The organism is Pseudomonas sp. Choline-02u-1 (assembly GCF_002836515.1).
Taxonomy (GTDB): Bacteria; Pseudomonadota; Gammaproteobacteria; order Pseudomonadales; family Pseudomonadaceae; genus Aquipseudomonas.
In genome coordinates this window covers 57,672-115,342 of sequence record NZ_PJBC01000004.1, presented here as the reverse complement: position 1 = coordinate 115,342, position 57,671 = coordinate 57,672, and the positions used below count along the sequence as shown (strand labels likewise).

General features: G+C 61.8%; 48 protein-coding genes and 2 pseudogenes (2 of these 50 cut by a window edge). 17 read left to right on the top strand and 33 right to left on the bottom strand.

What is annotated here, in order from left to right:
* Both CXF97_RS04600 and argS read right to left on the bottom strand, forming a co-directional pair.
* Window positions 1-631, bottom strand: the 5' portion of a protein-coding gene (locus CXF97_RS04600; protein WP_016772059.1) for an SPOR domain-containing protein. Its footprint begins 80 nt before the window's first position; the window shows 631 of its 711 coding nt (coding positions 1-631); its start codon is at window positions 629-631; the stop codon falls past the left edge of the window.
* Window position 632: 1 nt separating this feature from the next.
* The gene (gene argS, locus CXF97_RS04595; RefSeq protein ID WP_101156643.1) at window positions 633-2,369 is read right to left on the bottom strand and encodes an arginine--tRNA ligase; all 1,737 of its coding nucleotides are present in this window, start codon (window positions 2,367-2,369) and stop codon (window positions 633-635) included.
* On the opposite strand from argS, the gene CXF97_RS28385 reads away from it, so the two are divergent.
* The gene (locus CXF97_RS28385; RefSeq protein ID WP_256589691.1) at window positions 2,368-2,490 is read left to right on the top strand and encodes a hypothetical protein; all 123 of its coding nucleotides are present in this window, start codon (window positions 2,368-2,370) and stop codon (window positions 2,488-2,490) included. The genes argS and CXF97_RS28385 overlap by 2 nt on opposite strands.
* 116 nt (window positions 2,491-2,606) lie before the next feature.
* Here the strand turns inward: CXF97_RS28385 and CXF97_RS04590 are convergent, their stop codons facing one another.
* The gene (locus tag CXF97_RS04590; protein WP_101156641.1) at window positions 2,607-4,826 is read right to left on the bottom strand and encodes a primosomal protein N'; all 2,220 of its coding nucleotides are present in this window, start codon (window positions 4,824-4,826) and stop codon (window positions 2,607-2,609) included.
* Between the two features lie 227 nt (window positions 4,827-5,053).
* On the opposite strand from CXF97_RS04590, the gene rpmE reads away from it, so the two are divergent.
* The 3 genes from rpmE to CXF97_RS04575 all read left to right on the top strand — a co-directional run bounded on the left by rpmE (window position 5,054) and on the right by CXF97_RS04575 (window position 7,553).
* Window positions 5,054-5,275, top strand: coding sequence for a 50S ribosomal protein L31 (rpmE, locus tag CXF97_RS04585; protein ID WP_101156639.1), 222 nt, complete (start codon window positions 5,054-5,056; stop codon window positions 5,273-5,275).
* A 41-nt stretch (window positions 5,276-5,316) separates the two neighbouring features.
* A complete protein-coding gene (locus tag CXF97_RS04580; RefSeq protein WP_101156636.1) occupies window positions 5,317-6,099 on the top strand; it encodes a thermonuclease family protein in 783 nt (260 codons plus the stop codon).
* Window positions 6,100-6,284: 185 nt separating this feature from the next.
* Window positions 6,285-7,553: a malic enzyme-like NAD(P)-binding protein gene (locus CXF97_RS04575; RefSeq protein WP_090280412.1), complete on the top strand. Its 1,269-nt coding sequence runs from the start codon at window positions 6,285-6,287 to the stop codon at window positions 7,551-7,553.
* 169 nt (window positions 7,554-7,722) lie between these two features.
* Here the strand turns inward: CXF97_RS04575 and CXF97_RS04570 are convergent, their stop codons facing one another.
* A complete protein-coding gene (locus CXF97_RS04570; protein WP_371918370.1) occupies window positions 7,723-10,167 on the bottom strand; it encodes a penicillin-binding protein 1A in 2,445 nt (814 codons plus the stop codon).
* A gap of 219 nt (window positions 10,168-10,386) precedes the next feature.
* Between CXF97_RS04570 and CXF97_RS04565 the strand changes: the two genes are divergently transcribed.
* The 11 genes from CXF97_RS04565 to hemE all read left to right on the top strand — a co-directional run bounded on the left by CXF97_RS04565 (window position 10,387) and on the right by hemE (window position 26,199).
* Window positions 10,387-11,451 (top strand): pilus assembly protein PilM, encoded by a 1,065-nt coding sequence (locus tag CXF97_RS04565; protein ID WP_101156630.1) that lies wholly within the window; start codon window positions 10,387-10,389, stop codon window positions 11,449-11,451.
* On the top strand, window positions 11,451-12,017 hold the full coding sequence (locus CXF97_RS04560) for a PilN domain-containing protein (protein ID WP_101156627.1): 567 nt from the start codon (window positions 11,451-11,453) through the stop codon (window positions 12,015-12,017). The genes CXF97_RS04565 and CXF97_RS04560 overlap by 1 nt, the downstream gene beginning before the upstream one ends.
* Window positions 12,014-12,637, top strand: coding sequence for a type 4a pilus biogenesis protein PilO (gene pilO / locus CXF97_RS04555; RefSeq protein WP_101156624.1), 624 nt, complete (start codon window positions 12,014-12,016; stop codon window positions 12,635-12,637). Before CXF97_RS04560 ends, pilO begins: the two co-directional genes overlap by 4 nt.
* Window positions 12,634-13,158 carry a pilus assembly protein PilP gene (locus CXF97_RS04550; RefSeq protein ID WP_101156621.1) on the top strand — a complete coding sequence of 175 codons (525 nt, stop codon included), beginning with the start codon at window positions 12,634-12,636 and terminating at the stop codon, window positions 13,156-13,158. The genes pilO and CXF97_RS04550 overlap by 4 nt, the downstream gene beginning before the upstream one ends.
* Window positions 13,159-13,171: 13 nt before the next feature.
* Window positions 13,172-15,250, top strand: a complete 2,079-nt coding sequence (gene pilQ, locus CXF97_RS04545; RefSeq protein ID WP_101156618.1) for a type IV pilus secretin PilQ — start codon at window positions 13,172-13,174, stop codon at window positions 15,248-15,250.
* A 4-nt stretch (window positions 15,251-15,254) separates the two neighbouring features.
* The gene (gene aroK, locus CXF97_RS04540) at window positions 15,255-15,773 is read left to right on the top strand and encodes a shikimate kinase AroK (RefSeq protein ID WP_024011270.1); all 519 of its coding nucleotides are present in this window, start codon (window positions 15,255-15,257) and stop codon (window positions 15,771-15,773) included.
* A 152-nt stretch (window positions 15,774-15,925) separates the two neighbouring features.
* Entirely contained in the window at window positions 15,926-17,026 is a 1,101-nt protein-coding gene (gene aroB / locus CXF97_RS04535) for a 3-dehydroquinate synthase (protein ID WP_101156616.1), read from the top strand.
* Between the two features lie 10 nt (window positions 17,027-17,036).
* Window positions 17,037-18,641 (top strand): AAA family ATPase, encoded by a 1,605-nt coding sequence (locus tag CXF97_RS04530; protein WP_101156613.1) that lies wholly within the window; start codon window positions 17,037-17,039, stop codon window positions 18,639-18,641.
* 351 nt (window positions 18,642-18,992) lie between these two features.
* The gene (gltB, locus tag CXF97_RS04520; protein WP_101156611.1) at window positions 18,993-23,438 is read left to right on the top strand and encodes a glutamate synthase large subunit; all 4,446 of its coding nucleotides are present in this window, start codon (window positions 18,993-18,995) and stop codon (window positions 23,436-23,438) included.
* A 33-nt stretch (window positions 23,439-23,471) separates the two neighbouring features.
* Complete coding sequence (locus tag CXF97_RS04515) at window positions 23,472-24,890, top strand: FAD-dependent oxidoreductase (RefSeq protein ID WP_007909438.1); 1,419 nt, start codon at window positions 23,472-23,474, stop codon at window positions 24,888-24,890.
* 241 nt (window positions 24,891-25,131) lie between these two features.
* A complete protein-coding gene (gene hemE / locus CXF97_RS04510) occupies window positions 25,132-26,199 on the top strand; it encodes a uroporphyrinogen decarboxylase (protein WP_056787355.1) in 1,068 nt (355 codons plus the stop codon).
* A gap of 131 nt (window positions 26,200-26,330) precedes the next feature.
* Here the strand turns inward: hemE and CXF97_RS04505 are convergent, their stop codons facing one another.
* On the bottom strand, window positions 26,331-27,605 hold the full coding sequence (locus tag CXF97_RS04505; RefSeq protein WP_101156608.1) for an MFS transporter: 1,275 nt from the start codon (window positions 27,603-27,605) through the stop codon (window positions 26,331-26,333).
* Between the two features lie 118 nt (window positions 27,606-27,723).
* Here CXF97_RS04505 and CXF97_RS04500 point away from each other — a divergent pair, with 118 nt between their 5' ends.
* Window positions 27,724-28,626 (top strand): LysR family transcriptional regulator, encoded by a 903-nt coding sequence (locus CXF97_RS04500; RefSeq protein ID WP_101156605.1) that lies wholly within the window; start codon window positions 27,724-27,726, stop codon window positions 28,624-28,626.
* An 83-nt stretch (window positions 28,627-28,709) separates the two neighbouring features.
* Here CXF97_RS04500 and CXF97_RS04495 read toward each other — a convergent pair whose 3' ends face one another.
* The 22 genes from CXF97_RS04495 to CXF97_RS04390 form a co-directional block, all read right to left on the bottom strand.
* Window positions 28,710-29,147 carry an excinuclease gene (locus CXF97_RS04495; protein WP_101156602.1) on the bottom strand — a complete coding sequence of 146 codons (438 nt, stop codon included), beginning with the start codon at window positions 29,145-29,147 and terminating at the stop codon, window positions 28,710-28,712.
* A 136-nt stretch (window positions 29,148-29,283) separates the two neighbouring features.
* The gene (locus CXF97_RS04490; protein WP_101156598.1) at window positions 29,284-29,727 is read right to left on the bottom strand and encodes an excinuclease; all 444 of its coding nucleotides are present in this window, start codon (window positions 29,725-29,727) and stop codon (window positions 29,284-29,286) included.
* Between the two features lie 29 nt (window positions 29,728-29,756).
* A complete protein-coding gene (locus CXF97_RS04485; protein ID WP_101156596.1) occupies window positions 29,757-30,983 on the bottom strand; it encodes a beta-ketoacyl-ACP synthase in 1,227 nt (408 codons plus the stop codon).
* A complete protein-coding gene (gene fabG, locus CXF97_RS04480) occupies window positions 30,983-31,711 on the bottom strand; it encodes a 3-oxoacyl-ACP reductase FabG (RefSeq protein ID WP_101156594.1) in 729 nt (242 codons plus the stop codon). The genes CXF97_RS04485 and fabG overlap by 1 nt, the downstream gene beginning before the upstream one ends.
* Complete coding sequence (locus tag CXF97_RS04475; RefSeq protein ID WP_101156592.1) at window positions 31,704-32,168, bottom strand: hotdog family protein; 465 nt, start codon at window positions 32,166-32,168, stop codon at window positions 31,704-31,706. The genes fabG and CXF97_RS04475 overlap by 8 nt, the downstream gene beginning before the upstream one ends.
* The gene (locus tag CXF97_RS04470; protein WP_101156590.1) at window positions 32,165-33,361 is read right to left on the bottom strand and encodes a beta-ketoacyl-[acyl-carrier-protein] synthase family protein; all 1,197 of its coding nucleotides are present in this window, start codon (window positions 33,359-33,361) and stop codon (window positions 32,165-32,167) included. Before CXF97_RS04470 ends, CXF97_RS04475 begins: the two co-directional genes overlap by 4 nt.
* A complete protein-coding gene (locus CXF97_RS04465) occupies window positions 33,358-33,948 on the bottom strand; it encodes a hypothetical protein (protein WP_371918369.1) in 591 nt (196 codons plus the stop codon). The genes CXF97_RS04470 and CXF97_RS04465 overlap by 4 nt, the downstream gene beginning before the upstream one ends.
* A gap of 23 nt (window positions 33,949-33,971) precedes the next feature.
* Window positions 33,972-34,697: a class I SAM-dependent methyltransferase gene (locus CXF97_RS04460; RefSeq protein WP_101156586.1), complete on the bottom strand. Its 726-nt coding sequence runs from the start codon at window positions 34,695-34,697 to the stop codon at window positions 33,972-33,974.
* Entirely contained in the window at window positions 34,694-35,941 is a 1,248-nt protein-coding gene (locus CXF97_RS04455) for an NAD(P)/FAD-dependent oxidoreductase (RefSeq protein WP_101156584.1), read from the bottom strand. The genes CXF97_RS04460 and CXF97_RS04455 overlap by 4 nt, the downstream gene beginning before the upstream one ends.
* Window positions 35,928-37,091 (bottom strand): sodium:proton antiporter, encoded by a 1,164-nt coding sequence (locus CXF97_RS04450; RefSeq protein ID WP_101156582.1) that lies wholly within the window; start codon window positions 37,089-37,091, stop codon window positions 35,928-35,930. Before CXF97_RS04450 ends, CXF97_RS04455 begins: the two co-directional genes overlap by 14 nt.
* The gene (locus CXF97_RS04445; protein ID WP_101156579.1) at window positions 37,088-39,418 is read right to left on the bottom strand and encodes an MMPL family transporter; all 2,331 of its coding nucleotides are present in this window, start codon (window positions 39,416-39,418) and stop codon (window positions 37,088-37,090) included. The genes CXF97_RS04450 and CXF97_RS04445 overlap by 4 nt, the downstream gene beginning before the upstream one ends.
* Complete coding sequence (locus tag CXF97_RS04440; RefSeq protein WP_101156576.1) at window positions 39,402-40,004, bottom strand: outer membrane lipoprotein carrier protein LolA; 603 nt, start codon at window positions 40,002-40,004, stop codon at window positions 39,402-39,404. The genes CXF97_RS04445 and CXF97_RS04440 overlap by 17 nt, the downstream gene beginning before the upstream one ends.
* Entirely contained in the window at window positions 40,001-40,426 is a 426-nt protein-coding gene (locus CXF97_RS04435; RefSeq protein WP_101156574.1) for a thioesterase family protein, read from the bottom strand. The genes CXF97_RS04440 and CXF97_RS04435 overlap by 4 nt, the downstream gene beginning before the upstream one ends.
* A complete protein-coding gene (gene hutH, locus CXF97_RS04430; protein ID WP_101156571.1) occupies window positions 40,419-41,963 on the bottom strand; it encodes a histidine ammonia-lyase in 1,545 nt (514 codons plus the stop codon). The genes CXF97_RS04435 and hutH overlap by 8 nt, the downstream gene beginning before the upstream one ends.
* Complete coding sequence (locus tag CXF97_RS04425; protein WP_101156568.1) at window positions 41,944-42,891, bottom strand: glycosyl transferase; 948 nt, start codon at window positions 42,889-42,891, stop codon at window positions 41,944-41,946. Before CXF97_RS04425 ends, hutH begins: the two co-directional genes overlap by 20 nt.
* Window positions 42,888-43,622, bottom strand: a complete 735-nt coding sequence (locus CXF97_RS04420) for a glycosyltransferase family 2 protein (protein ID WP_101156566.1) — start codon at window positions 43,620-43,622, stop codon at window positions 42,888-42,890. The genes CXF97_RS04425 and CXF97_RS04420 overlap by 4 nt, the downstream gene beginning before the upstream one ends.
* Window positions 43,615-45,294: an acyl-CoA synthetase family protein gene (locus CXF97_RS04415; protein ID WP_101156563.1), complete on the bottom strand. Its 1,680-nt coding sequence runs from the start codon at window positions 45,292-45,294 to the stop codon at window positions 43,615-43,617. The genes CXF97_RS04420 and CXF97_RS04415 overlap by 8 nt, the downstream gene beginning before the upstream one ends.
* Entirely contained in the window at window positions 45,291-45,836 is a 546-nt protein-coding gene (locus CXF97_RS04410; RefSeq protein ID WP_101156560.1) for a hypothetical protein, read from the bottom strand. Before CXF97_RS04410 ends, CXF97_RS04415 begins: the two co-directional genes overlap by 4 nt.
* Window positions 45,833-46,087: an acyl carrier protein gene (locus CXF97_RS04405; RefSeq protein ID WP_016772026.1), complete on the bottom strand. Its 255-nt coding sequence runs from the start codon at window positions 46,085-46,087 to the stop codon at window positions 45,833-45,835. Before CXF97_RS04405 ends, CXF97_RS04410 begins: the two co-directional genes overlap by 4 nt.
* A 9-nt stretch (window positions 46,088-46,096) precedes the next feature.
* On the bottom strand, window positions 46,097-46,372 hold the full coding sequence (locus tag CXF97_RS04400) for a phosphopantetheine-binding protein (protein WP_101156557.1): 276 nt from the start codon (window positions 46,370-46,372) through the stop codon (window positions 46,097-46,099).
* On the bottom strand, window positions 46,350-47,162 hold the full coding sequence (locus CXF97_RS04395) for a 1-acyl-sn-glycerol-3-phosphate acyltransferase (RefSeq protein WP_101156554.1): 813 nt from the start codon (window positions 47,160-47,162) through the stop codon (window positions 46,350-46,352). Before CXF97_RS04395 ends, CXF97_RS04400 begins: the two co-directional genes overlap by 23 nt.
* Window positions 47,138-47,863 carry a beta-ketoacyl synthase chain length factor gene (locus tag CXF97_RS04390; protein WP_101156552.1) on the bottom strand — a complete coding sequence of 242 codons (726 nt, stop codon included), beginning with the start codon at window positions 47,861-47,863 and terminating at the stop codon, window positions 47,138-47,140. The genes CXF97_RS04395 and CXF97_RS04390 overlap by 25 nt, the downstream gene beginning before the upstream one ends.
* 356 nt (window positions 47,864-48,219) lie before the next feature.
* On the opposite strand from CXF97_RS04390, the gene CXF97_RS04385 reads away from it, so the two are divergent.
* Window positions 48,220-48,990, top strand: a complete 771-nt coding sequence (locus CXF97_RS04385; RefSeq protein ID WP_016772022.1) for a ParA family protein — start codon at window positions 48,220-48,222, stop codon at window positions 48,988-48,990.
* Window positions 48,991-49,120: 130 nt separating this feature from the next.
* Here the strand turns inward: CXF97_RS04385 and trxC are convergent, their stop codons facing one another.
* From trxC to CXF97_RS28730, 6 genes and pseudogenes are all read right to left on the bottom strand, one after another.
* Window positions 49,121-49,555 (bottom strand): thioredoxin TrxC, encoded by a 435-nt coding sequence (gene trxC, locus CXF97_RS04375; RefSeq protein WP_101156549.1) that lies wholly within the window; start codon window positions 49,553-49,555, stop codon window positions 49,121-49,123.
* Between the two features lie 81 nt (window positions 49,556-49,636).
* Entirely contained in the window at window positions 49,637-51,100 is a 1,464-nt protein-coding gene (gene selO / locus CXF97_RS04370) for a protein adenylyltransferase SelO (RefSeq protein ID WP_101156545.1), read from the bottom strand.
* A gap of 48 nt (window positions 51,101-51,148) precedes the next feature.
* Window positions 51,149-54,502, bottom strand: coding sequence for a mechanosensitive channel MscK (gene mscK, locus CXF97_RS04365; RefSeq protein ID WP_101156543.1), 3,354 nt, complete (start codon window positions 54,500-54,502; stop codon window positions 51,149-51,151).
* A 34-nt stretch (window positions 54,503-54,536) separates the two neighbouring features.
* The gene (locus tag CXF97_RS04360) at window positions 54,537-56,279 is read right to left on the bottom strand and encodes a potassium/proton antiporter (protein WP_024011302.1); all 1,743 of its coding nucleotides are present in this window, start codon (window positions 56,277-56,279) and stop codon (window positions 54,537-54,539) included.
* Window positions 56,280-56,431: 152 nt separating this feature from the next.
* Window positions 56,432-57,031: pseudogene (locus tag CXF97_RS28735) on the bottom strand (methyl-accepting chemotaxis protein); the annotation flags it as partial.
* 303 nt (window positions 57,032-57,334) lie between these two features.
* Window positions 57,335-57,671, bottom strand: a pseudogene (locus CXF97_RS28730) (MCP four helix bundle domain-containing protein) (its annotated part continues 320 nt past the right edge of the window); the annotation flags it as partial.

Here is a 57,671-nt window from a genome sequence, read left to right as displayed (position 1 = left end):
CGCGGTTGCTGAACGGGCCGACCAAAACGCGATACCAGGTTTCGTCTTTCACCGTGCCGGACTCCACCGCCACGGCTTGGCCGAGCAGAATGATCTGCGCGCGGACCTTGTCGGCATCTGTCTCTTTGCGGAACGAACCGGCCTGCAAGAAGAACTTGGTCACCGGCGCCGCTTTGCTCACCGGCGGTGCTGGCGGCGGGGTAATCCCGGCCAGGGCCGCCTGCGCCCGTGCGGTGTCGATCTTCGCCGCTTCCGCCGGGGTCACCGGCGTGGTCGGGATGGCCGGCACTTGCGGCGTCGGCAGGGTCTTCTCCGGTACCGCGTCCGGCGGCACGATCACTTCCGATTCCGGCAGCAACGTGTAGAAATCGTACTTCGGCTTCACCGGCTGCGTCGGGCTCGGCGGGGTCTTGTTGGCCTCGGCGATCTTCGACGCTTTCTGCTGCTGCTCGACCTTCTCGCGCTTGACCGTGTCGCTGCCCTTGCCCGGTTCCAGTTTCATCAGAAACACGATGAACGCGCCGACGGTCAGGCCGATGGCCATCCACAGCCAGCCCGGAATCGGTTGTTTCGCAGGGGCCTGATAGCGGCTGGCGCCGCGCTTGGGTGCAGGTTTCTTCTTGGCGGCCAACTTACATACGCTCCAGAGTTTCCAGACCCAACAGCTCCAGGCCTTGCTTGAGGGTGCGACCGGTCAGTGCGGCCAGACGCAGACGGCTCTGCATCTGCGCCGGGGTGTCGGCAGCGAGGATCGGACAGTTCTCGTAGAAGCTGGAGAACAGGCCTGCGACGTCGTACAGGTAGGTGCAAAGAATGTGCGGCGTGCCTTTTTCAGCCACGTTGTTCAGCACTTCACCGAACTGCGCCAGCTTCGCCGCCAGCTCTTGCTCGTGCGCCGCTTCGAGGACGATCTGGCCGTCGACTTCGCTGAAGTCCTTGCCCAGTTTGCGGAATACCCCGGCCACGCGAGTGTAGGCGTACAGCAGGTATGGCGCGGTGTTGCCTTCGAAATTGAGCATCAGGTCGAAGTTGAAGCTGTAGTCGCTGGTGCGATGCTTGGACAGGTCGGCGTATTTCACCGCGCCGATACCGACGACCTTGGCGATGTTGCGCAACTCGTCTTCGGCAAGCGTCGGGTTCTTCTCTTTGACCAGGTTGTAGGCACGTTCCTGCGCTTCGGTGAGCAGATCGATCAGCTTCACGGTGCCGCCATCACGGGTCTTGAACGGACGGCCATCGGCGCCGTTCATGGTGCCGAAACCCATGTGTTCCATTTCCATCGGATGGGTGACGAAACCGGCTTTGCGCGCCACGGCGAAGACTTGCTGGAAGTGCAGGGCCTGACGCTGGTCGACAAAGTACAGCGCACGATCAGCTTTCAGCTTGCCACTGCGGTAGCGCACGGCAGCGAGGTCGGTGGTGGCGTACAGGTAACCGCCATCAGCCTTGACGATGATCACCGGCAGCGGGTCGCCATCGGCGTTCTTGAACTCGTCGAGGAACACGCACTGGGCGCCGTTGCTCTCGACCAGCATGCCCGCCGCTTTCAGGTCGTTGACCACATTGATCAAGTCATCGTTGTAGGCGCTTTCGCCCATCACGTCGGCCATGGTCAGTTTGACGTTGAGCAGTTCGTAGATCTTCTGGCAGTGCGACAGCGAGATGTCTTTGAATTTGGTCCACAGCGCCAGGCATTCAGCGTCGCCAGCCTGCAACTTGACCACCAGGCCACGGGCGCGGTCGGCGAATTCTTCGGACTCGTCGAAACGCTGCTTGGCCGCGCGGTAGAAGTTTTCCAGATCGGACAGCTCGTCGCTGGTGATGGGGTTTTCCTGCAGGTACGCCATCAGCATGCCGAACTGGGTGCCCCAGTCGCCGACGTGGTTCTGGCGGATCACGTCGTCGCCGAGGAACTCAAGCACGCGGGCCACGCCGTCGCCGATGATGGTCGAGCGCAAGTGGCCGACGTGCATCTCTTTGGCCAGGTTCGGCGCCGACAGATCGACCACGGTGCGCTGCGCCGGGCCGGCCTTGCGCACGCCGACATGGGCGTCGGCCAGCGCGGCGTCGAGGCGCGAGGCCAGGGCCTGGGTGTTCTGGAAGAAATTGATGAAGCCCGGGCCGGCGATTTCGGCCTTGGTGACGTTTTCGTCAGCGGGCAGTGCGGCGATGATTTTTTCTGCCAGATCGCGTGGTTTCATGCCGGCAGGCTTGGCCAGCATCATGGCGATGTTACTGGCGAAGTCGCCGTGGGTCTTGTCGCGGGCGTTCTCCACCTGGATCGCCGGCGTCAGGCCTTCAGGCAACACACCTTCGTTGACGAGTTGGGTGAGGGCTTGCTGGATCAGCTGGCGAATGGTGTCTTTCATGGTCTTCTCTTTCGACCGCAAGCGCGGCGGGCGCATCGATGCGCGGGTGGAAAAACTGGGCATTATCCGTTGCGAAGACGGGCTTGCCAACCTTAGCAGGCACGATGTGGATATGTGGTGACATCAGAGTCAAAAGATCGCCGCCTTCGGCGGCTCCTACACATGAATCGGCATTTTCCTGTAGGAGCTGCCGAAGGCTCGGGCCGCGTTCGGCCGATCTTTGGATCTTTCAGCGCTTCAATACAAATCGACGGGATCAACATCCAGCGACCAGCGCACCGCCCGCCCGCTCGGCATCTGTTCCAGCACCAGCATCCAGCTGGCCAGCAAGCGGTGCAACGGCGCCCGCGCGGTCGCCTGCAACAACAGCTGTGCGCGATAACGCCCGGCACGGCGCTCCATCGGCGCCGGCACCGGCCCGAGCAACTCGATGCCGTTCAGATTCAATTCGGCCAGCAGGCGTTCGGCCTCGCTGCACGCTTCATCGAGAAAGCCTTCGGCTTGCCCCGGCTTGTGCGCTTCGGCGCGCAACAGCGCCAGATGCGCGAACGGCGGCAAACCGGCCGCGCGGCGTTCGCTCAAGGCCTGCTCGGCGAAGGCGAAATAACCTTGCTCGGTCAGTTGCACCAATAAAGGATGGTCGGCGAGGTGTGTCTGGATGATCACCTTGCCCGGTTCCTCAGCCCGCCCGGCACGCCCGGCGACCTGCACGATCAACTGCGCCATGCGCTCGCTGGCGCGGAAGTCGCCGGAGAACAGGCCGCCATCGGCATCCAGAATCGACACCAGTGTCACCCGTGGGAAATGGTGCCCTTTGGCCAACATCTGCGTCCCGACCAGGATGCACGGTTGGCCTTTCTGGATCGTCGCGAACAGCTGGTTCATCGCGTCCTTGCGCGAGGTGCTGTCGCGATCGACGCGCAGTACCGGGTAATCCGGGAACAGAATCGCCAGACGCTCCTCAGCGCGTTCGGTACCAGCGCCCACCGGACGCAGATCGACCTTGCTGCACTTCGGACACTGGCGCGGCGTGCGCTCGACGTTGCCGCAATGGTGGCAGCGCAATTCACCGTAACGCTGGTGCACGGTCATGCGCGCATCGCAACGCGAGCACTCCGACATCCAGCCGCAATCATGGCAGAGCAGGGTCGGGGCAAAGCCGCGCCGGTTGAGGAACACCAGCACCTGCTGGCCGCTGGCGAGGGTCTGGCCGATCGCTTGCTGCATCGGCCCGGAAATGCCGCTGTCGAGCGGCCGGCTTTTCACGTCCAGGCGCAGAAAGCGCGGTTGTTTGGCGCCGCCGGCGCGCTCGTTCAAGCGCAGCAGGCCGTAGCGCCCGGTGTAGGCGTTGTGCAGGCTCTCCAGCGACGGTGTGGCGGAACCGAGCACGATCGGGATGTTTTCCTGCCGCGCGCGCACCAGCGCCAGATCGCGGGCGTGGTAGCGCAAGCCTTCCTGCTGTTTATAAGAGCCGTCGTGCTCTTCATCGATGATGATCAGCCCGGGATTTTTCATCGGCGTGAACAGCGCCGAGCGGGTGCCGATAATAATGTCGGCCTCGCCATCACGGGCGGCGAGCCAGGCTTCCAGGCGTTCGCGATCATTGACGGCCGAGTGCAGCAGGGCGATCCGCGCGTTGAAGCGCTGTTCGAAGCGCGCCAGGGTTTGCGGGCCGAGGTTGATCTCCGGGATCAGCACCAAGGCTTGCTTGCCGGCTTCGAGGGTCTCGCGGATCAGTTGCAGATAGACTTCGGTCTTGCCGCTGCCGGTGACGCCAGCGAGGAGAAAGGCGTGATAGCTGTCGAAGCCGGCGCGAATCGCTTCATACGCCGCGCGCTGTTCACTGTTGAGCGGCAGCTCCGGTTGCGCCAGCCAGTGTTCATGGCGAGCGCCGGGGGCGTGGCGGCGGATTTCGACTTGCACCAGCCCTTTGGCCAGCAGCAGATCAAGGCTGTCCTTGCTCAGCATCAGTTTGCTCAGCAACTGGTGCGCCACACCGTGCGGATGTTGAGCCAGCGTGGTCAGCGCCTCGCGCTGGCGTGGCGCACGGGCGACCCGCGGGTCGTCGACGCTGGCGCCGGGGGCAATCGACCAGAACCGCTCCTGGCGGGCCTCGGCCAGCTCGCCCTGACGCAGTAGCACCGGCAAGGCCCAGTTCAAGGTGTCGCCGAGGCTGTGCTGGTAATACTGCGCGGTCCACAGGCACAGCTTGAACAGCGCCGGCGGCAGCGGTGAAGTCGCGTCGAGCAGGGCCAGCGCCGGTTTGAGTTTTTCCGCCGGCACTTCACTGGTGTCGGTGACCTCGACGAGAATGCCGATCATCTCGCGACGGCCGAACGGCACCCGCAAGCGCATGCCCGGCTGCAATTGCTCACGCCGCACCCCGGCTGGCGCCCGATAATCGAACAGGCGGCGCAGAGGCGAAGGCAGGGCGAGGCGCAAAATGGCGTCGGGCACGCGGGGGGATCTCTATAAAACAGGGAATAAGGCCGAGCGCAGATCGAATGCGGTAGAGAGCTTGCTCGCTACCGCAGGGACATGCATGCAAGGCCGGGAGCCTAGCAGACGGTCGGTCTCGGTGACAGCTTGCGCGATTGAAAAGGTCTGGTAGAATCCGCGGCCTAATTACGTGCGGTATTCAACAATAGTGTTGGGTGGCGGCACGCTAGCCTGAGGAAGACACCATGAAAGCCGATATCCATCCGAACTACCCGGAAATTGCTGTTACCTGCAGCTGCGGTAACAAGTTCGAAACTCGTTCGACCTACGGCAAAGCCATGGCGATCGACGTTTGCAACGAATGCCACCCGTTCTACACCGGTAAGCAGAAGACTCTGGACACCGGCGGCCGTGTGCAGAAGTTCGCAGACCGTTTCGCTACTTTCGGCGTCGGCAAAAAAGCCTGAGGCTGATCATTTTGGAAGGTCGTCTCGACTTCTCCAGACTGATGAAAAAGGCGTCCCTTGCGGGCGCCTTTTTTGTGTCTGCGATTTGGCTGTCCGCCGCCCAGGCGTTCTGCCCGACAGCCGCAGGGCTGACCAGCGTCAGCGTGCAGCGGGTGGTGGATGGCGACACCCTGCGCCTGACCGATGGCCGCAATGTACGCATGATCGGCCTCAATACGCCGGAACTGGGCAAGCAGGGTCGCGGCGACGAGCCGTTCGCCGTCGCGGCGCGCAAACACCTGCAGGCGCTGGTCGATGACAGTGGCGGCCGCGTCGGTCTGCGACTGGGCAAGCAGGCGAAAGACCATTACGGCCGTACGCTGGCGCAGATTTACAGCGCCAGTGGCGTCAATCTCCAAGCGCAGATGCTTGCCGCTGGCCTGGGTTTTCAGGTCGCCGTGGCGCCGAATGTCGATCTGGTCGCCTGCCAACAGGCCGCCGAACGCAGTGCACGCCAGGCCGGGCTTGGCCTCTGGCGGCAATCGCCGGTAGTCAAAGCACAGCACATCCAGCGCTCGGGTTTCGCCATAGTCAGTGGTCGGGTGAGCAAGGTGCAGCGCAATCGCGGCGGAATCTGGATCGAGTTGCAAGGCAGCCTTGTATTGCGGGTTGCACCCAATCTGTTCGGACAATTCGACAGCGCCCGCTTGCAGGCGCTGAACGGCAAGCAGATCGAGGCGCGCGGCTGGGTAATAGATCGATCCCAGCGTGGTGGCTTGCCAAAGGGTCAGCGGCGCTGGTTGCTGCCATTGACCCATCCTTCGATGCTGCACATGCCGCGCTGAAGAAAAAATTGTAGACATTTTTGCGATTGATTGTGAACAGTCCAGCCCTTATGCGCCGTGGCTCTTGGCCCAAAGTCGTAGGGCAGGGCGCTTGACAGCGGTGACTGCCCAGTCTTGTGGGGACTTTGCGAGGCGCGTATCCTCGCTGACCAGTCTGTCCAACAGTAAAAAAGCGGAATGCCAAAATGTCTGATCTGAAAACTGCCGCTCTCGAATATCACGCCAATCCTCGTCCGGGGAAGCTGAGTGTCGAGCTCACCAAGGCCACTGCTACCGCCCGCGACCTGTCGCTGGCCTACAGCCCCGGCGTAGCTGAACCAGTGCGCGAGATCGCTCGCGATCCTGAACTGGCCTACAAATACACCGGCAAGGGCAACCTGGTGGCAGTCATTTCCGATGGCACCGCGATTCTCGGCCTGGGCAACCTCGGCCCGTTGGCTTCCAAGCCTGTAATGGAAGGCAAAGGCGTGCTGTTCAAGCGCTTCGCCGGCATCGACGTGTTCGACATCGAAGTCGACTCGGAAAGCCCGCAAGCCTTCATCGACACCGTCAAGCGCATCTCCATCACCTTCGGTGGCATCAACCTGGAAGACATCAAGGCGCCAGAGTGCTTTGAAATCGAACGCGCTCTGATCGAGCAGTGCGACATTCCGGTGTTCCACGATGACCAGCACGGCACGGCGATCGTTACCGCAGCCGGCATGATCAACGCCTTGGAAATCGCTGGCAAAACCCTGCCGGAAGCGAAAATCGTCTGCCTCGGTGCCGGCGCTGCTGCCATCTCCTGTATGAAATTGCTGGTGAGCATGGGCGCTCGCATCGAAAACATCTTCATGGTTGACCGTACCGGCGTGATCCACTCCGGCCGTGACGACCTGAACCAGTACAAAGCGGTGTTCGCCCACGCCACCGAGAAGCGCAGCCTGGCTGACGCACTGGCAGGCGCTGACGTGTTCGTCGGTCTGTCCGGCCCGAACCTGCTGAGCGCTGAAGGCTTGCTGTCGATGGCGGCCAACCCGATCGTGTTCGCCTGCTCCAACCCGGATCCGGAAATCTCTCCGGAACTGGCCCACGCCACCCGTAGCGACGTGATCATGGCCACCGGTCGTTCGGACTACCCGAACCAGGTCAACAACGTGCTGGGCTTCCCGTTCATCTTCCGCGGTGCCCTGGACGTTCGCGCCAAGCGCATCAACGAAGAAATGAAAGTCGCCGCAGCCAATGCCCTGCGTGAACTGGCCAAACTGCCGGTGCCACAGGACGTCTGCGATGCCTACGGTGGTGCTCCGCTGGAATTCGGTCGTGAGTACATCATTCCCAAGCCAATGGACAAGCGCCTGATCACCCTGATCTCCGACGCTGTGGCCAAAGCGGCGATCGAGACTGGCGTGGCAACCCTGCCGTATCCGAAGAACTACCCGCTCAAAAGCGTGGATGACGTGTTCAACGGCTAAGTTGTTGTAGCGCTTCAAACGAAAGCCCCGGCTCGTGAGAGTCGGGGCTTTTTGTTGGGCAGCGCAATGCAGGAGCAGCCGAAGGCTGCGATCTGTTGAGCTTGCTCGCGCAAGGCAATAAAAAGCCCCGCACTTCTCACGAAGGCGGGGCTTTTCAATGGCTGCCGGATCAGAACAGATCGATCGGCGCCTGTTCATCCGCCGGCAGCGGGCTGCCCGGTACGACGCCGTTGCCCAGCTCATTCACCGACGGCGGGGTGTCTTCAGCCTTGAACAGCTCGAAGTACGCGCCCGGGGTGCTCGGCGACGCTGCACGGCCACTGACCGGGTCGACGCGCAGGCTGAGGATGCCTTCCGGCTCTGGCTGCACGTGCGGCGGCTTGTCCTTCAGTGCCGCCGACATGTAATTCATCCAGATCGGCAGCGCCACAGTGCCGCCGAACTCGCGACGGCCGAGGCTTTCCGGTTGGTCGAAACCGGTCCACACCGTGGTCACGTAGTCGGCGTTGTAGCCGGAGAACCAGGCATCTTTCGATTCGTTGGTGGTACCGGTCTTGCCGGCGATGTCACTGCGGCCCATGGCCAGTGCGCGACGGCCGGTACCGAGCTTGATCACGTCCTGCAGCATGCTGTTGAGGATATAGGTGGTGCGCCCATCGACAATCCGCTCGGCCACGGCTGGCGCCTGTGGCACTGCCGGGTTGCCCGCTGCTTCGCCGCCAGCCGGAGCGGCATTGACCGTGAACGACTCGGTGGCCGGCGCGGCGATACCGTCGGTCGCTGTACCGCCCTGTGGCACCGTCGGCGGATTAGCGACAAACAGCGTGTCACCGTTGCGACTTTCGATCTTGTCGATGATGTACGGAGTGATTTTGTAGCCGCCGTTGGCAAAGGTGCTCCAGCCAGTGGCGATTTCCATCGGCGTCAACGTCGCGGTGCCCAGTGCCAGCGACAGATTCGGCGGCAGGTCCTGCTTGTTGAAGCCAAAACGGGTGATGTAGTCAATGGTCTTGCCTACGCCCATGGCCTGCAGCAAGCGGATCGACACCAGGTTGCGCGACTTGTACAGCGCTTCACGCAGGCGGATCGGGCCGAGGAAGGTATTGGTGTCGTTCTTCGGTCGCCAGACCTTGTCCAGGTACTCGTCGACGAACACGATCGGCGCATCGTTGACCAGGGTGGCGGCGGTGTAGCCGTTATCCAGAGCGGCGCTGTAAACGAATGGCTTGAAGCTCGAACCTGGCTGACGCTTGGCCTGCATGGCGCGGTTGTAGTTGCTCTGCTCGAAGGCGAAACCGCCGACCAGCGAACGGATCGCGCCGTTCTGTGGATCCAGCGACACCAGCGCGCCCTGCGCCTGCGGGATCTGGCTGAATTTCAGCGAGTTGTCTTTCTGCCGCTGTACGCGGATGAGATCACCGACCTGGGCGACATCCGAAGGCTGACGCGGATTGGCGCCCATGCTGTTGGTGTTGAGGAACGGCCGCGCCCATTTCATCGTGTCCCAGGCGACATGTTCTTCGCCGGTGCGGGTCAGAACCTGCAGGCCGGCTTTGTCGACCTGGGTGACGATCGCAGGTTCGAGGCTGCTGATGGTGCGCTGTTTGGTCAGTTCGCTGGCCCAGGCTTCGCGCGTCTTGCCTGGCAGGCGCGACTCGGGGCCACGGTAGCCGTGGCGCTGGTCGTAGGTCATCAAGCCTTCGTGCAGCGCGGTATTGGCCATTTCCTGCAGGTTACTCGGCACCGTGGTGACGACCCGGAAACCTTCGGTATAGGCATCGCTGCCATAACGGCCGACCATTTCCGCACGGGCCATTTCGGCGATGTACGGTGCGTTCACTTCCGGCGTCGGCACGTGGTAGCTGGCGTTCAGCGGCTCGTTGACCGCCGCGGTGTAGTCGGCTTCGCTGATCTTGCCCAGCTTGTACATGCGCCCGAGGATCCAGTCGCGGCGTTCTTTACTGCGCGCCGGGTTGGCCAGCGGATTGAAGCGCGACGGTGCTTTCGGCAGGCCAGCGATCATCGCCATCTGCGCCAGGCTGACGTCGCGAATCGATTTGCCGTAATACACCTGCGCCGCCGCCTCGATGCCGTAGGCGCGGTTGCCCAGATAGATCTTGTTGACGTACAGCTCCAGGATCTCGTCCTTGGTCAGCTGCCGTTCGATCTGCAGGGCGAGGAGAATTTCCGTGGTTTTACGCGAGAAGCTGCGCTCGCTGGTGAGGAAGAAATTCTTCGCCACCTGCATGGTGATCGTGCTGCCGCCGGACTGAATGTGTCCGCTCTTGACCAATTGGGTCGCCGCGCGCATCAGGCTGCTCGGGTCGACACCATAGTGGTTGGCAAAATTGTCGTCCTCAGCACTGAGTAACGCATTAATGAAGTTGGGGGGAATGTCGGCGAAACGGATCGGTGTGCGGCGCATTTCGCCAAATTCTGCGATCAACTTGTCGTCGCTGCTGTAGACGCGCAGAGGAATCTGCAACTGAATGCTTCTCAGCGCCTCCACAGACGGCAAACCCGGACTAAGGTAAAGAAAGGCGCCGCTGAGACCTAAGAGCAGTCCGCAGAAAACGGCGACGATGGACCAACCGAAAAATTTCAGCAGACGAATCAAGGCTTTTGGACATCCAGAGCAAAGAATGAATTTGGCACGGGGCTGCGGTTACACACAGAGCCATCCGCGCGGGCAGTAAAAAGCGGAAAAAATCGCTGGGCATTATAAGCACTTTTCCGTCGGGGGCGTCATTGGCGCTTCTGTCAAGGCGGGGGTCAAGGAACGCAATGCGTATTACAGAGTCCGTAACTCACGGAAAGTCATAGGGAATTGGTAGTGCTGGGACTCTTCAATAAAAAGACCAATGCGTTACTGGGGATCGACATCAGCTCCACGTCGGTGAAGCTGCTGGAACTGAGCCGTCAGGGCGAGCGTTTCCGGGTCGAGGCCTACGCGGTAGAGCCGTTGCCGGCGAACGCCGTGGTCGAAAAGAACATCGCTGAACTCGAAGGCGTCGGCCAGGCGCTGAGCCGGGTGCTGGTCAAGGCGCGCACCGGGGTCAAGAGCGTGGCGGTGGCGGTGGCCGGTTCGGCGGTGATCACCAAGGTCATCGAGATGGACGCCGGGCTGTCCGACGATGAACTGGAAAACCAGCTCAAGATCGAGGCCGACCAATACATCCCCTATCCATTGGACGAAGTCGCCATCGACTTTGAAGTCCAGGGCGTCTCGCCGCGCAATCCCGAACGGGTCAACGTACTGCTCGCCGCCTGTCGCAAGGAAAACGTCGAAGTACGTGAAGCGGCGCTGGCGCTCGCCGGCCTGACCGCGCGGGTGGTGGATGTCGAGGCCTACGCGCTGGAGCGTTCGTTCGGCCTGCTCGCGACGCATCTGGCGGCGTCTCAGGAGCGCCTGACCGTAGCGGTCGTCGACATCGGCGCCACCATGACCACCCTCAGCGTCCTGCACAACGGCAAGATCATCTACACCCGCGAGCAATTATTCGGTGGACGCCAGCTTACCGAAGAGATCCAGCGCCGCTATGGCCTCACTGTCGAACAGGCAGGCCTGGCGAAGAAGCAGGGCGGCTTGCCTGACGATTACGTGAGTGAAGTCCTGCAGCCATTTCGTGAAGCGCTGGTGCAGCAGGTTTCACGTTCACTGCAGTTTTTCTTCGCCTCCGGCCAGTACAACGCGGTCGACCATATCCTGCTGGCCGGCGGTACTGCCTCGGTGCCTGGCCTGGATCGTCTCATCGAGCAGCGCCTGAACACACCGACCCAGGTGGCCAACCCGTTTGCCGACATGGCCTTGGGCAGCAAGGTCAACGCCGGTGCGCTGGCCAGTGACGCGCCGGCATTGATGATTGCCTGCGGGCTCGCGCTCAGGAGTTTCGACTGATGGCGCGGATCAACCTTCTACCCTGGCGCGAAGAGCGCCGCGAAGAACGACGCAAACGCTTCCTGCTGATCCTGATCGGCGTGCTCGCAGGCTCGATCGGCGCGGTGCTGATTGCCGATCAGATCATCAGCGCGGCCATTGAGCGGCAGATGGCGCGCAACGATTACATCGGCAAACAGATCGCTGTGGTCGATGAGCGCATCAAGCAGATCAGTGAGCTGAAGGCGCGACGCCAGCAACTGGTCGAACGCATGCGCATCATCCAGGACCTGCAGGGCAACCGGCAAATCAGTGGGCGAGTCTTCGATCAACTGGCGCGTACCTTGCCGGACGGCGTGTATTTCACTGATGTGAAAATGGCCGGCAAGACCCTGTCCATCAGTGGCGCGGCGGAGTCGAACAACCGGGTCTCCGAGCTGATGCGCAACCTCGACGCGTCCGACTGGTTCGACGCGCCGAGCCTGAATGAGGTCAAGGCCAGCAGCGCCGATCAGATCGAACAGGCCAATGTCTTCCAGCTGACCGTTCGTCAGACCCAGCCCAAGGTTGCGGAGGACGAACAATGAACGCCTCCGAGTGGCTGCAGAGCCTGCGCAATGTCGATTTCAACGACCTCGACACCAGCAACATCGGCTCCTGGCCGCCGGCGGTGAAAACCCTGTGCGGTGCGCTGGTGATGGTGTTGATCCTCGCGCTTGGTTACTACTTCTTTATCAGCGATATGGAAAATCAGCTCGACCTCAAGCGCGAGGAGGAAACCACGCTCAAGGAACAATTCGCCAGCAAGGCGCGGCTGTCCGCGAATCTTGAGCTGTACACCCAGCAAATGAAGCAAATGGAAGACACCTTCGGCGTGTTGCTGCGGCAGTTGCCCAGCGACACCGAGGTGCCGGGCTTGCTCGAAGACATCACCCGCACCGGTCTGGGCAGCGGTCTGGAATTCGAGGAGATCAAGCTGCTGCCGGAAGTTACGCAGCCGTTCTACATCGAACTGCCGATCCAGATCACCGTAACCGGCGCCTATCATGACCTTGCGACTTTCGTCAGCGGCGTCGCCGGACTGCCACGGATTGTCACTCTGCATGATTTCGAACTGGCGCCGGCCAATCCCGAAGGCGGGCCGAAGCTGCGCATGAGCATCCTCGCCAAGACGTATCGCTACAACGACAAGGGGTTGGTGAAATGACCCCGATTCGTTATCTGGTCCTGCCGATGATGCTGGCGTTGAGCGGCTGCGGTGGCGGCGATGACTTCAGCGACCTCGACGCCTACCTCAACGAAGTGCGCCTGCGGCCAGCGGGCAAGATTGAACCAACGCCGACATTTCGGTCTTACCCCACATTCACCTACAGCGCCGCCAACCTGCGCAGCCCATTTTCGCGCCAGGCACGGGTTGATCTGGCTGGGCAGAAGCACGGCTCGCGCAACGTCAAACCCGACCCCAACCGGGTCAAGCAATACCTTGAAGGGTTCAATATCGAGCAATTCGAAATGGTCGGCACGATTGCCAATGCCTCGGGCTCGTTTGCGCTGCTGCGCGGCGCGGGCGGGGTGCATCGCCTCAAGGTCGGCGACTACCTGGGGCGCAACGATGGCCGCATCGTCGCCATCACTGCAACCCAGGTCGATGTCGTCGAGATTGTGCCCGACGGCGACGGCGCCTGGCTGGAGCGGCCGCGCACCATTCCTTTGAAAGAGCACTCATAGTGGAAGTCGAACAATGAACAGGATTTTCTCCACCCTCGGTTTTTCGCTATGGATAGCGCTGCTGTCACCGATGGTACTGGCGGCCAATCTGAAAGCGCTGGATGTTGCCGCGCTGCCGGGTGACCGCGTCGAACTGAAGCTCTCGTTCGACGGCCCGCCACCACAGCCCAAGGGCTACAAAACCGAATCACCGGCGCGCATCGCGCTGGATCTGCCAGGCGTGACCAGCCAGTTGGTCAACAGGAATCTTGATCTGGGCAGCGGCAACGCGCGCACGGCCACGGTAGCCGAAGCCAAGGACCGTACGCGGCTGATTGTCAGCCTGACGCAGTTGGCGCCCTACACCACGCGAGTCGAGGGCAATCATCTGTTTGTGGTGATCGGTCAGGGCGCCTCCGCCGCGGCCCCTCGCCCGGCCGCCGTTGCGCCGCGTGCTGCCACCACTGCTGCGGCTCCCAGCCGATCTTCGCTGCCGCGCAGTCGGACGATTCGCGGCGTCGATTTCCAGCGCGGTACCGAGGGTGAAGGCAACGTGGTCATCGACCTCTCAGATCCGACCATCGCCCCGGATATTCAGGAGCACGACGGCAAGATCATCCTCAGCTTCGCTCGCACGCAATTGCCGGAAAAACTCCGCGTGCGCCTCGACGTCAAGGACTTCGCCACCCCGGTGCAGTTCGTCAACGCAGCAGTTACCGGCGATCGCACGGTGATCAGCGTCGAGCCCAGCGGCACCTTCGACTATTCCACGTTTCAGACCGACAACAAGCTCACCGTGAGCGTTCGTCCGATGAGCGTCGACGACCTGCAAAAGCGCAACGCCGACCGTCAGGCCTATGTCGGCGACAAGCTCTCGCTGAATTTCCAGGACATCGATGTGCGCTCGGTGCTGCAGTTGATCGCTGACTTCACCAACCTCAACCTCGTGGCAAGCGATACGGTGCAGGGTGGCATCACTTTGCGCTTGCAGAACGTGCCGTGGGATCAGGCGCTGGATCTGGTGCTGAAAACCAAAGGTCTGGATAAACGCAAAATAGGTAACGTGCTGCTGGTCGCGCCGGCCGACGAAATTGCCGCGCGCGAGCGCCAGGAACTGGAGTCGCAAAAACAGATCGCCGAGCTGGCGCCATTGCGTCGCGAGCTGCTGCAAGTCAATTACGCCAAGGCCGCAGACATTGCCAAGCTGTTCCAGTCGGTGACCAGTGCCGAGGCGAGAGCCGATGAGCGCGGTTCGATTACCGTCGATGAGCGGACCAACAACATCATTGCCTACCAGCCCCAGGATCGCCTCGACGAATTACGGCGAATCGTGGCGCAACTGGATATTCCGGTGCGCCAGGTGATGATCGAGGCACGCATCGTTGAGGCCAACGTCGATTACGACAAGAGTCTGGGCGTGCGCTGGGGCGGTTCGGTGCAGAACAAGGGCAACTGGAACGCCTCCGGGGTCAACGGATCGTCGAGTACCATCGGTACGCCGGGCAGCACCGGCACCAACTCGCCGTTCGTCGATATGGGCACGGTCAACAATACCTCGGGAATAGGCATCGCTTTCATCACCGACAACGTATTGCTGGATCTGGAGCTGACAGCGATGGAGAAAACCGGCAACGGCGAAATCGTTTCGCAGCCGAAGGTGGTTACCTCGGACAAGGAAACCGCAAAGATCCTCAAGGGCACCGAGATCCCCTATCAGGAAGCGAGCTCCAGCGGCGCGACTTCGGTGTCGTTCAAGGAGGCTTCACTGTCGCTGGAAGTCACCCCGCAAATCACCCCGGACAACCGCATCATCATGGAGGTCAAGGTCACCAAGGACGAGCCGGACTACCTGAACAAAGTGCAGGATGTACCGCCGATCAAGAAAAACGAGGTCAACGCGAAAGTGCTGGTCAATGACGGCGAGACCATCGTTATCGGCGGTGTTTTTTCAAATACTCAGAGCAAGGTTGTAGATAAGGTGCCATTTCTTGGCGATGTGCCGTATCTTGGCCGCCTTTTCCGGCGTGATGTGGTTTCGGAGAAAAAATCCGAGCTGCTGGTATTTCTCACTCCGCGTATCATGAATAACCAGGCGATTGCTGTGAGTCGTTGATTCTGTGCGAAATTTGATACTTGTAGGACCGATGGGTGCTGGCAAAAGCACCATCGGCCGATTGCTGGCCAAAGAGCTGCGCCTGCCGTTCAAGGATTCCGACAAGGAAATTGAGCTGCGCACGGGTGCCAATATCCCATGGATCTTCGACAAGGAAGGCGAGCCCGGCTTTCGTGATCGTGAGCAGGCGATGATCGCCGAGCTGTGCGCATTCGACGGCGTGGTGCTGGCGACTGGCGGCGGCGCGGTGATGCGTGATGCCAATCGCAAGGCCCTGCATGAAGGCGGGCGCGTGGTGTATCTGCACGCCTCCGTCGAACAGCAGGTCGGCCGCACTTCCCGCGATCGCAATCGGCCGCTGTTGCGTACTGCCGATCCGGCGAAAACCCTGCGCGACCTGCTCGAGATCCGTGATCCCCTTTATCGGGAAATCGCCGATCTGGTGGTGGAAACCGACGAGCGGCCGCCACGCATGGTGGTGCTCGACATTCTCGACCGCCTCGCGCAATTGCCACCCCGTTAAAGCAGCGCCAGAAATGCGCTATCCTCGGCGTCCTGTCAGCGTTTGCCGAGGGTGTGGCGGATGCCGGTCGAGCGGCGTCATACCGCTACAGGCCGCAGAACACCAATAATTTCAGGGCAGGATGCCTGCTTCCATCTTCACTGTGGGGACACATGCAGACACTCAAGGTCGATCTAGGCGAGCGCAGCTACCCGATTCATATTGGCGAAGGTCTGTTGGATCAGCCGGAACTGCTGGCGCCGCATATCCATGGGCGGCAGGTGGCAATCATCTCCAACGAAACCGTCGCGCCGCTCTATCTCGAACGTCTGACCCGCAGCCTTGCGCAGTTCTCGGTGATCTCGGTGGTGTTGCCTGATGGCGAAGCCTTCAAGAACTGGGAAACCCTGCAACTGATTTTCGATGGTTTGCTGACCGCCCGTCATGACCGCCGCACCACCGTGATCGCCTTGGGCGGCGGGGTGATCGGCGACATGGCCGGTTTCGCTGCCGCCTGTTATCAGCGCGGTGTCGAATTCATCCAGATTCCTACCACGCTGCTGTCGCAGGTCGATTCCTCGGTCGGCGGCAAGACCGGGATCAACCATCCGCTGGGCAAGAACATGGTCGGCGCGTTCTATCAGCCGAACGTGGTGCTGATCGATACCGCATCGCTGAAAACCCTGCCGCAACGCGAGCTGTCGGCGGGCCTGGCGGAAGTCATCAAGTACGGTCTGATCTGCGACGAACCGTTTCTGACTTGGCTCGAAGAAAACGTCGACGCCCTGCGCGCGCTGGATCAAACCGCGCTGACTTATGCAATTGAGCGTTCCTGCGCGGCCAAGGCTGCGGTGGTCGGTGCCGATGAAAAGGAAACCGGCGTACGCGCCACGCTCAACCTCGGCCACACCTTCGGCCACGCCATCGAAACCCACATGGGCTATGGTGTCTGGCTGCATGGCGAGGCGGTGGCGGCGGGCACGGTGATGGCGCTGGAAATGTCCGCGCGCCTGGGCTGGATCAGCGAGCAGGAGCGTGATCGCGGCATTCGTCTGTTCCAGCGTGCCGGCTTGCCGGTCATTCCGCCGACAGAGATGACCGAAGCCGATTTTCTCCAACACATGGCAATTGATAAAAAAGTGATCGACGGTCGTCTGCGCCTGGTGCTGCTGCGCCGGATGGGCGAAGCGGTAGTGACCGACGATTATCCGAAAGAGGTTCTACAGGCCACGCTGGGAGCGGATTACCGCGCCCTGGCTCAGCTTAAAGGTTAAAACGATTCCGATGACTAGTTTGCATGCCGACGAGGCGTTTCTCGGCCATTTCCAGTTAAGTCACGACCCGTTCGCGCCACGGGTGCCGGGCTTCAAATTCTTTCCGGCCCAGCGCAAACCGGTGCTGGGTCAGCTGCATCATCTGGCGCGCTACAGCCAGCTGCTGCTGGTGGTCACCGGCCCGCAGGGCAGCGGCAAGACCCTGCTGCGGCAGGCGCTGGTGGCCAGCACCAACAAACAATCGGTGCAGAGCGTAGTGGTTTCCGCCCGTGGCGCCGGTGACGCGGCCGGCGTGCTGCGTCAGGTGGCGCAGGCGCTGGATGTCGCGCAGGCCGAGGTCGGCGCGATTCTCGAGCAGGTGGTGCAACTGGGTCTGACCGGGCAGGAAGTCTATCTGCTGGTGGACGATGCCGAGCAGCTCGACGAGTCCGCGCTGGAAGCATTGATGGCGCTCGGCGCCGGCACGCCGGAAGGTCGTCCGCATGTGTTCCTGTTCGGCGAGTCGTCGCTGATCGCTCAGCTCGAGGCGTTGCAGCTCGAAGAAGAGCGTTTCCACGTCATCGAATTGCAGCCGTACACCGAAGAAGAGACCCGCGAATATCTCGACCAGCGGCTGGAAGGCGCGGGCCGGGGTGTCGAACTTTTCACTGCAGATCAGATCTCTGATATTCACGAAAGCTCCGAGGGCTGGCCTGGCAACATCAACCAGGTCGCTCGCGATGCACTGATCGAAGTCATGATTGCCAGCCGCTCTGCGGTCAAGCGTCCAAGTATGGGGTTCAACATGCCGAAGAAACACGTATTGGCGATTTCCGCCGTCGTTGTGGTCGCGGTTGCCGCCGCCTGGCTGATGCCGGGTCGCAGCAAGGCACCGACCACCGGTGCTCCGGCCAATGAACAGGCGCAACTGCCACTGGGTCAGGGCGCAGTGAATGGCGCCAACCCGTCCGTCGAATTCGCCGGCAACACTCAGCCGATGCCGCTGCCGTTGGTCGGCAACTCGCAGCCGGTCATGCGTGGCCCGCTGGCCGAAGCCGCCGGTGGCATCACCGAAGGCGACGACGGTGTGCCGCTGGAAGGCTCCAGCGATACCCCGCCAACCGTGACCACCTCCGCGCCGCCTGCGGGCGTTCCGGCCGGCCCCGCGCCGACGCCGGTTCCGACCCCTGCCGCCAAGCCGGCGCCAACCCCGGCACCGACGCAGATCGCCACGGCCAAACCTGCTCCGGCTACGCCTGCGCCAGCCGCGAAACCGGCACCGGCACCGGCCAAACCGGCCACCGCCACCAAGCCTGCCGACAAGCCGGTCACCGTCGCCAAAGCCGCCGGTGGCAGCTGGTACGCCGGTCAGCCGACCGGCAACTACGTGGTGCAGATCCTCGGCACCAGCTCGGAAACCGCCGCGCAGAACTTCGTCAAGGAGCAGGGCGGTGAGTACCGTTATTTCAAGAAAGTCCTCAACGGCAAGCCGCTGTATGTGATCACCTACGGCAATTTTGCCAATCGTGATGCGGCCGTTTCTGCCATCAAGGCCTTGCCAGCGAAGGTTCAGGCTGGTAAACCTTGGCCTCGCACTGTCGCCAGCGTCCAACAGGAACTGGCAACAACTCGCTGAAGATTCGGCGGCCTTACCCAGGCCGCCTCTCCCGGCACCTCAAAATCTCCATGAGTGCGCGCCGCCTGAAAAGGCCGCGTGCCTTGTGGTGTCTGCGTCACAGTAGTCTTTGAGTCGTTGCGGTCAGAATTTAAAAAAGTTTTGACTAGCACAGCAGATCGCTTTAAACCTTTCACAAATGCGACATGAATTTGCGACAGTTCGTCGTCAAATTTGTGAGCCTCTGTGTCGCTGTGTACAATGACCACCCTTTTGCCCCCGCTAAGCCGGCGTACGTTCGGCGCGGAACGCAAGTGGTTGAATTGAAAAGAAATTTGCCTCGAATAGAGGCAGCCTGGTGAGAAAGTGTCTATGAAAGCAGGTCTGTACCAACCAGATGAATTCAAGGATAACTGCGGTTTCGGCCTGATAGCTCATATGCAGGGCGAGCCCAGTCATACCCTTTTGCAAACGGCCATCGAGGCCCTGACCTGCATGACCCACCGCGGTGGGATTAATGCCGACGGCAAGACCGGTGACGGTTGCGGTCTGCTGATTCAAAAACCCGACGCCTTCCTGCGAGCCATTGCCCAGGAAAGCTTCGGCGTCGAAATGCCCAAGCAATACGCGGTGGGCATGGTGTTCTTCAATCAGGATCCGGCCAAGGCCGAAGCTGCTCGCGAGAACATGAACCGCGAGATCCTTGCTGAAGGACTGCAACTGATCGGCTGGCGCAAAGTGCCGATCGACACCAGCGTCCTCGGCCGCCTTGCCCTTGAACGCCTGCCGCAGATCGAGCAGGTCTACATCGGCGGCGAAGGCCTGAGCGATCAGGACATGGCCGTGAAGCTGTTCAGCGCCCGTCGCCGTTCATCGGTGGCCAACGCCGCTGACACCGATCATTACATCTGCAGCTTTTCGCACAAGACCATCATCTATAAAGGCCTGATGATGCCGGCCGACCTGGCCGCGTTCTATCCAGACCTGAGCGACGAGCGCCTGCAAACCGCGATTTGCGTGTTCCACCAGCGCTTCTCCACCAACACCCTGCCGAAATGGCCGCTGGCGCAGCCGTTCCGCTTCCTTGCGCACAACGGCGAAATCAACACCATCACCGGTAACCGTAACTGGGCTCAGGCCCGTCGGACCAAGTTCACCAATGATCTGATGGATCTGGAAGAACTCGGCCCGCTGGTCAACCGCGTCGGTTCCGACTCCTCGAGCATGGACAACATGCTCGAGTTGATGGTCACCGGTGGCATCGACCTGTTCCGTGGCGTGCGGATGATCATCCCGCCTGCGTGGCAGAACGTCGAAACCATGGACCCGGATCTGCGTGCATTCTACGAGTACAACTCGATGCACATGGAGCCGTGGGACGGCCCGGCCGGCGTGGTCATGACCGACGGTCGCTACGCGGTGTGTCTGCTCGACCGGAACGGTCTGCGTCCGGCGCGCTGGGTCACCACCAAAAACGGCTTCATTACTCTCGCGTCGGAAATCGGCGTGTGGAACTACCAGCCCGAAGACGTGCTCGCCAAGGGCCGCGTCGGCCCTGGCCAGATCTTCGCCGTGGACACCGAAACCGGGCAGATCCTCGACACCGATGCGATCGACAACCGTCTGAAGTCGCGTCATCCGTACAAGCAATGGCTGCGCAAGAATGCCCTGCGCATTCAGGCGACCATGGAAGACAACGACCACGGTTCGGCGTTCTACGACGTCGATCAGCTCAAGCAGTACATGAAGATGTATCAGGTCACGTTCGAAGAGCGCGATCAGGTACTGCGTCCGCTCGGCGAGCAAGGCTACGAAGCTGTTGGCTCGATGGGCGATGACACGCCGATGGCCGTGCTGTCCCAGCGTGTGCGCACGCCGTACGATTATTTCCGTCAGCAGTTCGCGCAGGTGACCAACCCGCCGATCGACCCGCTGCGTGAAGCGATCGTGATGTCGCTGGAAATCTGCCTCGGCGCCGAGCGCAACATTTTCCAGGAGTCGCCGGAACACGCCTCGCGCGTGATCCTCAGCTCGCCGGTCATTTCCCCGGCCAAGTGGCGTTCGCTGATGAACCTCGACCGTCCGGGTTTCGAACGGGCGATCATCGACCTCAACTACGACGAAAGCCTGGGCCTCGAAGCGGCGATCCGAAACGTTGCCGATCAGGCTGAAGAAGCCGTGCGCGCCGGGCGTACCCAGATTGTCCTCAGCGACCGCCATATCGCCCCGGGCAAGCTGCCGATCCACGCTTCGCTGGCGACCGGTGCAGTGCACCACCGCTTGACCGAAAAAGGCCTGCGTTGCGATTCCAACATCCTGGTTGAAACCGCGACCGCACGTGACCCGCATCACTTCGCCGTACTGATCGGTTTCGGCGCCTCGGCGGTGTATCCGTTCCTGGCTTACGAAGTGCTGGGCGATCTGATCCGTACCGGTGAAGTCCTGGGCGACCTCTACGAGGTGTTCAAGAACTACCGCAAAGGCATCACCAAAGGTCTGCTGAAGATCCTCTCGAAGATGGGTATCTCGACCATCGCTTCGTATCGTGGTGCGCAGCTGTTCGAGGCCATCGGCCTGTCCGAAGAAGTCTGCGAGCTGAGCTTCCGTGGCGTGCCGAGCCGCATCAAGGGTGCGCGTTTCGTCGACATCGAAGCCGAGCAGAAAGCGCTGGCCGTCGAAGCCTGGAGTCCGCGCAAGCCGATCCAGCAGGGAGGTCTGCTGAAGTTCGTCCACGGTGGCGAATATCACGCCTACAACCCGGACGTGGTCAACACGCTGCAAGCCGCTGTGCAGCAGGGCGACTACGCCAAGTTCAAGGAATACACCTCGCTGGTGGACAACCGTCCGGTGTCGATGATTCGCGACCTGTTCAAGGTCAAGACCCTCGACACGCCGCTGGACATCAGTGAAGTCGAGCCGCTGGAATCGGTGCTCAAGCGCTTCGACTCCGCTGGTATCTCGCTGGGCGCATTGTCGCCGGAAGCACACGAAGCCCTGGCCGAAGCCATGAACCGCCTCGGTGCGCGTTCCAACTCCGGCGAAGGGGGTGAAGATCCGGCGCGTTACGGCACCATCAAGAGCTCGAAAATCAAGCAGGTTGCCACCGGCCGTTTCGGTGTGACTCCGGAATACCTGGTCAACGCCGAAGTGCTGCAGATCAAGGTCGCCCAAGGCGCCAAGCCGGGCGAGGGCGGGCAACTGCCGGGCGGCAAGGTCAACGGGCTGATCGCCAAGCTGCGTTACGCAGTGCCGGGCGTGACCCTGATTTCGCCACCGCCACACCACGATATCTACTCGATCGAAGACTTGTCGCAGCTGATCTTCGACTTGAAGCAGGTCAACCCGCAGGCGCTGGTGTCGGTGAAGCTGGTAGCAGAAGCGGGCGTCGGCACCATCGCCGCCGGTGTGGCCAAGGCCTACGCGGACTTGATCACCATTTCCGGCTACGACGGTGGCACCGGTGCTTCGCCGCTGACTTCGATCAAGTACGCTGGCGCGCCGTGGGAACTCGGCCTGGCTGAAACTCACCAGACCCTGCGCGGCAACGACCTGCGCGGCAAAGTCCGAGTGCAAACCGACGGCGGCCTGAAAACCGGCCTCGACGTGATCAAGGCCGCCATTCTCGGCGCTGAAAGCTTCGGCTTCGGCACCGCGCCAATGATCGCGCTGGGCTGCAAATACCTGCGCATCTGCCACTTGAACAACTGCGCCACCGGCGTCGCGACCCAGAACGAGAAGCTGCGCAAGGATCACTACATCGGGACCGTCGACATGGTGGTGAATTTCTTCACCTACGTCGCCGAAGAAACCCGTGAGTGGCTGGCCAAACTCGGTGTGCGCTCCCTCGAAGAGCTGATCGGTCGTACCGATCTGCTGGAAATCCTCGAAGGCCAGACCGCCAAGCAACATCACCTGGACCTGACGCCGCTGTTGGGCAGCGATCACATTCCGGCGGACAAGCCGCAGTTCTGCGGTGTTGAGCGCAACCCGCCGTTCGACAAAGGCCTGCTCGCGGAAAAAATGGTCGAGCTGGCCGCGCCGGCGATCAACGACATGAGCGGCGCCGAGTTCGATCTGGACATCTGCAACTGCGACCGTTCGATCGGCGCGCGGATATCCGGCGAAATCGCCCGCAAGCACGGCAACCAGGGTATGGCCAAGGCGCCGATCACCTTCCGCTTCAAGGGCACGGCCGGGCAGAGCTTTGGCGTGTGGAACGCCGGCGGTCTGAACATGTACCTGGAAGGCGATGCCAACGACTACGTCGGCAAAGGCATGACCGGCGGCAAGCTGGTGATCGTGCCGCCGAAGGGCAGCGTTTATAAAACTCAGGAAAGCGCAATCATCGGTAACACCTGCCTGTACGGCGCCACCGGCGGCAAGCTGTTCGCCGCTGGCACCGCCGGCGAGCGTTTTGCCGTGCGTAACTCCGGTGCCCACACCGTCGTGGAAGGCACTGGCGATCACTGCTGCGAGTACATGACCGGTGGTTTCGTCTGCGTGCTGGGCAAGACCGGTTACAACTTCGGCTCGGGCATGACCGGTGGTTTCGCCTACGTGCTCGATCAGGACAACACCTTCGTTGACCGGGTCAATCACGAACTGGTGGAAATCCAGCGGATCAGCGGCGAAGCGATGGAAGCCTATCGCAGCCACCTGCAGAACGTGCTGAACGAGTACGTCGCCGAAACCGACAGCGAGTGGGGTCGTGAACTCGCCGAGAACCTCGACGATTACTTGCGGCGTTTCTGGTTGGTCAAGCCCAAGGCTGCCAGCTTGAAAACCCTGCTTTCCAGCACTCGTGCCAACCCGCAGTGATATGCGCCTGAAGAGTTTGATGAGGTTTTAACAATGGCTGAACGTCTGAATAACGACTTCCAGTTCATCGATGTCGGGCGCAAGGATCCGAAGAAGAAACTGTTGCGTCAACGCAAGAAAGAGTTCGTTGAAATCTACGAACCGTTCAAACCCCAGCAGTCGGCCGATCAGGCCCACCGCTGCCTGGGCTGCGGCAACCCGTATTGCGAATGGAAGTGCCCGGTGCACAACTTCATTCCCAACTGGCTCAAGTTGGTGGCCGAGGGCAACATCCTCCAGGCCGCCGAGCTGTCGCACCAGACCAACACCCTGCCGGAAGTCTGCGGCCGGGTGTGCCCGCAGGATCGTCTGTGCGAGGGTGCCTGCACCCTCAACGACGGCTTCGGCGCGGTGACCATCGGTTCGGTCGAGAAGTACATCACCGACACCGCGTTCGCCATGGGCTGGCGCCCGGACATGTCCAAGGTCAAGCCGACCGGCAAACGCGTGGCGATCATCGGTGCAGGCCCGGCGGGGCTGGGTTGTGCCGACGTGCTGGTGCGTGGCGGCGTAACCCCGGTGGTGTTCGACAAAAACCCGGAAATCGGCGGCTTGCTGACCTTTGGTATCCCGGAGTTCAAGCTGGAAAAGACCGTGCTGAGCAATCGTCGTGAAGTCTTCACCGGCATGGGCATCGAGTTCCGTCTCAACACCGAAGTCGGCAAAGACGTGACCATGGAACAACTGCTTGCCGAGTACGACGCGGTGTTCATGGGCATGGGCACCTACACCTACATGAAGGGTGGTTTTGCCGGTGAGGATCTGCCGGGTGTTTACGACGCGCTGGACTTCCTCATCGCCAACGTCAACCGCAACCTGGGCTTTGAAAAGTCGCCGGAAGATTTTGTCGACATGAAAGGCAAGAAGGTTGTGGTACTCGGCGGTGGCGACACGGCGATGGACTGCAACCGCACCTCGATCCGCCAGGGCGCCAAGTCGGTGACCTGTGCTTACCGTCGTGACGAAGCGAACATGCCCGGCTCGCGCAAAGAGGTGAAGAACGCCAAGGAAGAAGGCGTGAAATTCCTCTACAACCGCCAGCCAATCGCCATCGTTGGCGAAGACAAGGTTGAAGGCGTGAAAGTCGTCGAGACCCGTCTCGGCGAACCAGACGCCCGTGGCCGTCGCAGCCCTGAGCCGATCCCGGGTTCGGAAGAGATCATCCCGGCCGACGCCGTGGTCATCGCCTTCGGCTTCCGCCCGAGCCCGGCGCCGTGGTTCGAGCAGTTCGAGATCCAGACCGACAGCCAGGGCCGCGTCGTTGCGCCTGAGCAAGGTCAGTACAAGCATCAGACCAGCAACCCGAAAATCTTTGCCGGTGGCGACATGGTGCGCGGTTCCGACCTGGTGGTAACGGCGATCTTCGAGGGGCGTAATGCGGCTGAGGGGATCCTTGATTACTTGGGCGTCTGAGCACATTTCAAGCTGAAACATGATCAAAACTGTGGGAGCGGGCTTGCTCGCGAATGCTGTGTATCAGTCACAAATGTGTCGACTGCCCCACCGCTTTCGCGAGCAAGCCCGCTCCCACTTTGGTTTCTGCGTGTTCAAGATAACGCGACAAATTGACCCGATAGACAAAAGGCTGACCCACATCCGTGCCTTTTGCGTCGCGCTCTGAGAAAATGCCCGCACTTTTTTTCCGGATGCCGACATGACTGCCCTGAAGAACGACCGTTTCCTCCGCGCCCTGCTCAAGCAACCCGTTGACGTCACCCCCGTGTGGATGATGCGCCAGGCCGGTCGCTACCTGCCGGAGTACCGCGCCAGCCGTGCCCACGCCGGCGACTTCATGAGCCTGTGCATGAATCCGCAATTCGCTTGCGAAGTCACTCTGCAACCACTCGACCGCTATCCGCAACTGGACGCGGCGATCCTGTTTTCCGACATCCTCACCATTCCCGATGCCATGGGCCAGGGCCTGTACTTCGAGACCGGCGAAGGCCCGCGCTTCAAGAAAGTCGTCAGCACGATGGCTGACATCGAAGCCCTGCCGATCCCCGATCCGCACAAGGATCTTGGCTACGTAATGGATGCGGTCAGCACCATCCGCCGCGAGCTCAACGGCCGCGTACCGCTGATCGGCTTCTCCGGCAGCCCGTGGACCCTGGCGACCTACATGGTCGAAGGTGGCTCGTCGAAAGACTTCCGCAAGACCAAAGCCATGCTCTACGACAACCCGCAAGCCATGCACCTGCTGCTGGATAAACTGGCGCAGTCGGTGACCTCCTACCTCAACGGCCAGATCATGGCCGGTGCACAAGCGGTGCAGATTTTCGATACCTGGGGCGGCAACCTGTCTGCGGCGGCGTATCAGGAATTCTCCCTGGCCTACATGAAGAAAATCGTCAGCGGCCTGATCCGCGAGAACGACGGCCGCAAAGTGCCGGTGATCCTCTTCACCAAGAACGGCGGCCTGTGGCTGGAAAGCATCGCCGAAGCCGGCGCCGATGCTCTGGGCCTGGACTGGACCTGCGACATCGGCAACGCCCGCGCCCGCGTCGGCGACAAGGTCGCGCTGCAAGGCAACATGGACCCGACCGTGCTCTACGCCAAACCGGAAGCGATCCGCACTGAAGTCGGGCGCATCCTCGCCAGTTATGGCAAGGGCAGCGGCCACGTGTTCAACCTCGGCCACGGCATCACGCCGGAAGTTGATCCGGAACATGCCGGTGCGTTCCTGCGTGCGGTGCATGAGTTGTCGGCGCAGTATCACGAGTGATCGGCGCACAATAAAAAACGCCCGGCCAATGCCGGGCTTTTTTTAGATCGAAAGATCGCAGCCTCCGGCAGCTCCTACATCGGGATTTGCGTTTCCCTGTAGGAGCTGCCGAAGGCTGCGATCTTTTGCTTTTAAGCTTTGACACCGCCAAGAGGCGGCAACTTCGCCAGCTTCAACGCCACCAGCAGGGCAACGAGCAGCAGCGCTCCGATAAACAGGCCGATCCCGTTCCATCCGCCCAGATGCCAGAACACCCCGCCCGCCGTACCAGCAATGCTCGACCCGGCGTAATAACTGAACAGATACAGCGACGACGCCTGTCCCTTTGCCTTCAACGCACGTCGGCCGATCCAACTGCTCGCCACCGAGTGCGCGGCAAAAAAGCCGAAGGTGAACACCAGCATGCCGACGATCACCAGCAGCAACGAGGTGAACATGGTCAGGGCCAGTCCGGCGAACATCAGTGCAATGGTCGCCCACAACACTTTGCGCCGCCCCAGTTTGTCCGCCAGTGAACCGATCTTCGCCGAGCTGTAGATTCCCGACAGGTACACCACCGAGAGCAACCCGACGTACACCTGATCGAGGTGGTACGGCGCCGCCAGCAAGCGATAGCCGATGTAGTTGAACAGCGTGACGAACGCGCCCATCAACACAAATGCTTCAAGAAACAGCAGCGGCAGGCCGGCGTCGCGAAAATGCATGGTGAAACCGTCGAGCAGGCTACGCGGGTGCAGTGAGCGGGAGCGGAAGTTGCGCGACTCCGGGAGGATCTTCCAGAACACCGCCGCAGCGATCAGCGCCAAACCGCCAATCACCAGCATCGCCGTGTGCCAGCTGACAAAGTCGATCAGCACGCCGGTGATCAAACGTCCGCTCATCCCGCCGATCGCGTTGCCGCCGATGTACAAGCCCATCGCCAGACCGATGTGTTGTGGATGAATTTCTTCACTCAGATAGGTCATCGCCACCGCGGCCAGACCGCTCAACGACAGGCCGATCAGGGCGCGCATGATCAGCACGCCGTGCCAGCTCGGCATCATCGAGCTGGCGATGGTGCACAGCGCGGCAGCGAACAGCGCCGCGACCATCACTGGTTTACGGCCGATGCGGTCGGAAATCGGCCCGGTGATCAGCAGACCGAAGGCGAGCATCCCGGTCGCCACCGAGAGGATCAGGCTGCTCTGCGCCGCGTTGATTCCGTATTCGTGCGACAGCAGCGGCATCATCGGTTGCACGCAATAAAGCAGGGCGAACGTCGCGAAGCCACCGCAGAACAACGCCAGCACCGTACGCATGAACGCCGGGGTGCCTTTTTCGATGTAGATTTCCTGCAGTTCGGCGAGGGTATCGTCGCCGGCAGAGGGCGGGACTTCGTGGGCAAGGGGCGCGACAGCAGTTTTCACTTCAGACCTCGGAAAGCACAGCCGGGCAGGCAATGAAAAAATCATATAGCTGGCTAATGTTTCTATCCAATATATTGTTCGACCTGTTTGATAGCCTCAGCGACCTAATGGGAATCCCATGGAATTGCGTCATCTGCGTTACTTCATTGCCGTCGCCGAAGAACTGCATTTCGGCCGCGCCGCTCAGGCGCTGGGCATTTCGCAGCCTCCACTGAGCCAGCAGATTCAGGCGCTGGAACAGCAGCTCGGTGCGCGGTTGTTCGAGCGAACCAATCGTCGGGTCGAGCTGAGCGAGGCGGGCCGGTTGTTTTTGCAGGAGGCGCGCCTGGTGCTGGCGCAAGTCGACAAGGCGGCGGACGTTGCTCGCCGCGCGCAACTTGGCGAGCTGGGTGAGTTGAAGATTGGTTTCACTTCGTCGGCACCGTTCAACTCGACGATTCCCCAGGCGATTTTTTCCTTTCGTCAGCGCTTTCCGGCGGTGCATCTGAATCTGCGCGAAATGAGCAGCACCATGGTCGCCGATGCCTTGGTGGACGAGTCGATCGAAGTCGGCATCATGCGCCCGCTCGGATTGCCGGATTCGCTGAGTGTTGTGGAGTTGATGCGCGAGCCGTTGGTGGCGGTGCTCAGTTCCAAGCATCCGTTGGCTCAGGGCAGCGACGAAGGTCTTTTGCTCTCGGCGCTGGCGCTGGAACCTTTCGTATTTTTCCCACGCAGCTATGGCAGCGGGCTCTATGCACAACTGTTGAGCCTGGCCCGTGACGCCGGCTTCAGTCCGCATTTTGCCCAAGAGGCCGGCGAGGCAATGACCATCATCGGTCTGGTCGCAGCGGGCCTCGGGGTGTCAGTGCTGCCGGCGTCCTATCAACGTATGCGCATCGACGGCGTGGTCTATCGCCCGCTGCTCGATCCTGAAGCAATATCAGCGGTATGGCTGGTGCAGCGCAAAGACCAGAAATCGCCGATGGCCAAGGCGTTTGTCGAACTGCTTACGCGCAAGGTTGAGCCGCAGAAAACCTGAAATCAAAAGATCGCAGCCTTCGCCAGCTCCTACACCAATCCATGTAGGAGCTGGCGAAGGCTGCGATCTTTGGACTTCGCCCTTCAAGGCAATCGCACCAAATCCCCCTTCAAAGCGACCCGGGTAACAAAAACTCCTGCCCGGCACTCGTACGTATTCAAATCCTTGCGTACACGCTGGTCGTAGTAGCTGACGATATTGACCACCGCATTCGCCCCGACCCGCTTGGCATCAGCCTGCAATTTGATCAGATTCGACTGCAACACCCATTCGCACGAAGCCTGATCGCTCTTGTTGAAACCGTTGGTTTTCAAATCACTGACCACCCCTCGGCGCAACAACTGCTGAGTGCTCTGCGGCCCGTTGCCGATCAGGTAGAACTTCACACTGCCATCCAGCCGACCGGCGCGAATGGCGTCCGACAGCACGGTTTCGAAAGGCATGTACATAAGGTTGGTGGCATGGCTGGCACTGGGCAGCAGGAGGATAAGCGCAGCGGCCAACAGGACTTTCACTTGCATGGTCATCTCCTTTGACGGTGAAAGAGAAACACGAGGGCAGGTGATGGTGCTGCGACCTGCATCAGCGAGTGTAGATGCTGCTGAATCACCGCAAATAAAAAGGGCGCCAAACGGCGCCCTTTGTCGTTTCTGGCGTTTACTGAACCTTCGCCAAATCACCCTTCAGCGCAACGCCCGCCATGATCGCGCCGGCGTGGCATTCGTAGGTTTGCGCGTCCTTGCGCTCGTTGCGCTTGTAGAAGCTGACGATGTTGGTCACGGCGTTGGCGCCGGCGTTTTTTGCGGCCTGGTGCAGGCTGATGATTGCCGATTGGGCTACCCACTCGCAGGCGACTTCGTCGGACTTGTTGAAGGCGTTGGTTTTCTTGTTGGTCACGGCGTCGGGGCTGACGACGGTGACTTTACCGGCTGGGGTGTTGCCGGCCAGATAGAACTTCACGCTGCCATCGATCTTGCCGGAGCGGGTCGCTTCGGCGACCGCTTTGTCGAATGGCAGGTAGACCGCCGTGTCGCGGGCCTGGCTGACCGCTGGCAAAGCGCAGAGCAGCAGGGTGACGGCAGCGAGTTTTTTGAAGTGCATGAAGGTCTCCTTGACCTGGATTGATTCGGTTATGCCCAGCGGCGGAAGATCAACGAAGTGTTGACGCCGCCGAAAGCGAAATTGTTGTTCATCACGTAGTCGTGGTGCATCTGGCGGAATTCGCCGCGCAGGTAATCGAGCTTGCCGCAGTGCGGGTCGACCTCGTCGAGGTTGAAGGTGTGCACGTACTGATCGCGATTCATCATCTCGATGCTGAACCACGACTCCAGCGCACCGCAGGCGCCGAGGGTGTGGCCGAGGAAACTCTTCTGCGAGCTGATCGGCATGTGTTCGCCGAACAGGCTGCTGGTGGCCAGCGTTTCGGCGATGTCGCCCTGCTCGGTCGCCGTGCCATGGCCGTTCACATAGCCGATGGCGTCCGGGCTGAGGCCGGCATCTTCCAGGGCCAGCTCCATGGCGCGGCGCATCGTGATCTGCTCCGGGCGGGTGGTGTGCTGGCCATCGGCGTTGCTGCCGAAACCGACGATTTCCGCGTGAATGTGCGCGCCACGAGCGAGGGCATGCTCCAGCTCTTCGAGTACCAGCATGCCGCCGCCTTCACCGATCACCAGACCGTCGCGGCCCTTGTCATACGGGCGAGGGCTGCTCTGTGGCGCATCGTTTTTCAGACTGGTGGCGTAGAGCGCGTCGAAGACCATGGCTTCGGTCGGGCACAGCTCTTCGGCGCCGCCAGCGAGCATCAATGGCAAGCGGCCGAACTTGATCGCCTCGTAGGCGTAGCCGATGCCCTGGCTGCCGCTGGTGCAGGCGCTGGAGGTGGGAATCAGACGCCCGGTGAGGCCGAAGAAAATGCTGATATTGGCGGCGGTGGTGTGCGGCATCATCCGCACGTAGGAGTTGGCGTTCAGCCCTTCGGCCACCGAGTTGAGCAGCATGTTGCCGAACGCTTTGATTTCGTCAGTGCTGCCAGTGGACGAACCACAAGCGACGCCCATGCGCCCGTCCTTGATCGATTCGTCACCGAGCAGGCCGGCGTCGGCCAGAGCCTTTTCTGCTGCGCCGACCGCCAGTCGTGAGACCCGGCCCATGCTGCGCAACTGCTTGCGGGTCCAGTGCGACGGCACGACAAAGTCATCGATGGGCCCGGCCAGACGCGTGTTGAGTTCCGTGAAGCGATCCCACTCGTCCATGCGGCGAATGCCGCTGCGGTTGGCCGCGAAGTTGCCGGCAATGGTCTGCCAGTCGCTGCCCAGCGAGGTAATGCCGGCCATGCCGGTGACGACGACGCGCTTCATCAGCACAGGCCTCCGTTGACTGCCAGAACCTGACGAGTGATGTACGAGGCTTCCGCCGACATCAGGAAATTCACCGCAGCGGCGACTTCTTCAGGGGTGCCCATGCGCTGCGCGGGGATCATTTTCATCAGTTCCTCCACCGGCACGTTTTCGTCGAGCATGGCCGTGTCGATCAGGCCAGGGGCGACGCAGTTAACGGTGATTTTGCGCTTGCCCAGCTCGATCGCCAACGCCTTTGCCGCGCCGATCACGCCGGCCTTCGAGGCGCTGTAATTGACCTGGCCACGGTTGCCGATCAGACCCGACACCGAGGTGATGCAGACGATGCGTCCGGCGGCGCGACGACGAATCATCGGCATCATCACCGGGTGCAGAACGTTGTAGAAACCGTCGAGGTTGGTGCGCAGGACCACGTCCCAGTCGTCATCGCTCAGCGCCGGAAACGCACCGTCGCGGGTCAGGCCGGCGTTGAGCACCACGCCGTAATAGGCGCCGTGGTTTTCGACGTCGGCTTCGAGAATGTTTTTGCAGGTTTCACGGTCGGCGACGTCGAATTGCAGGATGCGTGCGCGGCGGCCCAATGCTTCGATTTCGGCCTGCACCGCTTGGGCTTCAGTCATGCCGCTTCGGCAATGCAGGACGATGTCATGCCCGGCCTGCGCCAGACGCAAGGCAATGGCGCGGCCGATGCCCCGGCTGGAGCCGGTGACCAGTACGGATTCAGTCATCGTGCGACTCCTTTGTCTGTTGCAGATATTGGTTGGCTTGCGGCGGACGGTACACGTTGAGCCGAGCGCTGGCATGAATGCCGTCGCCGTGGATGTGACATTCGAATACGCCCATGCCGTTGTCATCTTCCAGCGAACGAATGCCGTGGACGGTCAACTCGCTGGCAACCGGAAAGGCTTCGACGTTGCACTCGAATTTGCGCGTACCGAGCAGAAAACCCAGCTCCGGCGGATTGCCTTTTCGCCGTGCGTGGCATCCGGCGAAAGCGGCGACGCTCTGCGCCATCAGCTCGACACCGACCCACGCCGGCAGGCTGCCGTCGGGCAGGTTGAACAGGCCGTCGGGCTTGACCGTCAGGCGAGTGAAAATCTGCTCGTCATCGAAGCGCTCGATGGCGTCGATCAGAATCATGTCGCCGGCGTGCGGCAGCAGTTCGGCGAGCGGCCAGTGGCTCATGGGGCGTCTCCGATTATCAGGCTGACGTTGTTGCCGCCGAAGGCAAACGAGTTGCTCATCAGGTAGCGCGGTGCAATGGACGTCAGGCGTTCGCTCGCGGTCACCCACTTGAGCGGCGGCAGCGCGGGATCGGCGTGGCCGTCCCAGATGTGCGGCGGCAACGCCTGATCAGGGTTGTCGGCGCTCAGGCTCAGCCAGCAGAACGCCGCTTCCAGCGCGCCGGCCGCGCCGAGGGTGTGGCCGGTCAGCGGCTTGGTTGACGAGCAGGCGACGCCTTCGGGAAACAGCGCAGCGACAGCCAGACTTTCCATGGCGTCGTTGTGCGCAGTGGCGGTGCCGTGCAGGTTCAGGTAGTCGATTTGCGCGGCTTGCAGACCAGCGCGGCCAAGCGCTTTCTGCATCGCTTGCAGGGCGCCGCGGCCGCTCGGCTCCGGCGCGGAAATATGGTGCGCATCCGAGCTGGCGCCCGTCCCCAGCAGGGCGATTCCCGGGCCTTCGCCGCGCTGTTTGCTCATCACGAACAGCACCGCTGCCTCGCCGATATTGATGCCGTTGCGGTTGGCGGAAAACGGATTGCAGCGTTCATCTGAAACGGCTTCCAGCGAACAAAAACCGTTCAGCGTGAGCTTGCACAGACTGTCGACGCCGCCGCACAGCACCGCGTCGCACAGGCCCAGATCGAGCAGACGCCGGGCGCTCATCAGCGCGCGGGCGCTGGAGGTGCAGGCGGTGGAAATCACGTACGCCGGGCCGCTCAATTGCAGCCATTCGGCGAGGAAATTTGCCGGCGCGCCGAGCTCCTGCTGGCGATAGTCGTACTCGCGGGGAAATTGCTGCTCGCGGATGTAATGCGCCAGGCCACGACTGGCCTCGTCGATGCCCGAGGTGCTGGTGCCGAGTACCACGCCAATGCGCTCACGGCCATAGGTCTGGATCGCGCGGTCGATGTCATCGCGGACTTGCAGGGCGGCTTCCAGCAACAGCTGATTGTTGCGACTGCTGTGTTCGAGCAGTTCGGCGGGGATCGGCGCCAATTCACCGTGCACGCCGGCGACAGGCAGCTCACGCTCGGCGACCCAGCCGGACTCGCGGCGCATCCCCGAACAGTCGCCGGCGAACAGATTGCGCGCGACTTCAGACTTGTTGCGGCCCAGGGCGCAGATCACGCCGAGGGCATTCAGGTAAGCGGTCATGGCGTCGATTCACCTAGCTGGGAAACGCGATAGTGCGGGCCTTGAGGCAGATTCAAGTCGAAGCTCAACGGTTGTGAATAGCGGACGTCCCAGCGTGCCGACAGTGAACGCTGATCGGCCTGTTGCCGAGCGTCGGGATAGTTACGCAGCAGCTCGGCGGGCGGCGTCAGGGCGAACAGCAATGCGGCGAATAATTCCCGCGCCTCGGGATTGGGCGGCAGCAGACCATCGGCCTGCCAATGCCCGTCGATCAGTTGCTGGCGGGCCTGGGGAATGCCCAGCGGATCCATCATCGACCAGCGAGTGCCGGCGCCTTCGCGCTGGATCACCAGCAGCCAGTCCTGACGTTGCCCGGCCTGCTCGCGCTCGATGTGCAGTTGCAGCGGCAGGGGCAGTGTCGGGTTGGCCGCGGGCAGTGGTGGCTGGCTGGCGCAGGCGTTCAACAGGAAGATCATGCCGACCATAAAAAACCGCCACACAGAGGGCATTGTGGGAGCGGGCTTGCTCGCGAAGGCATCGGTACATCCGACATCAATGCAGGCTGACCTACCGCTTTCGCGAGCAAGCCCGCTCCCACAGGGTTCCATGTAAGCAGGTCGAAAGTGGCGCATCAGATAGCCCCTGCAAGCGGCTTGCGCGCGACGACATTCACCAGCGTCTCTTCGCGTTCACCGAATGGCTTGGGTTTGCTCAAGCCAAATCGCTCCAGCAAACCAAAATCCTTCGACCGGCTCCACCACAGATACGGGTAGGAAACATTGCGCTCGGCAAACTCGAAACCCTGCTCGCGGATCATCTGCAGATAGCCGGCGGCGCTCTTCTGCACGTGCATCGGATGGCGGAACAGCCAGCGGATCACCCAGGTATCGATGTAAGCCTCGGTGGATTCGGCGAACAGCAGATAGCCGCCCGGCTTCAGCACGCGATAGAACTCGGCCAAGGCCTTTTCCTGCTCGACCAGATGATGAAAAGTCTGGTGACAGAACAGCAGATCGACACTGGCATCGGCGACGTCGAGCGTGGCGCAATCGCTGCCGATCAACTCGACTGGCAGGCCCAGGCGTGCGGCTTCTTCGGCGCTGAGTTGCAGGCTGTGCGGGTCGGCGTCGACGCCGATCAGTCGCTGTGGAGCGAAGGTCTGGTGCAGGTGGCCGAACGACTTGCCCTGCCCGCAACCGGCGTCCAGCAGCACTGGGTGTTCCGGCAGCGCTTCACTGAATAATCCACGCAGATCGTTGATCGCCACGCGCAGCACATGGTGCTGCCAGGTGCGGCTGCGCAGGAACCAGAGACCGAAGCGGGTTTCCTCGACGTAACTGTCGCTCAAATAATTCATGAGGCGTCCTGCGCGCAGAGTCGGGAAATCATCTTCAGCCGTCGACGCGCTTCGCTGACGAACGGGTTGCGCTCGTCCCAGGCGTAACCGGCAAGGATCGAGCAGATCATCCGGCGAATCTCCGCCTGACTGTCCTCGTAGAAAATCACGTCCTGGAAGGTGCCGGCGTACCAGCCTTCGACGTAGCAGCGGAAGGTATCGACGCCGCGTTTCAACGGCTCGGCAAACTCGCTTTGCCAGTCGACCGTTTCACCCTGGAGCTGGCGGTGCAGCACGCCGGCGGCCATGCTCGCCGAACGCATGGCGATGGTCACGCCGGAGGAGAACACCGGGTCGAGGAATTCTGCGGCGTTGCCCAGCAGCGCGAAACCCGGGCCGTGCAGGGTTTTCACATTGGCCGCGTAACCGCCGAGGGTGCGCGCCGGGGTGTCCCAGACTGCGTTGTTCAGAACCCCGGCGAGGCTTGGCGTCTCGGCGATGAAACTGCGCAGGCAGGCATCGAGATCGCTGTCGCGGCCCTGAAAATGTTCCTCAGCCGCGACCACGCCCACCGAGCAGCGGCCATTGCTGAACGGAATGGTCCAGAACCACACATCGCGATGCTCGGGATGGGTGGTGACGAGGATCTTTTCGCGGTCGAACGCCGGATTGTCGATGTGATCTTCAACGTGGGTGAACATCGCCTGACGCACCGGGAAGTTCGAAGGCGCTTCGAGGTCGAGCAGGCGCGACAGCACGCGGCCGTAACCGCTGGCGTCGAGGACGAAATCGGCTTCGACGCGGTACTCGCTGCCGTCTTCGCGGCGTACATCAAGGAGTGGCTTCGCCTGATCGAAATCGACGCTGATGATCGCATCGCCATAGCGGATTTCAGCGCCTTGCAGTGCCGCTTGATCGGCCAGCAACTTGTCGAAATCGGCGCGCTGCACCTGGAAGGTGGTCGGCTTGCCGGCGGTGAAGGTGTCGCCAAAATCGAAGGCACTGTAACGCTCGCCCCAGGCAAACGCCGCGCCGGTCTTGCGCTGGAAACCAGCGGCGTTGACCGCGTCGAGCATGCCGGCTTCTTCAACGAAATCCAGGCAGTGGCTGAGCAGGCTTTCGCCAATCGAAAAACGCGGGAAGTGCTGGCGCTCCAGCACCAGCACATCGTGGCCTTTGCGCTTGAGCAGGGCCGCAGCGATAGCGCCGGACGGGCCGGCACCGATGATCACGACCTGACGGGATTCCATTTCAACGATTGGCACGTGAGCTCCGGGGCAAGGGACTGTTCAGATTCAGGGGCGCGCGATGCAGACCGATAAGGGCCGGCAGCAGCGTCGCGATCAGGCCCATCAGCATCAGCGCGAAATACAGCGCCGGGGTGATGAGCTGTTGTTGCAACAGCAGGTTGAGAAAGACGATTTCGCTCAGGCCGCGAATGTTCAACAGCACGCTTTCGCGCCAGCGGCTGGCCCCGGCAAACGAGGCGCCGGCCCAGCCGAGGCCGAGCCAGTTGCCCAGCAGTTTACTGGCAATCGGCACCAGCAGCAGCGCCGCCCATTGTCCGGCGTCGAGGCTGGCGAGGGCGCTGTGCACGTCGATCTGGACGATGCCGAACGTGAGGATCAGCGGGATCGCGATCCACGTTTGCAAACGGCTCATCCAACGCGCCGGCAACGGCAGCACCAACGGCACTTTCAGCAGCGCCATGCACAGCAGATAGCCGATGCCGAAAATCAGCGCGTTGAGTTTGTAATGTTCGGCCATGACCAGCAGGGCGAAGAAGCCGAGGCTGTAAGTCAGCGGGCGACGAACGCGCAGCAGGTGCAAAAGCAGCGGCACGCCGGCCATGGCCACGGGCAGCAACAGGCTGCTCAAGTGCAGGCTGCCCTGCGCGAGGCCGAACAGCGTCCAGCAGGTCAGGTCGATGAGGATCGCGGTCTGCACCAGACGCTTGGTGGCGGCGGGCGGGTAATCGATGTGGCGCAAGTACAGGTACAACACCGGGATCGCGGTAATGGCGAAGACCAGTCCGATGGCCATCGCGTTGAGCCACGGTTGCGCTGGCAGCAACCAGTACGCAACCGCCAGCCCACAAGTGAACGGCACAGCGAAACTCGGCACGGCGATTTTTACGCTCTGGCGATCCAGACGCAGGTCGATGACGTCGCTGAGGATGTGCCCGAGCAGCAAGGCGAAGCTCAGGCTGTAGAGGTTTTTCAACCAGTGCGGTGCGATCAGTTGTGCGCCGCTGAGCTGCCAGCCTGGCTCGCTCCAGAAGTACATCAGCAGGGGCAAACCGAAGCTTGCCAGCAACAAATGACTGACGATAGGAATCAGGCCGAAATGGCGGCCGACCCGGGTCGCCAGGGCAAACAGTGCCAGGGCCAATAGCCAGAAGCCGAAGACCATCATGACTTTGTCTCCGCGACCGGTGCATGGCGCCCGGCCCACGGTGCGAGCATGAAGCTGAACGCCAGACCCAGGCTCACCGACAGGCCGAAATTGCTCACCGCCGGCGTGCTGGACACTGCCAGCAGGCCGAACGACAACCACGTTGTCAGCGCCGCGAGCAAGGTGCCGAGCAGGCTTACCGCCGCGCCGCCAACCTGTTCACGCATGAGGATTGCGTAATCGACGCTGATCGCCGTCACTAGCAGCAGGCCGAACAGGCTGAACAGGGTCAGCGGCTGACCCAGCCAGCCAAGGCTGGCCAGACTGCACAGCGCCGCCAGCAGTGGCAGGGCGACGATACGCAGCGCGCCGGCCAGGCCGAACGGCAGCATCAGTACCAGCACGATCAATACGCAGGAAGCGAGTTTAAGTTCGGCGGCGCTGAGCTGCGTGGCCGCGAACACCTTGTTCAGATCACCGAGGCGATCAACCAGCACCACCCCCGGCAGGTCCAGCGCTTGCACGCGCAGCAGCGACGGATTGTTCAAGCCCTGCAGGCTGGTGATTGCCGCAACGCCGTGTTCAGTCGGTCCAAGCCACAGTGTGCGATACGGCTCGCCGAGCGGGCCGGCCAGCGCGGCGTCGATGTCTTCGGCGGGCAGGGTCTGCAATTGCTGCAATTCGTTTTGCAACGCCGTCACTGGCACGCCGAGATCGAGCAGCGGTTGCCAGAATGACGGCAGCTTGTTCAGTGATTCGCGCACTTGCTGTTGCTGACTCGGCGCGCTGACCAGTTGATCGAGGGCCAGATAGCCTTGCAGTTTTTCGAGATTGACCAGTTGCTGCAGACGCTCGCTCAGCGCTGCCTGACGCTCGAGCAATTGCTCCTGATTGGCCGCACGGACAAGAAAGAACTGGCTGGTTGGTTGATAACCGGTGATGCGTGCGATGGTCTGCGCTTCGTCAGTCAGATGTTGCGGTGCACCGACCCATTGGCGAATGTCGTTTTTACTCTGCAATTGCATCAGGCCGCCGACGCAGAAGGCGATCAGCAGGGCCAGCAGCACGGGCGTGCGAATGCAGCCGAGCAGTGCTTCACGCAGGTCGATCAGGCGTTCGGCCAGGCGCAGCGGCCACTGCGCCGGGCGCAGTTGGACATTTTTCAGCAGCGCCGGCAGCAGGCAGACCGCCGACAGATAGGCGCCAAGCAAACCGGCGGCGGAGAACACGGCAATCTGAGTCAGCGCCGGGAACGGAGTCCAGGCCAGGGCCAGATAGCCGATAACGCTGGTGATCAGGCTCAGGGTCAGCCCCGGCAACGTCAGGCGCAGGGCCGGCCAACTGCGCCAGGGCTTGAGGCTCCAGCTCTTGGACAGATAGTGCAGCGGGTAATCGACGGCAACGCCGATCAGACTCGAACCGAGCACCAGCGTCATCACATGCATGTGGCCGAACAGCGCCACACAGGCCACCGCACCGAACAGCATGCCGACCAGCACCGGGACGAAGGCCAGCAGCACGCCCCAGCGGCGAAACGCCAGCAGCAGCAATAACAGAATGCCAACCGTCGCGCCGCCGCCGACCCAGGTCATTTCGCGGGTGGCCTGTTGCTGACCGTTGGCGGCGTAGAGCAAACCACTGGCGGCGAGCAACCGCACGTCGCTTTGCGCCGCTTGGTCGCGGCTTTTTTTGAGCAGATCCGCGACTTGCAGCGGCAGGTTCATGTCGAAGGCATCGCCGGTGGTGCGCGCGCGCAACATCACCCAGCTCTTGCCATCGGCATTGGCGATCAATGCGCCGCTGCCGATGTCCAGTTGCACCGCGCCGTGTTTCGGCTGGCTGTTCTGGATGCGTCCGGTCAGGCCCAGCCAATCGTCCTGGCTCGGCACCAGAGTGAAACCGTTGAACGGGTCGAACAACGCCTGCACCCGCTGCTGAATGAACACGTCGGGATGTTCGCTGAGCAGTTGCCGATCATCCGCCGAGAGCATCGCCAGGCGCCCTTGCAGCAATTGCGTACGCAGCGCCGGCAAGTCGGCTTGCAGATTCCACTGCACGGTTTCGAACAGACCGCTGGCCTGCCATTGCTCGCCGAGCGTCTTTGCCATGGTCAGCGCTTGCTGGCGATCGGTGTGGCCGACCAGCACCAGCATTTCGCGGTTGAGCGGCTCCTGCATGCGCTGCTCGGCGCGCAATTCCAGCGCGTCGGGACTGGTCCCGGGCACCAGCTCCATCAGGTTGGCCGACAGCGGCGCACCGTCGCGCCACTGCCAGGCGGCCAGCGCAACGACGGCCAGCAGCAGGCTCAGAAACAGCCAGGGCAGCCTGCGTTCACTCGGCAAAGTCATGTTGCTCCGCTTCGCTCAAGGGTTTCCCGGCCGTGCTGTCCTGCATGCGCAGCAGTGTGCTGTCGCCCTGGGCTTCCAGCAGCTCGATGGTTTGCACCAGAGCGCCGCCGTCGATATTGATCTGCTGGAACACTTGCTTGAGCAACATCGAACGCGGCGTCAGGGTCAGTTGCCACTGCTGCGCCGTGCCGCTCAGGGCCAGTTCAAAATCTTGCTGCAAACCGCTGCTGTCGCCTTGCAGCACGGCGAGGAACAAACGGTTCTGCTCGGCGCCCGCGCTCTTGTTCGGCAGCAGTTGCCAGCCATTGTTGTCGCGGCGGGCGATGCCTTTGGCGGTGATGCGGTAATCCTGCTGCAGCGGAGTTTTCAGCAGCCACAGCAGGCCCCGGTTTTTAGCGAGGACGAAACTGCCCTTACTGATCAGCGGCTGAGGCAAGGCGCGCAGGTGTTTTTCCTGAATGAACTGGCCGTGGATCACGTCCGGTTTCGCCAGTTGTTCACTGAGCTGTTGCAGGTCGAAGGCATTGGCCCATGACGACACGGCCAGCAGCGTCAGTGCGCCAAGGCTTCTGAAAAACACATTCATCGCAGCATCCTTTCCACGGCATCGGTAAATACTTTCGGTGAAGCCAGTTGCATCTCGCGGCTGCTGACTTGGACGGCGACCTGCACTGAGCTTGCGCGGGTCAGGCGTTCGCCGGTCTGCAGGTCGGTGATCAGGTAATTGATCTTCAGACGGTTTTCCCACTCGACCAGACTGGCTCGAACATTCAGCCGCTGGCCGAATACTGCGCCGCGCACGTAGCGCAATTGCAGGTCGATGATCGGCCAGGCGTAACCGGACTCGACCATGTGCGTGTAGTTGTGGCCGATCTTGTCCAGCAGCGCGCAGCGTGCCACTTCCAGGTATTTGACGTAATGGCCGTGCCAGACCACATGCATGGTGTCGACGTCAAAAAACGGCACGAGGATTTCGGTGTCGGCGTGAAGCACTCCGGCGCTACGCATGCAGCCTCCAGTGTTGCGCGGCGATGCGTTGCAGGCACAGGCGCAGTTCGCCTTCCAGCGCACGGTCTTCGATGACCGGCGGGAAGTCTTTGCCGAGTTCTTCGTGCATCGCCGCCAGCGCTGGCGGCAACGGACGCGCGTTGTCGGCTTGCACACGCAGCCACACGCCTTGATTGCCGGCGAGCAACGTGGCGGCGGCGACCTGTTCGGTCAGTTCCAGCACGCGAATCGCATCACGGGCGGCGATGGTGCCCATGCTCACCTTGTCCTGGTTGTGACACTCGGTCGAGCGCGAGAACACGCTGGCCGGCATGGTGTTTTTCAACGCCTCGGCGGTCCAGGCGCTGGTGCCGATCTGCACAGCCTTGAAGCCGTGATTGATCATCGCCCGATCCGCAGGAGCGCCCGAGAGGTTGCTCGGCAAACCGTGGTTGTAACGCTCGTCGACCAGTAGTGCCAGTTGCCGATCAAGGAGATCGGCGACGTTGGCCACAAGGTTCTTCAGGCTGTCCATGGCGAACGCAATGTGCCCGCCGTAGAAGTGCCCGCCATGCAAAACGCGCTCGGCGTCGGCATCGATGATCGGGTTGTCGTTGGCGCTGTTCAGTTCGGTTTCGATGAAGCCGCGCAGCCAGTTCAGGCTGTCGGCCAGGACGCCGAGCACATGTGGCGCGCATCGCAGCGAGTAGCGATCCTGCAGACGATGCAGCGGTGCAGTCGGCGCGTCGATCGCCAGATCCTTGCGCAGCCACGCGGCCACCTGCATCTGCCCCGGATGCGGTTTGGCCGCGAACAGGCGTTCGTCGAAGTGCTCCGGATTGCCTTGCAACGCGACCACGTTGAGCGCGGTAATGCGCGTGGCCAGTTGCAGCAGGTAGTCGGCGCGAGCGAAAGCGAGGCAGGCGAGGCCGGTCATCACCGCTGTGCCGTTCATCAGTGCCAGCGCTTCTTTCGGGCGCAGTACCAATGGCGTCCAGCCCAGTTCGCGATGCACGTCGGCAGCCTGACGACGTTCGCCACGGAACATCACTTCGCGCTCGCCGGACAGGGTTGCGGCGACATAGGACAGCGGCGTCAGATCGCCGCTGGCGCCGACCGAGCCTTCTTCGGGAATCAACGGCAGGATGTCGTATTCGAGAAACGCGTGCAGACGCTCGAGCAACTCGACGCGCACCCCGGAAACGCCATGACACAACGACTGCAAACGCGCCGCCAGCACGGCGCGGGTGGCTTGCGCGTCGAGCAGTTTGCCCAGGCCGCAACCGTGAAAGGTGTAGAGATGACGCGGCAGCGCCTCGACGTGATGCAGCGGCACCGCGACCACGCAGGAATCGCCGTAACCGGTGGTGACGCCGTAGATCACGCCTTCCTTGTCCAGCAGCGAATCGAGAAACCGCGCGCCCTTGGCGATGCGCTCGCGATAGTCGGCGTCAGCCTGTAACTGCACGGGTGCCTGACGGTTGGCCAGGGCCAGCACGTCTTCGATGCGCAAAGGGCGTTCGCCGAAGGTTACCGGCTCATGGGTTGGCGTCGTCATCGGTCTTCCAGAAAGGGTAAAAGTTGAACCATTGCTGCGGGGCTTCGAGGCAATAGTGACTCAGGCGCTGCGCGTAGCGGGTGGCCCACTGATGAATGACCTGCTCGCGCTCGCGGCGTGTCCACACCACTGCGTCAGCGAACGGTTCGAGAGTCAGGCGATAGTGGCCGTCGGGTTGTTTCAGGCACATCAGCAGATTGACCGGGCACTTCAACAGGCCGGCCAGCAACCACGGGCCTTGGGGGAACGGTGCCGGATGGCCGAGAAAATCCACGGTGACACTGCGCCCGCCGTGCAGCGGCACGCGGTCGCCGGCGATCGCCAGCCACTCGCCGCGCTCCAGCCGTTCGTGCAGTTGCAGCATGATCACCGGGTCGAGTTCGCTGACCTGAATCAGGCGCAGATTGGTCGCCCCGGCCTCGCCGAGCAAACGGTTGAACTGCTCGGCGTGCTTGGTGTGCACCAGCACGTTCATGGTGACTTTTTCGCCGATCTCTGCGAGCGCCCGGCACACTTCGAGATTGCCCAGGTGCGCGCCAACCAGCAGTTGCCCGCGACTGCCGCGCAACTGCTTGCGCAGCAGCGCCGGGTCGATGATTTCGATCTGCTCGATGCTCAGCTTGCCGTTCCACACGTCGAGCTTGTCGAGCAGAGAGTCGGCAAAGGTCATGAACTGGCCGAACACCCGCCAGTGGCTCGGGCGCAGGTCGTCGCGCCGGCTCCACTCGGCCAGACGCTGCTGGTACTGCCAAGCACTGCGCCGGGCGATCCGGCCGAACAAAAAGAAATACAGCACGATGCCGTACAGCAACGGACTGAGCAGTCGGCGGCCGAGAACTCTGGCGGCGAACGCGGTGAATTTCATCAGCAGGAAACTGCCGCGTTCTTCGCGGTCGGCCCAGTGCTTCTTGTCGACTTCTTCGCTCATGGTTTCCACCGCCGCCAGAGGATCACCGGCCAACGCAGCAACATGCCGAAGAACAGCCGCGTGTGCATGCTGGAGATCAGCGCGTTGTCGTGGAACAGGCGAAAGTGCGACACGCCGTCCAGCGGGTAGTGCACGCTGGTCTGCAGCCAGCGCATCGGCTGATTGCGCCAGGCCAGGCGCACGAGAATGTCAGAGTCGAAATCCATGCGCTTGCCGACTTTGGCCGAGTCGATCACCGCCAGAGTCGACGCCAGCGGATAAACGCGGAAGCCGCACATCGAATCGCGGATCTGCAACGACAGGGTGTTGATCCAGACCATCACGTGGGTCAGGTAGCGTGCGTACAAACGTCCCTTCGGCACGCTTTCGTCGAACAGCGGATAGCCGCAGATCATCGCCTGCGGATAAGCACGGGATTCGGCGACGAAGCGCGCGACGTCGTGCAAATCGTGCTGACCGTCGGCATCGACCTGCAAGGCGTGAGTGAAGCCCAGACGCGACGCTTCGCGCAGACCGGTCATCACTGCGCCGCCCTTGCCCTGATTGGCCGTCAGGCGCACCAGGAAAACCCTGTCGCGCTCGGCCAGGGCGTCGAGCACACGTGCGCAGGACGACTCGCTGGCATCGTCCACCAGAATGCACGGCAGGTTCTGGGCAAGCAGGGCATCGACCACGGTGGTGATCGCGGTTTCGTGGTTGTACACCGGGATTACGGCGCAGGGGTTATGCATGGCCAGGCCCCAGGAGGATGCGCCCGCTGGAACAGGTCGCCGTGTCATTGCGGTAGGCGAAATACAGCTTGCCGCGCTCGGCATCGAAACGCAGATGCAGCTGGATTTCATCGCCGGGCCGCACCAGTTGCTGGAACTTCAGCACTTCCATGCCCGCGAACGCACCGTCCAGCTTCAGCAACTGCCGACCCAGATTCAGCGCCCACTCCACCTGCACCACGCCGGGCAGCACCGGTGCCTTGGGAAAATGCCCGCTGAAGTAGGCCAGATCCGGCGGCACGCTGAGTTGCAGGCTCCACTCGCCGTCGCTTGCGCTTTGCTCAAGCACTTCGGGGGCTTTCGGCCGGGCGGCCAGCAGCAACGCTTCAACGTCGGCTTGTGCCAGTTTGCCCTGGCTGTTCAACGGCATTTGCCGCAGCAGGCGCCAGCGGCGGGGCAGGGCGAGCGCTTCGCAATGTTGGCTCAGATGTTTGCGCAGGGTTTCGGTGAGACCACGGCGGCCGTGCTCGCGCAGGGCGAACAGGCCAGACTCGCTGAGCACCAGCAGCGCACCGAGCGAGGCGCGGTTTTCCTGGACCACGCCGAGGCGCGCTTCGGCGACCCAGTCATGATCGACCAGAGCCTGCTCAAGCATCGGCAGCGAGATGCGCTTTTCTTCCAGTTTGACGATGCGGTCGAGTCGACCCAGTAATTCGAAGCGCCCATCGGCAGCGATGCGTGCGGCATCGGCGCTGTGTTCGATATGACCGGCAGGCAGATACGGCGAGGCAATCAGCAGGGCGCCGTCGCTGTCCTGGCTCAGTTCGACGCCGGCAAACGGCTGCCACAACGAATCGCCCTGGCGCCACGCGATGCCGCCGGTTTCCGAGCTGCCGAGGATTTCTGTCGGCCATTGCTGCAAGCGCTGTTGCAGGCTTTGCGCCGCTTCCGGCGGCAACGCGCCACCGGAAGAAAACACCCGGCGCACCGCGCTCATGGCCGGCCAGTCGAGGTTGTCGCCCATGCGCTTGAGCAGCGCCGGGCTGGCAACCCAGGCGAAGGCCGGGTATTCGCGGCTGGCGCGCTGCAAGTCTTCGGAGAACGCCAGTTGCCGGCGCACGAACGGGCGCCCGGCGCACAAGGGCCACAACACGCGAAACAGCAGGCCATAGATGTGTTGCGTGGCGACGCTGCCGATGATGCAGGCTTCACCGAGGTCTGCACCCCATAACTGCTCCAGCGCTTCGACCTCCTTGGCCAATTGGCGCAGGGTCTTGTCGATGCGCTTGGGTTCGCCGCTGGAGCCGGAAGTGCACAGGCTCAACCGGCACTGATCGAGATCCAGTTCGGCGCCGGGTAATCCGGGGTGGGTGAAGTCATGGAGCTGCGCATCGCCCGGCTGATCGGTCAGCCACAGGTCGACTTGAGGGGCCCAGCGCTGACGCGTCTGCGCTTGCAGATCCGCCGGCAACAACACGCTGACGCCGGCACGCCACGCACCAAGCAAGGCAATGGCGAGGTCGGCGGCGTCTTCCAGATGCACGGCCAGCACCTTCACGCCGCGAGCTTGCAGGCCAGCGGCGACACTCAGTGCCCGTGCATGCAGCTGCGCGTGATCCAGCGCCGGCGCCTGGCAGATCGCCCGTGCCGGCAACGCCTTGAGCAAAAGTTGCTCAAGTTTTATCCAATTCATGTACGGCCTCTTACCCGTTGTCGTATCAGCCATTCAATGGCAAACATCAGGCCGATCAATCCATAGGAGATCAGGCCGGTGTACAACATCCACCAATCCAGCGGCGCCCACAGGGTGAGGAGGGCAGCGCACAAACCGTTGCAGAAGAAAAACACGCTCCAGGCCAGCGTGACCTTGCGCGTATAGCGAATGGCGACCTCCGGCAGCTGTGGCTCACGCAAACGCGCCAGACGCTCGACCATTGGCGGGCCGTATTGCAGGCTGGCGCCGAACAGCACCAGCATGAATGCGCTGATCAGCACCGGGTACCAGCGCAGCAGTTGCGGGCTGTCGAACACCGCCAGCAGCAGGCAGAACACCATCGCCACGCAAGCCGTCCACAGGCTGCCGGGCTTGCGTTCGCCGGACAGGGCGCGCGCCAGCCACAGGCTGCCCAGCAGCAGCGCAAATTGCCACGGGGCAAAATGCTCCATGCCGAAATACACCGCAAAGGGGTACAGCAGACCGGCCAGCAGCAGGCCCAGGCCGATCAGTCGGCTCATGCGGCCGGTTGAACCAGACGGAACACCGCCTCGACCACGTCACCCACGGTGCGCACCGATTTGAATTCTTCGGCGGCGATTTTCTTGCCGGTCTGGCGTTTGATGTGATCGATCAGGTCGACGGCATCGATGCTGTCGATTTCCAGATCCTGATACAGGTTGGCGTCCATGCTCACGCGGGCCGGATCCAGTTCGAACAGCTCGACCAGGGCATCGCGCAGGGTGTTGAAGATATCGTCACGAGTTTGCATGGTCCGGTCTCAAGCTGCCTGTTTTGCCGTGACGAATGCCGCAAGGCTGGCCACGTTGGTGAAATGGTTGCGGGTATCTTTGGCATCGGCGTCGATCTTGATGCCGTATTTTTTCTGGATTGCCAGACCCAGCTCCAATGCGTCCACCGAATCCAAGCCGAGGCCTTCGCCGAACAGTGTCTGCTCGTCGCCGATGTCCTCGGGGCTGATGTCTTCCAGGCCCAAGGCGTCGATGATCAGCAGTTTGATGTCACGCATCAGGCTAGCGGTGTTCAGTTCGCTCATCTGCGGCGAGCTCCTTAATGAAATAGTCATGCAAATAATCGTTGAGCTTGCGTGAGGCCTGTGGGGCGGGGCCTTGCGCGGCGAAGGTCTGTGGGTCTATATCGGCCCCGACGCGAAAACTGAAGTGCACGCGGCGATGAGGGATGCGATACCACGGCTCGGCTTTGGTCAGGGTGGTCGGGCTGACCTTGATGACCACCGGGGTAACGATTTTCGCACCACGCAGGGCAATCGCCGCCGCCCCCCGATGAAAGGCCGGCGCCTGTCCCGGCCGGGTGCGGGTGCCTTCGGGGAAGATGATCAGCGTCTGGCCGTCCTGCAATGCCTGCGCCGCGGCGTCGAGCATGTCCATGCTGCCGTCGTTGCTGATGTATTCAGTGCGGCGCAGCGGGCCACGGGTGAACGGGTTTTCCCAAAGGGTTTTCTTCACCACGCAGTTGGCGTGGCGCACCAGACCGATGAGAAACACCACATCGATCAGCGACGGGTGGTTGGCGATGATCATCTGCCCCGGCCGGCCGAGGCGTTCGGCGCCCTCGATGTCGTAAGTGAGCACACCGGTGCGGGCCATGAACCGCACGAAAAACCAGAACAACCGACTGACCGTACGCCGCGCGCGAAGGCGATGTTCAAATACGTCACCGCGCAGGCAGCCAAGTAACGGAAATACCAGAAGACGCAGACACAGCCCGCCGAGCCCGAACAAAGCGAAGCTCGCAGCAGTGGCCAGCAGGCGCCAGTAGTAGGCGTCGCGGTGTTTGGCGGTCACGGGTTGCGATGCCAGGTCCATACACGATTTTTCCACGCATGTTGGCAATCAGGTTGCTGGCCGAGCAGGGTTCGCAGCAGGTTGAGCGCGTGCGGCCAGTGCGCCTTTGACCGGGTTTCGGTGCTGCTGTTCAGGGTCAGCCGCCAGTCGGTACCCGGCGTGAGCAATAAACCCAGCGCATAAGGGAACGGCACATCGTCGACCCACTGCGAATAGGCCTCGGGCGGTTGTTCTTCGGTGATCACCAGCAGCACCGCCGGGGCGCCTTCATCGAGCAGTGCCGCTGCTTCGAGCATGCCGTGTTCAAGGCCGTCGCCAGCGGCGGCGAGGGCAGTCATTTCGCTGGTTTCGCCGCGCATGATCGACCACAGGCCGATGATCGCGTTATGCACCGAAAGGCTGAACTGGGTCGGCGACAAGGGCTGTTCGGTGGCCAGATCGCGGAGGATTTCAAATGTGCGTGGGGTTTCGCCGTGCCGTGAGACGAACACCAGCGGCAGCTTGTCGCGTCCGTCGGCCAATGGCCAGCCCACGCTGAACGCCATGCGTGCGAGGCGGCTGAGGCGACGGCGTTGCATGGCCGGCAGAAACGACACATCGGGCGCGGCATCACTGCTCTGGAGCACGACCGGCTGTCGGCTCCAGGCCTGCCAGGCGTCCACGCTGTCGAGCCCGGGAGCCCACGCGCGCCATTGGGCGATGTTGAAGTTGATCACGGACATTCATCCCGCCCCTGCGGGCTTTCGTTGACGCGTTGAGTCGCCAGCGCCGCAGCACGCTTGGCTTGGCGCAGGGCGCCGGGTGGCGCGCATTATCCCGGTGCGACGGGTGTGTAGCAAATGTTGGTTACATTTTGCCCAACAAAATGTACCGAGCGGTTCGCCGTGTGGCTGTCACTTGGCCATTATCCAGATTCCACGCGGCCTGTCTGTCAGGTGAGTCTGTGATGACTGGCGGTTTTTTCCCTGCCTGTGCGCCGATATTTACACCTGACGACGTAGTCCATGTCGGTGAAGGTAGCGAAGCGTGGCCACCGGCAACTACACTCGGTCATTCTTTGATACACGGAGGTTTGGTCATGCGGCGCGTGGTGTTCAATCAGAAAGGTGGCGTGGGCAAGTCCAGCATCGCCTGCAATCTGGCGGCGGTCAGTGCCAGCGAGGGCTATCGCACCTTGCTGGTCGATCTCGATGCCCAGGCCAATTCCACTCAGTATCTGACCGGGCTCACCGGCGACGACATTCCGATGGGCATCGCCGATTTCTTCAAACAGACGCTGTCCTCCGGGCCGTTCTCGAAGAAGAATCAGGCGGACATCTACGAGACCCCGTTCGACAACCTGCACATCATTACCGCCACTGCCGAGCTGGCTGACCTGCAGCCCAAGCTTGAGGCAAAACACAAGATCAACAAGCTGCGCAAGTTGCTGGACGAATTGTCGGAAGACTACGACCGGATTTATCTGGATACCCCGCCAGCACTGAACTTCTATGCGGTATCGGCGCTGATTGCGGCGGATCGGGTGTTGATTCCTTTCGACTGCGACAGCTTTTCCCGTCAGGCCCTGTACGGTCTGATCGCCGAGATCGAAGAGTTGAAGGATGACCACAACGAAGGGTTGGAAGTTGAAGGCATTGTGGTCAATCAGTTCCAGGCCCGCGCCAGCCTGCCACAGCAGATTCTCGATGAGTTGATCGCCGAAGGCTTGCCGGTGTTGCCGGTGTATCTGAGCAGTTCGGTGCGCATGCGCGAGTCGCACCAGGCCAGCATGCCGCTGATCCACCTCGACCCACGGCACAAGCTGACCCAGCAGTTCGTTGAACTGCACAATCTGCTGGAAGACCACTGATCTGCCGAATCACACGCTAATCCCCTGTGGGAGCGGGCTTGCTCGCGAAGGCGCAAGGTCAGTCGACATTAATGTCGGATGAAAAACCGCTTTCGCTGGCAAGCCCGCTTCCACAGGTTTCTGTGTTGGGTCAGATCCCTTGGCTACGCAGCCACGCCATCAATTGCGGCAATGGAAATGCACCACTCTGGCGCGCCACTTCCCTACCGTTTTTAAACAGAATCAGACTCGGAATCGAGCGAATCCCCAACTGCGCCGACAGCTGCTGGTTCGCTTCGCTGTCGAGCTTGGCCAGCCGACACTTGCCCGCCAATTGCGCTGCAGCCTGTTCGAACACCGGCGCAAACGACTTGCACGGCCCGCACCAGTCCGCCCAGACATCCACCAGTAACGGCAGATCGCCCTTGATCTGACTGGTGTAATCGCCTTGCTTGAGTTCGAACGGTTTGCTCAACAGCACCGCAGATTTGCAGCGCCCGCATTTGGGCTGGTCCGCCAGGCGCTCGGCGGGGATGCGGTTGAGGCCGTTGCAGGTGGGGCAGGGGATGAGGAGTGGGGTGGTCATATTCGGCTCATTGAAATTCAGCGGTTCGTGCGACCTATCTGGAGCCGCACGAGCTGTTTATCAAGTTCGCGCGCTGGGGGCTCACGACGAACAACTGATCTCCAAATGCTTGCCCCACTCCGGTGGCCGCTCGGCATAACCTTCCATTCCCGGCTGCTCTTCGAACGGTTTGCTCAGCACCGAGTGCAGCCGGCGCACCTCGGAATAATCGCCTTGCTCTGCCGCATCAATGGCTTTTTGCGCCAGGTAGTTGCGCAGGACGTACAGCGGATTGACCGCGTGCATCCGCGCGCGGCGCTGCTCTTGATCGGTATCGCCATCGCGAGCGACGCGGGCGACGTAGCGTTCGCCCCAGGCATCGAAACCCTTGATATCGACAAAATCATCACGCAAGCGAGCCACGGCCTGTTCGGCTGACTCTTCACCGAGGCGGCGGAAGAACAGTGTGTAGTCGACGCCGCTGTTCTGCATCAGTTGCAGCAGGTTTTCCAGCAATTGCTGGTCGTCGTCTTCGGCAGTAGTGAAGCCGAAACGGCGGCGCATCAGGTCGAGGTAATGCGCCTGGAACAGCGGCAGGTACAAGCCCAGTGTTTCACGCAGGGCTTCGACGCTGATGAACGGCGTCAGCGCCTGGGCGAGGGCGCTGAGGTTCCACTGGCCGACCGGCACCTGATTGCTGAACGAGTAACGGCCCTGATCATCGGAGTGGTTGCAGATGAAGTTGGCGTCGAAATCGTCGAGGAAGGCGAACGGGCCGAAGTCGAAGGTGATGCCGAGGATCGACATGTTGTCGGTGTTCATCACGCCGTGACAGAAGCCGTAGGCCTGCCATTTGGCGATCAGTTCGGCGTTGCGTTCGACGATCTCGCGGAACATCGCCAGATACGGTTCCGGTTGTTCCAGGCATTCGGGGAAATGCATCGCCAGGACATGCTCGCCGAGCTGCTTTTGCTGTTCGGGGCGCTTGGTGTAATAGAAATATTCGAAGTGGCCGAAGCGGATATGACTCGGCGCCAGGCGCAGCACCATCGCCGCGCGCTCCTGTTTTTCCCGCCAGACTGGTGTGTCGGAGCCGATCACGCAGGCTGCGCGTGAGGAAGGAATGTTCAGCGCATAGAGGGCTTCGGAAGCTAGAAATTCGCGGATCGAAGAGCGCAACACCGCACGACCATCGCCCATGCGCGAAAACGGCGTCTGCCCGGCGCCCTTGAGGTGCAGGTCCCAATGTTCGCCGGCGTTGTTGTAGACCTCGCCGAGCAGCAAACCACGACCGTCGCCCAGTTGCGGCGTATAGCCGCCGAACTGGTGGCCGGAGTACACCATCGCCCGTGGCTCCGCATCGGCCCACAGCTTGTGGCCGCCGAACAGTTCGGCAAACTCTTGAGTTTCGGCAGTCGCCGGGTCCAGGTCGAGCAGGGCCAGTGCGGCCGGGCTGGCCACTACCAGCCGTGGATTATCGATCGGCTCGGGCAGTACGTGAACGGAGAACGCGTCGCCCAGGCGGGCAAAGCGGTTGTCGAAAGTCAGTTCGTCGAGGGCTTTCACGGGCCGGCTCCAGCAGAATGTCCGAGCATTCTGCTGGGACCATGTCGGTTAGTCGAGTTTGCTCGGTGGCGGTTCCGGCAACGGTTTCTGCCCGTCGACGACCGGCACGATGGTTTTGTTCTCGGGTTCCACGGGCACCATCTTGTATTCCTGACCGTGGAGGTTCTTCAGGTAAACCTCCATTTGCCGGAACGAAATGTTGATGTGCTGCTTCTTGAACTCGCGGTTGATGAAGCGGTTGACCTCATCGAGCACCGGGTTGCGGTCGCCGAGATCGCGCACATGCATGCGCAGCTCGTGATCGAGGGTGCTTTCGCCGAAATTGAGGAAGTACACGTGCGGCTCCGGTTCCTTCAGCACACGCGGGTTCTCCCGAGCAGCCTTGAGCAACAGTTCCTTGACCAGGTCCAGATCCGAGCCGTAATCAACGCCCAGTTTCAGCGTGACGCGGGTGATGGTGTCGGTCAGCGACCAGTTGATCAGTTGCCCGGTAATAAACGTCTTGTTCGGGACAATGATGTCCTTGCGGTCGAAGTCGGTGATGGTCGTGGCACGGATGCGGATCTTGCTCACCGTGCCCGAGAGGTTGCCGATGGTGATGGTGTCGCCGATCCGCACCGGGCGTTCGAAGAGGATCATGATGCCGGAGATGAAGTTGGCGAAGATCTCCTGCATACCGAAACCGAGGCCTACCGACAGCGCCGCCACCAGCCATTGCAACTTGTCCCAGCTGACGCCGAGGGTCGACAGGGTGGTGACGAAGCCGACGCCGGCAATCACATAGGACAGCAGTGTTGTCGTTGCGTAAGCACTGCCCTGAGCCAGATTGAGCTTGGACAGCACGAACACTTCGAGCAGGCCGGGCAAATTGCGCGCCAGCGCGAAGGTGATGCCGATGATGATCAGCGCGCCGAGCATGTCGCCGATGCTGATCGGCACCATGCTCATGTTGGCGCCAGTGCCGCTGGTGTATTCGTAGAGGGTGATGTTGTCCAGGTACGAAAACACCGAGATCAGGTCCGACCAGACCCAGTACAGCGCCGCGATGAAACCGCCGAGCAAGGCCAGGCGGATCAGGCGCAGGGACTGTTCGTTGACCTTTTCGATGTCCAGCGTCGGCTCTTCGATCACCGCTTCCCCGTCACCGGCCTCTTTTGCCGCTTGCCGTTTCGCCAGCGCGCGCTGGTAAGCCAGGCGCCGCGCCGCAACGCTCAGGCCCCGCACGAAAGTGGCCTCGATCACCAGCCAGAACATCAGCAGGTACAGGGTATTGATCAAGCGATCGCTGAGTTTCAGCGCCGTGTAGTAGTAGCCGAAGCACACCGCGACAAACAGGGCGATCGGCAACAGGGTGAACATCACCCCGACGGCTTTACGGAACAGCGAGGCATTCTGGTGTGTCGGGCTGCTGATCAGCAGGCGACTGAGCAGCCACGCCATCAAGGCGTAGCAGGTCAGCACCACCGGCATGCCGAGCACGTCATCGGCCAGCGCCGCCGGCTGCAGCTCGGCGACGGCCACCACGGCCACCAGTGCCATGACCACAAGACCCAACCGACGCACCCAGCCCTGAAGGAACTCGACCTGCGGTTTCTCCCAGCGGAAGTGCAATTCCGCCACGCCACCCGGCGCGAGAATCCGGTACGCGGTGTAGAACACCAGCCAGGCCTGGCCCATCTGCAACAGTGCCGCGCCCATGTTGGCGTTCTGCCCGCGTGCATCGATCTGCAAGGCCAGACCGCACAGCGCCAGACCCAGCGCCACCGGCATCGCCAGCAAAATATTGATCAGAATGGCCTGCGGCGTGTGCCATTGGCTGTCGCGCTTGAAGTGGCCGATGTCCTGGTGAACCTTGTTGAGTCTTCCGTACAGCGCCTTGCGGCGCCATAACAGAGCGCCGATCAGTAACGCGAGTGGCAGGAACAACAAGGGGCGCTGGGTCAGGCCGTCCGTCAGTTCGCTCAGGCTCGACGCCCAAGGCAACGTGTTGACCTGCCGCTCGAGGCGCTCTGGCACGCCGCGCATCCATTCCACGTCCAGTGGCTTGTTGCTGGGGATCCAGAACATCTGTTCGTCGAGGGTTGCGCGCAGGCTTTGCGCGGTGCTCAGCAGTTGTTTCTGGTTGAGCTGCAGGGTGATCGACTCATTGAGCATCGCGCTCAACTCGCGGTTCAGCCGCTCGAGCAAATCGGCGCGGGTGTTGGCCAGATCGAGCAGGCTCTTGCGCAGCTGCGGGGTGACCTGCTCCGGCGGCTGCGTGGCCAGCAAGTTGTCGACGTAGGTCGCCGGATTGCTCAGCAGCTCGCGTTGCTGACTGACATCGAACTGATAGAGGCGAATATCGGCAATCTGGTCGGCGAGGTCGCGGTCGACCTTGAGGTGCGGCAGGGCCTGCTTCTGCTTGTAGAGAATTTTCGACAGCAGCAGGCTGCCCTTGAGCACATTGATCTGTTCGTCCAGCGCCGAATCGCTCTGGGTCAGGGTGTCGAGTTGCTGTTTGGTCTGCAGGTTCTGCTGAGTGACTTCGTTGAGACGGTCGGTGCTCTTGAGCAAATAGTCGGAAAGCTTGAGGTTGGTGGCGCTCTCGCTCGCCAGCAGGCTGCTGCCGCCGGCCTTCTGCGCTTCGATCGATTGCTGGGTCACGGTTTCCTGCGACTGCGCCAGACGCTTCTGGTTGATCAGGGTTTGCAGTTCCTGGATCTCGCGGTCGAGGCGATCGGATTTCTCCGAGAGCAAATCGTGCTGGGCGTTGCCCAGATCCTGCAGCTGCGTGTTGCCGGCCAGTTCCTGACGGCGCAGCGGAATCAGCGCATTGAGTGCGGCCAGCTCGGCGTTCAACTGGTCGCGCTGTTCGGCGGTGACCGTTTTGCCCGTGTCCTTGCCGGACTTGAGAATGGTATTGATCTGCTGGATGCGCGTCTGGCTGGCGGAAATCTCTGCCTGAGCGCGTTCGGGGCGAGTCTGCGCGGTGATGATCAGGCTGTTGGCTTCGGCCAAAGCTTTTTGCAGGTCGCTCTGCTGGGTCGAGCGATCGGTAAGGATCTGCTCCAGTTGCTGGATCGACTCCTTGGGAAAACGCTGTGCCACTGGCACCGGCGCGGTAGCCTTGAGACGGCTGAGTTCGCGGGTGTTTTCAATCGTCTGCTTGGGCGCGTTGGCCAGCTGACGCTTGAGGTCGATCAGCTTTTGCTCGTAATCACGCTGGTTGTTCAGCTGATTGAGCGTGTTCTGCAGAACGGTCTGCAAGGTCTTCTTGTCGGCGTCCGGCAATTTGCTGTCGGCCAACTTGTCGAGGCTGGCCTGCACGGCGTCGCTGGACGGTGGTTCGGCAGCATGCAGCGGGCCGACAACGAGACTGAGGCCCAGCAGGGCCGCGGCGAAAAAGGAGCGCAGGGTAGGCATAGAGACCGGTCAAGCAAGTGAGAGTGGAGGCAGTTTAGAGGAAGAGTCCGGGGCCCGGGCGACTTCCTTCGGGGAATCTGACGCCCACTTTGCCGATCTTGTTCCCGTCCATGACCGCGACTGTCCAGTGGGTGTTGTTCCATTCCACCTGGTCGCCGACGATGGGTGCGCCCCCCACTTTTTGCGCGATGAACGCGCCCAGGGTCATGTCCGGATCGATGCCTTCGGCCGGCAAGCCATACAGCGCTGCAACCGCTTTAAGCTGGGCGTCTCCTTCGAGCACGAAGTCGCCGAAGAAACGCAGATCGAGGCCGCGTTGCGGTGCCTGGCTGAACAGTTTGCCGAGGGCCGGCAAGTTGTGTTCGTGGCCAATAACACACAGCAAATCATCGACTTCCAGCACCGTACTACCCGACGGATGGAGCAGTTGTTGGCCGCGAAACAGGGCTGCGATGCGCGTGCCTTCGGGCATTTTCAATTCACGCAGCGGCGAGCCGATGCACCATTTCTCGGCGCCGAGCTTGTAAACGAACAACTCCCACTCGCTGGTCACGTGCACTTCCAGCGCCGCCCGGGAAATCGGCGCTGGCTCGGGCGGTACCGTCACTTTGAGCAACTTGGCCACCCACGGCAGGCTCGTGCCCTGCACCAACAGCGACACCAGAACGATGAAGAATGCGAGATTGAAGTAGAGCTGCGCTTGCGGCAGGCCGGCCATCAGCGGGAACACCGCCAGAATGATCGGCACCGCGCCGCGCAGACCCACCCACGAAATAAAGGCTTTTTCGCGACCGTGGAAGGCCTTGAACGGCAGCAGGCCGACCATCACTGACAGCGGCCGCGCGAACAAAATCATCCACAGCGCCAGACCCAGGGCGGGCAGGGCGATCGGCAGCAGATCATGAGGCGTGACCAGCAGGCCCAGCACCAGAAACATGCCGATCTGCGCCAGCCACGCCATACCGTCAAGCATGTGCAAAATGCCGTGGCGGCTGCGCACCGGGCGGTTGCCGATCACCAGACCGCACAGGTACACGGCGAGGAAGCCGCTGCCATGCAAGGCGTTGGTCAGCGCGAACACCACCAGACCGCCGGCGATGATCAGGATCGGATAGAGCCCGGCGGCGAGATTGATGCGGTTGACCAGTTGCAGCATCACCCAGCCGCCGCCCAGACCGATCACACCACCGATGCCGAACTCGCGAATCAGGTGAGTCAGCAGACTCCAGTGCAGACCGGTTTCGCCGCTGGCGAGCATGTCGATCAGGGTGACGGTGAGAAACACCGCCATCGGATCATTGCTGCCGGATTCGATTTCCAGACTGGCGCTGACCCGCTCATTCAGGCCTTTACCGCCGAGCAGCGAGAACACCGCAGCGGCGTCGGTCGAACCGACGATGGCGCCGATCAGCAGGCCCTGAATCAGATTGAGGTCGAACAGCCAGGCAGCAGCCATGCCGGTCAGCCCGGTGGTGATCAACACGCCGACCGTGGCCAGCGACAACGCCGGCCACAAGGCCACGCGGAAACTCGACACACGCGTGCGCAAACCGCCGTCGAGCAAAATCACCGCCAGGGCGAGGTTACCGACCAGATAGGCCGTCGGGTAATTATCGAAAATGATCCCGCCACCATCGACCCCGGCAGCCATGCCGACCGCGAGAATGATGACCAGAATAGGAATGCCGAGACGTGAAGACAGGGAGCTGACAAGAATGCTTGCGCCTACCAGCAACGCGCCGATCAAGAACAGGCTGTTGATGGTCGTCGCATTCAAAGGCAGTACTCCAGAAGCGTAAAGACGAGGCACAAACTGACCATGCAGTCTGCGTGCCAGCGATTCTAACCTGTTGAAATGTGATGCTGTCAAAAAGCTTTTGCGGTCGGTGATCGTTCCCACGCGGAGCGTGGGAACGATCAAGGATCAGGTTAGAGGCTGAACCGCCCAACCATGTTGTTCAGATCCAGCGCCAGGCGCGACAGCTCGTTGCTCGCCGCGCTGGTCTGGTTCGCCCCGGTCGCCGATTGCACCGACAGATCGCGGATGTTGACCAGATTGCGATCAACCTCGCGCGCCACCTGCGCCTGCTCTTCCGCCGCGCTGGCGATGACCAGATTGCGCTCGTTGATTTCGACGATGGCGCTGTTGATGGTGTCCAGCGACATCCCGGCACCACGGGCGATGTTCAGCGTCGATTCGGCACGTTCGGTGCTGTTGCGCATCGAATCCACGGCGTGTTCGGTGCCGCTCTGGATGCTGCCGATCATGCGTTCGATTTCGCTGGTCGACTGCTGGGTGCGATGGGCCAGGGCACGCACTTCGTCCGCCACCACGGCGAAACCACGACCGGCCTCACCGGCACGGGCCGCTTCGATCGCTGCGTTCAATGCCAGCAGGTTGGTCTGGTCGGCGAGGCCACGGATCACGTCGAGCACCTTGCCGATATCGCGCGATTCATTGGCCAGGTCGCCGATCAAGGACGCGGTGCTCTGTACATCAGCGCTCATGCGTTCGATGGCGCTGACGGTTTCCTGCACCAGATCACGACCGTCGCCCGCCGAAGTGGTGGCGTTTTTCGAGGCTTCCGAGGTGCTGACCGCGTTGCGCGCGACTTCTTCGACGGCACTGGTCATCTCGTTGACCGCCGTGGCGGCCTGTTCGATTTCGTTGTTCTGCTGGGTCAGGCCGCGAGCACTTTCGTCGGTGACGCTGTTGAGTTCTTCAGCGGCGGAGGCCAGTTGCGTGGCCGAACCGGAGATGCGCTGCAGAGTGTCGCGCAGCTTCGATTGCATCTTGGCCATCGCGGCCAGCAGGCGCCCGGCTTCATCTTCGCCATCGACGTGGATCGGCTGGGTCAGGTTGCCTTCGGCGATGGTTTCCGCAGCCTCCAGTGCCTTGGAAATCGGCTTGGTGATGCTCACGGTCAGCAGCCAGGCGAACAGCAGGGTCAGGCCGCTGGCGATCACCAGCAGTGTCACTACAAGGTTGAACGACATCGAGTACTGGTCTGTGGCGCCCTGATCGGTCTCGGCGATCTGCTGGGTGTTGATCTCCAGCAAGCGTGCCAGTGCGGTGTTCACCGCCTCCGAGTTGCTCAGCAAATCGCTGTTGAGCATCTGCCGCAATTCATCGATCTGATTGTTGCGCGACAAGGTTTTCATGCGCTCT

What these genes read in the sequence shown, in the direction of transcription:
- CXF97_RS28385 (WP_256589691.1), top strand. Translation starts at nt 2,368, where the DNA reads ATGGTCTTCTCTTTCGACCGCAAGCGCGGCGGGCGCATCGATGCGCGG.
- argS (WP_101156643.1), bottom strand. Translation starts at nt 2,369, where the DNA reads ATGAAAGACACCATTCGCCAGCTGATCCAGCAAGCCCTCACCCAACTC.
- rpmE (WP_101156639.1), top strand. Translation starts at nt 5,054, where the DNA reads ATGAAAGCCGATATCCATCCGAACTACCCGGAAATTGCTGTTACCTGC.
- CXF97_RS04580 (WP_101156636.1), top strand. Translation starts at nt 5,317, where the DNA reads ATGAAAAAGGCGTCCCTTGCGGGCGCCTTTTTTGTGTCTGCGATTTGG.
- CXF97_RS04575 (WP_090280412.1), top strand. Translation starts at nt 6,285, where the DNA reads ATGTCTGATCTGAAAACTGCCGCTCTCGAATATCACGCCAATCCTCGT.
- CXF97_RS04560 (WP_101156627.1), top strand. Translation starts at nt 11,451, where the DNA reads ATGGCGCGGATCAACCTTCTACCCTGGCGCGAAGAGCGCCGCGAAGAA.
- pilO (WP_101156624.1), top strand. Translation starts at nt 12,014, where the DNA reads ATGAACGCCTCCGAGTGGCTGCAGAGCCTGCGCAATGTCGATTTCAAC.
- CXF97_RS04550 (WP_101156621.1), top strand. Translation starts at nt 12,634, where the DNA reads ATGACCCCGATTCGTTATCTGGTCCTGCCGATGATGCTGGCGTTGAGC.
- pilQ (WP_101156618.1), top strand. Translation starts at nt 13,172, where the DNA reads ATGAACAGGATTTTCTCCACCCTCGGTTTTTCGCTATGGATAGCGCTG.
- aroB (WP_101156616.1), top strand. Translation starts at nt 15,926, where the DNA reads ATGCAGACACTCAAGGTCGATCTAGGCGAGCGCAGCTACCCGATTCAT.
- CXF97_RS04530 (WP_101156613.1), top strand. Translation starts at nt 17,037, where the DNA reads ATGACTAGTTTGCATGCCGACGAGGCGTTTCTCGGCCATTTCCAGTTA.
- gltB (WP_101156611.1), top strand. Translation starts at nt 18,993, where the DNA reads ATGAAAGCAGGTCTGTACCAACCAGATGAATTCAAGGATAACTGCGGT.
- CXF97_RS04515 (WP_007909438.1), top strand. Translation starts at nt 23,472, where the DNA reads ATGGCTGAACGTCTGAATAACGACTTCCAGTTCATCGATGTCGGGCGC.
- hemE (WP_056787355.1), top strand. Translation starts at nt 25,132, where the DNA reads ATGACTGCCCTGAAGAACGACCGTTTCCTCCGCGCCCTGCTCAAGCAA.
- CXF97_RS04500 (WP_101156605.1), top strand. Translation starts at nt 27,724, where the DNA reads ATGGAATTGCGTCATCTGCGTTACTTCATTGCCGTCGCCGAAGAACTG.
- CXF97_RS04495 (WP_101156602.1), bottom strand. Translation starts at nt 29,147, where the DNA reads ATGCAAGTGAAAGTCCTGTTGGCCGCTGCGCTTATCCTCCTGCTGCCC.
- CXF97_RS04490 (WP_101156598.1), bottom strand. Translation starts at nt 29,727, where the DNA reads ATGCACTTCAAAAAACTCGCTGCCGTCACCCTGCTGCTCTGCGCTTTG.
- CXF97_RS04485 (WP_101156596.1), bottom strand. Translation starts at nt 30,983, where the DNA reads ATGAAGCGCGTCGTCGTCACCGGCATGGCCGGCATTACCTCGCTGGGC.
- fabG (WP_101156594.1), bottom strand. Translation starts at nt 31,711, where the DNA reads ATGACTGAATCCGTACTGGTCACCGGCTCCAGCCGGGGCATCGGCCGC.
- CXF97_RS04475 (WP_101156592.1), bottom strand. Translation starts at nt 32,168, where the DNA reads ATGAGCCACTGGCCGCTCGCCGAACTGCTGCCGCACGCCGGCGACATG.
- CXF97_RS04470 (WP_101156590.1), bottom strand. Translation starts at nt 33,361, where the DNA reads ATGACCGCTTACCTGAATGCCCTCGGCGTGATCTGCGCCCTGGGCCGC.
- CXF97_RS04465 (WP_371918369.1), bottom strand. Translation starts at nt 33,948, where the DNA reads ATGGAACCCTGTGGGAGCGGGCTTGCTCGCGAAAGCGGTAGGTCAGCC.
- CXF97_RS04460 (WP_101156586.1), bottom strand. Translation starts at nt 34,697, where the DNA reads ATGAATTATTTGAGCGACAGTTACGTCGAGGAAACCCGCTTCGGTCTC.
- CXF97_RS04450 (WP_101156582.1), bottom strand. Translation starts at nt 37,091, where the DNA reads ATGATGGTCTTCGGCTTCTGGCTATTGGCCCTGGCACTGTTTGCCCTG.
- CXF97_RS04445 (WP_101156579.1), bottom strand. Translation starts at nt 39,418, where the DNA reads ATGACTTTGCCGAGTGAACGCAGGCTGCCCTGGCTGTTTCTGAGCCTG.
- CXF97_RS04440 (WP_101156576.1), bottom strand. Translation starts at nt 40,004, where the DNA reads ATGAATGTGTTTTTCAGAAGCCTTGGCGCACTGACGCTGCTGGCCGTG.
- CXF97_RS04435 (WP_101156574.1), bottom strand. Translation starts at nt 40,426, where the DNA reads ATGCGTAGCGCCGGAGTGCTTCACGCCGACACCGAAATCCTCGTGCCG.
- hutH (WP_101156571.1), bottom strand. Translation starts at nt 41,963, where the DNA reads ATGACGACGCCAACCCATGAGCCGGTAACCTTCGGCGAACGCCCTTTG.
- CXF97_RS04425 (WP_101156568.1), bottom strand. Translation starts at nt 42,891, where the DNA reads ATGAGCGAAGAAGTCGACAAGAAGCACTGGGCCGACCGCGAAGAACGC.
- CXF97_RS04420 (WP_101156566.1), bottom strand. Translation starts at nt 43,622, where the DNA reads ATGCATAACCCCTGCGCCGTAATCCCGGTGTACAACCACGAAACCGCG.
- CXF97_RS04415 (WP_101156563.1), bottom strand. Translation starts at nt 45,294, where the DNA reads ATGAATTGGATAAAACTTGAGCAACTTTTGCTCAAGGCGTTGCCGGCA.
- CXF97_RS04410 (WP_101156560.1), bottom strand. Translation starts at nt 45,836, where the DNA reads ATGAGCCGACTGATCGGCCTGGGCCTGCTGCTGGCCGGTCTGCTGTAC.
- CXF97_RS04405 (WP_016772026.1), bottom strand. Translation starts at nt 46,087, where the DNA reads ATGCAAACTCGTGACGATATCTTCAACACCCTGCGCGATGCCCTGGTC.
- CXF97_RS04400 (WP_101156557.1), bottom strand. Translation starts at nt 46,372, where the DNA reads ATGAGCGAACTGAACACCGCTAGCCTGATGCGTGACATCAAACTGCTG.
- CXF97_RS04395 (WP_101156554.1), bottom strand. Translation starts at nt 47,162, where the DNA reads ATGGACCTGGCATCGCAACCCGTGACCGCCAAACACCGCGACGCCTAC.
- CXF97_RS04390 (WP_101156552.1), bottom strand. Translation starts at nt 47,863, where the DNA reads ATGTCCGTGATCAACTTCAACATCGCCCAATGGCGCGCGTGGGCTCCC.
- CXF97_RS04385 (WP_016772022.1), top strand. Translation starts at nt 48,220, where the DNA reads ATGCGGCGCGTGGTGTTCAATCAGAAAGGTGGCGTGGGCAAGTCCAGC.
- trxC (WP_101156549.1), bottom strand. Translation starts at nt 49,555, where the DNA reads ATGACCACCCCACTCCTCATCCCCTGCCCCACCTGCAACGGCCTCAAC.
- mscK (WP_101156543.1), bottom strand. Translation starts at nt 54,502, where the DNA reads ATGCCTACCCTGCGCTCCTTTTTCGCCGCGGCCCTGCTGGGCCTCAGT.